54 protein-coding genes (2 of these 54 cut by a window edge) are annotated in these 56,519 nt (G+C 61.6%); 35 read left to right on the top strand and 19 right to left on the bottom strand.

Annotated features, from left to right (window positions below):
• From PVZ80_RS01975 to PVZ80_RS01955, 5 genes are all read right to left on the bottom strand, one after another.
• On the bottom strand, positions 1 to 95 hold the beginning of the coding sequence (locus PVZ80_RS01975) for a bleomycin resistance protein (protein ID WP_009049741.1). The gene continues 322 nt to the left of window position 1, outside the view; 95 of the gene's 417 nt are visible here — the first part of the coding sequence; the start codon lies at positions 93 to 95; its stop codon lies off the left edge, out of view.
• 83 nt (positions 96 to 178) lie between these two features.
• A complete protein-coding gene (locus tag PVZ80_RS01970; RefSeq protein ID WP_028682827.1) occupies positions 179 to 415 on the bottom strand; it encodes a hypothetical protein in 237 nt (78 codons plus the stop codon).
• Positions 416 to 568: 153 nt separating this feature from the next.
• Complete coding sequence (locus PVZ80_RS01965) at positions 569 to 892, bottom strand: hypothetical protein (protein ID WP_169751699.1); 324 nt, start codon at positions 890 to 892, stop codon at positions 569 to 571.
• 171 nt (positions 893 to 1,063) lie between these two features.
• Entirely contained in the window at positions 1,064 to 1,336 is a 273-nt protein-coding gene (locus PVZ80_RS01960) for a hypothetical protein (protein ID WP_009049744.1), read from the bottom strand.
• 108 nt (positions 1,337 to 1,444) lie between these two features.
• Positions 1,445 to 3,016, bottom strand: coding sequence for a L,D-transpeptidase family protein (locus tag PVZ80_RS01955; protein ID WP_041986203.1), 1,572 nt, complete (start codon positions 3,014 to 3,016; stop codon positions 1,445 to 1,447).
• Positions 3,017 to 3,157: 141 nt separating this feature from the next.
• On the opposite strand from PVZ80_RS01955, the gene PVZ80_RS01950 reads away from it, so the two are divergent.
• Complete coding sequence (locus PVZ80_RS01950; RefSeq protein WP_009049746.1) at positions 3,158 to 3,871, top strand: murein L,D-transpeptidase catalytic domain family protein; 714 nt, start codon at positions 3,158 to 3,160, stop codon at positions 3,869 to 3,871.
• Positions 3,872 to 3,883: 12 nt separating this feature from the next.
• Here the strand turns inward: PVZ80_RS01950 and PVZ80_RS01945 are convergent, their stop codons facing one another.
• On the bottom strand, positions 3,884 to 5,242 hold the full coding sequence (locus tag PVZ80_RS01945; RefSeq protein WP_009049747.1) for an HD domain-containing phosphohydrolase: 1,359 nt from the start codon (positions 5,240 to 5,242) through the stop codon (positions 3,884 to 3,886).
• 213 nt (positions 5,243 to 5,455) lie between these two features.
• Here PVZ80_RS01945 and PVZ80_RS01940 point away from each other — a divergent pair, with 213 nt between their 5' ends.
• The 6 genes from PVZ80_RS01940 (at position 5,456) to PVZ80_RS01915 (ending at position 16,297) form a co-directional block, all read left to right on the top strand.
• Positions 5,456 to 7,732, top strand: coding sequence for a GGDEF/EAL domain-containing response regulator (locus PVZ80_RS01940; RefSeq protein ID WP_273863362.1), 2,277 nt, complete (start codon positions 5,456 to 5,458; stop codon positions 7,730 to 7,732).
• On the top strand, positions 7,729 to 9,597 hold the full coding sequence (locus tag PVZ80_RS01935; RefSeq protein WP_273863361.1) for a GGDEF and EAL domain-containing protein: 1,869 nt from the start codon (positions 7,729 to 7,731) through the stop codon (positions 9,595 to 9,597). The genes PVZ80_RS01940 and PVZ80_RS01935 overlap by 4 nt, the downstream gene beginning before the upstream one ends.
• 25 nt (positions 9,598 to 9,622) lie before the next feature.
• Positions 9,623 to 10,576, top strand: coding sequence for a cytochrome-c peroxidase (locus PVZ80_RS01930; RefSeq protein WP_103331607.1), 954 nt, complete (start codon positions 9,623 to 9,625; stop codon positions 10,574 to 10,576).
• The gene (locus tag PVZ80_RS01925) at positions 10,573 to 12,384 is read left to right on the top strand and encodes a DAHL domain-containing protein (RefSeq protein ID WP_028682825.1); all 1,812 of its coding nucleotides are present in this window, start codon (positions 10,573 to 10,575) and stop codon (positions 12,382 to 12,384) included. Before PVZ80_RS01930 ends, PVZ80_RS01925 begins: the two co-directional genes overlap by 4 nt.
• Positions 12,381 to 13,787 (top strand): ATP-binding protein, encoded by a 1,407-nt coding sequence (locus tag PVZ80_RS01920; RefSeq protein WP_016701872.1) that lies wholly within the window; start codon positions 12,381 to 12,383, stop codon positions 13,785 to 13,787. Before PVZ80_RS01925 ends, PVZ80_RS01920 begins: the two co-directional genes overlap by 4 nt.
• A gap of 326 nt (positions 13,788 to 14,113) precedes the next feature.
• Positions 14,114 to 16,297 (top strand): TonB-dependent siderophore receptor, encoded by a 2,184-nt coding sequence (locus PVZ80_RS01915; protein ID WP_273863360.1) that lies wholly within the window; start codon positions 14,114 to 14,116, stop codon positions 16,295 to 16,297.
• A 12-nt stretch (positions 16,298 to 16,309) separates the two neighbouring features.
• On the opposite strand, the gene PVZ80_RS01910 is transcribed toward PVZ80_RS01915, so the two are convergent.
• From PVZ80_RS01910 to PVZ80_RS01900, 3 genes are all read right to left on the bottom strand, one after another.
• Positions 16,310 to 16,708, bottom strand: a complete 399-nt coding sequence (locus PVZ80_RS01910) for a hypothetical protein (RefSeq protein ID WP_016701874.1) — start codon at positions 16,706 to 16,708, stop codon at positions 16,310 to 16,312.
• A 259-nt stretch (positions 16,709 to 16,967) separates the two neighbouring features.
• A complete protein-coding gene (gene mqo, locus PVZ80_RS01905; protein WP_038633613.1) occupies positions 16,968 to 18,614 on the bottom strand; it encodes a malate dehydrogenase (quinone) in 1,647 nt (548 codons plus the stop codon).
• 712 nt (positions 18,615 to 19,326) lie between these two features.
• Positions 19,327 to 19,662, bottom strand: a complete 336-nt coding sequence (locus PVZ80_RS01900; protein WP_016701875.1) for a hypothetical protein — start codon at positions 19,660 to 19,662, stop codon at positions 19,327 to 19,329.
• A gap of 481 nt (positions 19,663 to 20,143) precedes the next feature.
• On the opposite strand from PVZ80_RS01900, the gene PVZ80_RS01895 reads away from it, so the two are divergent.
• Entirely contained in the window at positions 20,144 to 20,380 is a 237-nt protein-coding gene (locus tag PVZ80_RS01895; protein ID WP_009049757.1) for a DUF6555 family protein, read from the top strand.
• 90 nt (positions 20,381 to 20,470) lie between these two features.
• Here PVZ80_RS01895 and PVZ80_RS01890 read toward each other — a convergent pair whose 3' ends face one another.
• Positions 20,471 to 20,719: a DUF1652 domain-containing protein gene (locus tag PVZ80_RS01890; protein WP_009049758.1), complete on the bottom strand. Its 249-nt coding sequence runs from the start codon at positions 20,717 to 20,719 to the stop codon at positions 20,471 to 20,473.
• A gap of 282 nt (positions 20,720 to 21,001) precedes the next feature.
• On the opposite strand from PVZ80_RS01890, the gene PVZ80_RS01885 reads away from it, so the two are divergent.
• The 8 genes from PVZ80_RS01885 (at position 21,002) to PVZ80_RS01850 (ending at position 25,639) form a co-directional block, all read left to right on the top strand.
• On the top strand, positions 21,002 to 21,334 hold the full coding sequence (locus PVZ80_RS01885) for a DUF6388 family protein (protein WP_038633616.1): 333 nt from the start codon (positions 21,002 to 21,004) through the stop codon (positions 21,332 to 21,334).
• 51 nt (positions 21,335 to 21,385) lie between these two features.
• A complete protein-coding gene (locus PVZ80_RS01880; RefSeq protein ID WP_009049760.1) occupies positions 21,386 to 22,090 on the top strand; it encodes a YoaK family protein in 705 nt (234 codons plus the stop codon).
• A 64-nt stretch (positions 22,091 to 22,154) separates the two neighbouring features.
• Positions 22,155 to 22,547, top strand: coding sequence for a sulfurtransferase complex subunit TusD (tusD, locus tag PVZ80_RS01875; RefSeq protein WP_009049761.1), 393 nt, complete (start codon positions 22,155 to 22,157; stop codon positions 22,545 to 22,547).
• 3 nt (positions 22,548 to 22,550) lie between these two features.
• A complete protein-coding gene (tusC, locus tag PVZ80_RS01870; protein WP_009049762.1) occupies positions 22,551 to 22,913 on the top strand; it encodes a sulfurtransferase complex subunit TusC in 363 nt (120 codons plus the stop codon).
• Positions 22,913 to 23,212 (top strand): sulfurtransferase complex subunit TusB, encoded by a 300-nt coding sequence (gene tusB / locus PVZ80_RS01865; protein ID WP_009049763.1) that lies wholly within the window; start codon positions 22,913 to 22,915, stop codon positions 23,210 to 23,212. Before tusC ends, tusB begins: the two co-directional genes overlap by 1 nt.
• A complete protein-coding gene (locus PVZ80_RS01860; RefSeq protein ID WP_103331610.1) occupies positions 23,209 to 23,544 on the top strand; it encodes a TusE/DsrC/DsvC family sulfur relay protein in 336 nt (111 codons plus the stop codon). Before tusB ends, PVZ80_RS01860 begins: the two co-directional genes overlap by 4 nt.
• The gene (locus tag PVZ80_RS01855) at positions 23,541 to 24,542 is read left to right on the top strand and encodes a glycosyl transferase family protein (protein ID WP_016701878.1); all 1,002 of its coding nucleotides are present in this window, start codon (positions 23,541 to 23,543) and stop codon (positions 24,540 to 24,542) included. The genes PVZ80_RS01860 and PVZ80_RS01855 overlap by 4 nt, the downstream gene beginning before the upstream one ends.
• A gap of 89 nt (positions 24,543 to 24,631) precedes the next feature.
• Complete coding sequence (locus PVZ80_RS01850) at positions 24,632 to 25,639, top strand: glutathione S-transferase family protein (protein ID WP_053269440.1); 1,008 nt, start codon at positions 24,632 to 24,634, stop codon at positions 25,637 to 25,639.
• A 98-nt stretch (positions 25,640 to 25,737) separates the two neighbouring features.
• Here the strand turns inward: PVZ80_RS01850 and cysG are convergent, their stop codons facing one another.
• The 6 genes from cysG to ftsK all read right to left on the bottom strand — a co-directional run bounded on the left by cysG (position 25,738) and on the right by ftsK (position 33,257).
• Positions 25,738 to 27,132, bottom strand: a complete 1,395-nt coding sequence (gene cysG / locus PVZ80_RS01845) for a siroheme synthase CysG (RefSeq protein WP_053269441.1) — start codon at positions 27,130 to 27,132, stop codon at positions 25,738 to 25,740.
• Positions 27,133 to 28,413 carry a serine--tRNA ligase gene (serS, locus tag PVZ80_RS01840; RefSeq protein WP_009049768.1) on the bottom strand — a complete coding sequence of 427 codons (1,281 nt, stop codon included), beginning with the start codon at positions 28,411 to 28,413 and terminating at the stop codon, positions 27,133 to 27,135. It lies immediately after the preceding gene.
• Positions 28,414 to 28,429: 16 nt separating this feature from the next.
• On the bottom strand, positions 28,430 to 28,804 hold the full coding sequence (gene crcB, locus PVZ80_RS01835; RefSeq protein WP_016701881.1) for a fluoride efflux transporter CrcB: 375 nt from the start codon (positions 28,802 to 28,804) through the stop codon (positions 28,430 to 28,432).
• Positions 28,801 to 30,126 (bottom strand): replication-associated recombination protein A, encoded by a 1,326-nt coding sequence (locus tag PVZ80_RS01830; protein WP_273863359.1) that lies wholly within the window; start codon positions 30,124 to 30,126, stop codon positions 28,801 to 28,803. The genes crcB and PVZ80_RS01830 overlap by 4 nt, the downstream gene beginning before the upstream one ends.
• 30 nt (positions 30,127 to 30,156) lie before the next feature.
• Positions 30,157 to 30,780 (bottom strand): outer membrane lipoprotein chaperone LolA, encoded by a 624-nt coding sequence (gene lolA, locus PVZ80_RS01825; protein ID WP_007929220.1) that lies wholly within the window; start codon positions 30,778 to 30,780, stop codon positions 30,157 to 30,159.
• A 68-nt stretch (positions 30,781 to 30,848) separates the two neighbouring features.
• Positions 30,849 to 33,257 carry a DNA translocase FtsK gene (gene ftsK / locus PVZ80_RS01820; protein WP_009049771.1) on the bottom strand — a complete coding sequence of 803 codons (2,409 nt, stop codon included), beginning with the start codon at positions 33,255 to 33,257 and terminating at the stop codon, positions 30,849 to 30,851.
• A gap of 318 nt (positions 33,258 to 33,575) precedes the next feature.
• Between ftsK and trxB the strand changes: the two genes are divergently transcribed.
• The 4 genes from trxB to infA all read left to right on the top strand — a co-directional run bounded on the left by trxB (position 33,576) and on the right by infA (position 36,362).
• Entirely contained in the window at positions 33,576 to 34,526 is a 951-nt protein-coding gene (trxB, locus tag PVZ80_RS01815; RefSeq protein ID WP_273863358.1) for a thioredoxin-disulfide reductase, read from the top strand.
• 71 nt (positions 34,527 to 34,597) lie between these two features.
• The gene (aat, locus tag PVZ80_RS01810; protein ID WP_041986226.1) at positions 34,598 to 35,278 is read left to right on the top strand and encodes a leucyl/phenylalanyl-tRNA--protein transferase; all 681 of its coding nucleotides are present in this window, start codon (positions 34,598 to 34,600) and stop codon (positions 35,276 to 35,278) included.
• A gap of 57 nt (positions 35,279 to 35,335) precedes the next feature.
• Positions 35,336 to 36,043, top strand: a complete 708-nt coding sequence (locus PVZ80_RS01805; protein WP_007929216.1) for an arginyltransferase — start codon at positions 35,336 to 35,338, stop codon at positions 36,041 to 36,043.
• Between the two features lie 100 nt (positions 36,044 to 36,143).
• Positions 36,144 to 36,362 (top strand): translation initiation factor IF-1, encoded by a 219-nt coding sequence (gene infA, locus PVZ80_RS01800; RefSeq protein WP_002553999.1) that lies wholly within the window; start codon positions 36,144 to 36,146, stop codon positions 36,360 to 36,362.
• Positions 36,363 to 36,500: 138 nt separating this feature from the next.
• Here the strand turns inward: infA and clpA are convergent, their stop codons facing one another.
• Complete coding sequence (gene clpA / locus PVZ80_RS01795; RefSeq protein WP_009049774.1) at positions 36,501 to 38,771, bottom strand: ATP-dependent Clp protease ATP-binding subunit ClpA; 2,271 nt, start codon at positions 38,769 to 38,771, stop codon at positions 36,501 to 36,503.
• 29 nt (positions 38,772 to 38,800) lie between these two features.
• Positions 38,801 to 39,163, bottom strand: a complete 363-nt coding sequence (gene clpS, locus PVZ80_RS01790) for an ATP-dependent Clp protease adapter ClpS (RefSeq protein WP_009044582.1) — start codon at positions 39,161 to 39,163, stop codon at positions 38,801 to 38,803.
• A gap of 225 nt (positions 39,164 to 39,388) precedes the next feature.
• Here clpS and cspD point away from each other — a divergent pair, with 225 nt between their 5' ends.
• A complete protein-coding gene (gene cspD, locus PVZ80_RS01785) occupies positions 39,389 to 39,646 on the top strand; it encodes a cold shock domain-containing protein CspD (protein WP_009049775.1) in 258 nt (85 codons plus the stop codon).
• A gap of 94 nt (positions 39,647 to 39,740) precedes the next feature.
• Here cspD and icd read toward each other — a convergent pair whose 3' ends face one another.
• Positions 39,741 to 40,997, bottom strand: a complete 1,257-nt coding sequence (gene icd / locus PVZ80_RS01780) for an NADP-dependent isocitrate dehydrogenase (protein WP_007929208.1) — start codon at positions 40,995 to 40,997, stop codon at positions 39,741 to 39,743.
• Positions 40,998 to 41,501: 504 nt separating this feature from the next.
• On the opposite strand from icd, the gene PVZ80_RS01775 reads away from it, so the two are divergent.
• The 14 genes from PVZ80_RS01775 to nuoF all read left to right on the top strand — a co-directional run.
• Positions 41,502 to 43,727: an NADP-dependent isocitrate dehydrogenase gene (locus PVZ80_RS01775; RefSeq protein WP_009049776.1), complete on the top strand. Its 2,226-nt coding sequence runs from the start codon at positions 41,502 to 41,504 to the stop codon at positions 43,725 to 43,727.
• A gap of 208 nt (positions 43,728 to 43,935) precedes the next feature.
• Positions 43,936 to 44,382, top strand: a complete 447-nt coding sequence (locus PVZ80_RS01770; RefSeq protein WP_103331606.1) for an NUDIX hydrolase — start codon at positions 43,936 to 43,938, stop codon at positions 44,380 to 44,382.
• Between the two features lie 71 nt (positions 44,383 to 44,453).
• Positions 44,454 to 45,578, top strand: a complete 1,125-nt coding sequence (mnmA, locus tag PVZ80_RS01765; protein ID WP_029526006.1) for a tRNA 2-thiouridine(34) synthase MnmA — start codon at positions 44,454 to 44,456, stop codon at positions 45,576 to 45,578.
• Positions 45,575 to 46,198: a high frequency lysogenization protein HflD gene (gene hflD, locus PVZ80_RS01760; RefSeq protein WP_009049779.1), complete on the top strand. Its 624-nt coding sequence runs from the start codon at positions 45,575 to 45,577 to the stop codon at positions 46,196 to 46,198. Before mnmA ends, hflD begins: the two co-directional genes overlap by 4 nt.
• Positions 46,199 to 46,324: 126 nt before the next feature.
• On the top strand, positions 46,325 to 47,695 hold the full coding sequence (gene purB / locus PVZ80_RS01755) for an adenylosuccinate lyase (RefSeq protein WP_007929192.1): 1,371 nt from the start codon (positions 46,325 to 46,327) through the stop codon (positions 47,693 to 47,695).
• Between the two features lie 82 nt (positions 47,696 to 47,777).
• Positions 47,778 to 48,944, top strand: coding sequence for a ribosomal protein uL16 3-hydroxylase (locus PVZ80_RS01750; protein ID WP_016701891.1), 1,167 nt, complete (start codon positions 47,778 to 47,780; stop codon positions 48,942 to 48,944).
• Positions 48,937 to 49,362, top strand: coding sequence for a GNAT family N-acetyltransferase (locus PVZ80_RS01745; RefSeq protein ID WP_028682818.1), 426 nt, complete (start codon positions 48,937 to 48,939; stop codon positions 49,360 to 49,362). The genes PVZ80_RS01750 and PVZ80_RS01745 overlap by 8 nt, the downstream gene beginning before the upstream one ends.
• 196 nt (positions 49,363 to 49,558) lie before the next feature.
• Positions 49,559 to 50,314 carry a secretin N-terminal domain-containing protein gene (locus PVZ80_RS01740; RefSeq protein WP_038633645.1) on the top strand — a complete coding sequence of 252 codons (756 nt, stop codon included), beginning with the start codon at positions 49,559 to 49,561 and terminating at the stop codon, positions 50,312 to 50,314.
• 499 nt (positions 50,315 to 50,813) lie between these two features.
• Positions 50,814 to 52,139 carry an isocitrate lyase gene (aceA, locus tag PVZ80_RS01735; RefSeq protein ID WP_007929188.1) on the top strand — a complete coding sequence of 442 codons (1,326 nt, stop codon included), beginning with the start codon at positions 50,814 to 50,816 and terminating at the stop codon, positions 52,137 to 52,139.
• Positions 52,140 to 52,736: 597 nt separating this feature from the next.
• Positions 52,737 to 53,150 (top strand): NADH-quinone oxidoreductase subunit A, encoded by a 414-nt coding sequence (locus tag PVZ80_RS01730; protein WP_007929187.1) that lies wholly within the window; start codon positions 52,737 to 52,739, stop codon positions 53,148 to 53,150.
• A 10-nt stretch (positions 53,151 to 53,160) separates the two neighbouring features.
• Complete coding sequence (locus PVZ80_RS01725; protein ID WP_007929186.1) at positions 53,161 to 53,835, top strand: NuoB/complex I 20 kDa subunit family protein; 675 nt, start codon at positions 53,161 to 53,163, stop codon at positions 53,833 to 53,835.
• 72 nt (positions 53,836 to 53,907) lie between these two features.
• Positions 53,908 to 55,689 (top strand): NADH-quinone oxidoreductase subunit C/D, encoded by a 1,782-nt coding sequence (gene nuoC / locus PVZ80_RS01720; protein WP_009049783.1) that lies wholly within the window; start codon positions 53,908 to 53,910, stop codon positions 55,687 to 55,689.
• Positions 55,690 to 55,691: 2 nt separating this feature from the next.
• Positions 55,692 to 56,189 carry an NADH-quinone oxidoreductase subunit NuoE gene (nuoE, locus tag PVZ80_RS01715; protein ID WP_110175641.1) on the top strand — a complete coding sequence of 166 codons (498 nt, stop codon included), beginning with the start codon at positions 55,692 to 55,694 and terminating at the stop codon, positions 56,187 to 56,189.
• Positions 56,186 to 56,519, top strand: partial view of an NADH-quinone oxidoreductase subunit NuoF gene (gene nuoF / locus PVZ80_RS01710; RefSeq protein WP_009049785.1) — the beginning only. It continues 1,025 nt past the right edge of the window; 334 of the gene's 1,359 nt are visible here — the first part of the coding sequence; the start codon lies at positions 56,186 to 56,188; the stop codon falls past the right edge of the window. Before nuoE ends, nuoF begins: the two co-directional genes overlap by 4 nt.

Raw genomic sequence — 56,519 nt, 5'->3', positions numbered from 1 at the left:
TCGACCCTGAAACCCAACACGTCACAGTAGAAATACAGACTCTGCTGCAGGTCCGAAACGATCAGTTCCGGCACCAGGGCGTTCAACTTGAACATGCTCTAGCATCCATTCAGTTCCTTGGCCGGCCAATTTACCTGGTTCTCTGCATGCCGGCTTATTTAGCGCGCGGCATGACCTGTCATTGCACCTTCTGCTCGCTGCCAATCTTCTTGGCCCTGTCGATCCCCCACTCAAACGCATCCTCCATATCCAGGCCATCCGGGGCCAGGTCATTATCCTCGACAATAACGCTGCCATCCGGCTTGTAGATGCCAATGAACATCTTGAGCGAGCCATCTCTGAGGATCTCTGATCGCACCTTGATCTTGCACCCATTGGAAAGGGTTTCACTGTGGTTCAAATGGCGCTCAGTCATGGCCGCATCCCTCAGTAAATGAAGTTCGAGTAAGGCACAGCCCATTGATTCATGCCAGTCGATAGGCCCCCATCAAGAGTTAGAGACAGATTTTCCGAAGGCCATAAAAAGCCCCGCACAAGTGGCGAGGCTGTTTTTGTATCTGTCAGCGCTTCAGCCGGCAGGTTTCAGTGGCGCCGGGGCGGCCATGACATAACGGGACATCAGGTAGGCGACCAGGCCGCCCAATGCCGCGCCCGCCGCATCGGCCAGAAACAGCGCCAGTTGAGAGGCCGAATGCTGGTAGACCCTGCACATCGCCACCCAGGCGTTTTCCATGAAGCCGGAAGCCCAGTCCCACCCACAGGGGTACACCATCAAGAAGGCCAGCCCGGCGAGGGTGATCCATCCGGACAACCTGGACGGGGCTTGCGAGAAGACGAACCGGGCCAGCTGGCAGATACCGACAAAGAGCCAGGCCGCCAGCATGCTTCTCATGAATTGATCGAATAACTCGAAAAAGGCCATGGCAACCTACGCTGAAAAATCACCGAACGATGATAGCCATTCGCGTCGCCATAAAAAACCCGGCGCAATGGCCGGGTTTTCATCAATCGCGTAGCGGTGCCTGCGGCTGGAGCCGCGAATCCGGCCCTGTGCCGGGCCCCTTTATCGGCCTGCGGCCTGGCAGGCTCCTGCGCCCTCTTCCCCCACGCCTCCCGCGACCTGGACCAGGGCTTCCAGCAAGGCCTCGGTATGGTTGATCGATTCCCGGATCTCATCGAAGGCATCCTCCAGATCGCGCACCCTCGCTGTCGCCGAAGCGCCGCACAGGGCTTGCTGGATCTGGAACTCATCCTGCTTGAATTGCAGGACATTGGCCCGCAGCCCTTCGATACGAAGGGACAGCTGCGAGATGTGGTGGCGGCGACGCTGAACCATTTCGGTTCTCCTTTATGGCCCTCTTATTTATTCAGATCGTCGCGCACCGGCGGATGTTCAGCAGTTCCTGACCAAAGGCACAGCGCTCCCATGCCCATGGCCAGGCGCTCAAAGCTTGCTGTTCAGCGCCACCAGCAAGGCCGCGTCCCGTCCGTAGATGTCCGGGGCATAGGACAGCTGGCCATGGCTGTCGGCTTGCGCCGTCCAGTACGTGAGCAGGATGGGTACCGGCGTCGACAGCCTGAACTCATGCGTGAGCCCGGTGCTCAGCAACTCGTCGGTACGCACCCGCTCCGCCGGACTCACCAGCAGATCGCGCAGCTGCAACGCATGCTCGACCCGTACGCAGCCCGAACTGAAGGCCCTCGGCCCCTTGTTGAACAACGCCTGGCTGGGCGTGTCGTGCAGGTACACCGAGAATGGGTTGGGGAACCGGATCGCCATCTGCCCCAGCGGGTTTCTCGGCCCGGCCTCCTGGCGCAGGAGGATATTGCCGGGGTTGTCCCAGTCGATATCTTCCACCGCCAGGGGATGCCCCTCGCTATCGAGCACCTGCAGGTTCTGCCGATTAAGGAAGGACTGGTCACGGCGAATTTCCGGCAGTTTGTCTTCGCGGAAAATGGTCGGCGGCACCGTCCAGGTCGGGTTCAGGGTCAGGCGCGTGACCTGGGATTTCAGCAAGGGCGTCTGGCGCTCGGCACGCCCCACCTGGGTCCGGGTCTGCCACACCGGTACGCCGTCCTGATAGACGATCAACTGCGCCGCGGCCAGGTTGACCAGCAGGCTGTCGGGTTCCATGTCCTGCGCCAGCCAGCGAAAGCGTTCGAGGTTGATGCGCAGCTGTTCGCGGCGCATCTGCGGGCTGATATTCAGTTCATTCAAGGTCCCCGCACCGATCACCCCGTCGGCTTGCAGCGAATGGCTGAGCTGGAAGCTTTTCACCGCGCTCACCAGGTCGCCGCTGTAAAGGGTATCGCCCTCGTTGCCAAGGGTGTTCAGGTATCCCTCCTTGAACAGCCGTTGCGCCAACTCCGGCACCCGCGCGTCCTGCATCTGCGGACGCAGCAGCGGCCCGCTGGGCAGCGGTTGCCAATGGGGCAACTCCAGTTGGCGCTGCTGGGCATACAGCTGGCGCAGGTTCTGATATTGCTCGAGGCTCGGCCGCGCCAGCGCGAAGGCCGCCGGGATGTCTTGCAGGCCGGGCCCGGCAATGGCGAGCACCTGCGCCTGGCGATCCAGCTGCAAGGGGTGGGCGTGCCACATCGGCTCGAAACGGGCTTGCGACAGACGGCCGTAATGCAGGTCATGCAGGGCTTGCAGGTAATGCTGGCTGAAGCTCAGGTCGGCGCACAGCGCGTCGCCCGCGAGCGCGCTGGCCGGTGACCGGTAGTCGGCCGGGTCCAGGCCATCGTCGGCCAGTTGCTGCAACTGTGCCTGCAACGCCTCCAAACGTGCGCTGGACGACCAGAGCGGCTGGTCACCCTGCTGTTGGTAAAAGGCCTGTAGCAGGCTCTGGGCGGGAATGTCCAGGTGCGCCGCCAACCCCGGACAGGCAGCGGACAATCGAGTGAATACCAGTTGCACAGGGTTCTCATGATTGACCGGTACATCCTGAGCAGTCGCGACCAACGGCGCAGCGAGCAGGAAAAGGCTCAAGTAACATGCGTGTTTTTTGAACAACTGCTTTACTCCAATCATGGCCATCATGGTGATGGTCAACCTCGGCAGTGGCTGCGAAAAATCGTCCAACCACCTGTAACCAGAACTGCCAGAAGAGCGATAGGACGTCGGGAGCCAAAGTGACTGTGGGGACACTCTAGAATGCTGACCTTTCTGCGCCGGCTCTGCCTGGCAATGACCACCCTAGGCGCGATCTGCAGCCCCGCGCTCGCCGCCAACAACACGACTCCGCTGCTTTACAACAGCCTCGCCCACGCCGCTCCAGAACTCAATCCCCAAGTGCTGAAAAGTGCCTTGAGCGCCATGCAATGCGCCGTCAACAGCGGCGCCAGGCAGGCCCGGCACCTGGCGGTCATCGACTATTCGCAACCTTCCACCGCCCGCCGCCTGTGGATCTTCGATTTGAATAAAAGAACCCTGGTGCTGCGTGACCTGGTCGCCCACGGGCAGAAATCCGGGGAAAACTTCGCCACCCAGTTTTCCAATCGCATGGGCAGCTTCCAGTCCAGCCTCGGCCTGTTTCGTACCCAGGAAAGTTATGAAGGCAGCCACGGTTATTCGCTGCGCATGGACGGCCTGGAACCAGGCTTCAACGACCTCGCCCGCGATCGGGACATTGTGATTCACGCGGCCGACTACGTGAGCCCCCTGTGGAGCCGACGCCAAGGGCGCATCGGCCGCAGCCTGGGTTGCCCGGCCGTGCGGCCACAGGTGGCACGCCAGGTGATCGACCGCCTCAAGGACGGTCAGTTCATGTTTTCCTGGTACCCCGACCAGCAATGGCTGAAATCCTCGCCCTATCTCAACTGCCAGCCACGCCAGGTGGCCAGCATTGTCGCCGCCAGCGGCGGTTAATCCGTTCGTCCCTCAACCGGCGGCTAAGGCCGCCGTTTCCGGCTCTTCGGGTATTTTGACGAAGATGCTGTATTTGGCCCCTTCCATCGCTTCGAAAGCGATGAGTTTGTCCACCAGCGGGCCGCTCAGCACCTTGCCGGCATTGAGCAGCAGCATGCCGTTGTCGGCATTCAGGTTGCGCGCCAGGGTCATGCCGGCAGCCAGGTCCCGGGTGGTCAGGACCCTGACCGTCGGATCGGCCAGGGTGACATCGTTCTGATAGGCCGCGCAGACGCCAACGAAGTCCTCCACCAGGTCCGGATCGTAGAGTTTACCGGCGTATTTGCGAATGAACAGCAGCGCCTCATCGCTGTTCATCTGCCGTTCGAGGATCAGCCCACGCTGCAACTCGATGAAGTCCACGGCCAGCTTGAGCCAGCGCGAGCCCAGCGGAATCGCCTCGCCCTTGAGATGATCGGGAAAACCACTGCCATCCCAGCGCTCCTGGTGATGCAGGATGATGCGCGCCGCGTCTTTCATCGGCTCCAGGGTCATCAGCAGCGATTCGCTCTGTTTCGGGTAGGCGCGGTACAGGTCGCGCTCGGTGTGGTGCAGCAGATCCGCCGGCGCGGTCATCATGCTGTCGGTCCAGCTCAGCTTGCCGATGTTGTACAACGCGGCGGCCATGGTCATGTCGCGGCTTTCGCTTTCATCCAGGCCATGGGTGATGCAGTAGACGCGAATCAGTTCGATGATCTGCCGGTTGGTCTGCTTGGCCTTGGGCAAGCGCAGGTTCGCCAGCAGCGAAAACACCTCGGTGCCGGTCACGTAGCTGCGCTTGAGCTCTTCATAGGCCAGGTCGAGCATGTCGGCGGTCTGTTGCAGCTCGGCGGTGCGCGCCGCAACGCGCTTTTCCAGGGTCGAGTTGAGGCTCTTCAGTTGCTCGTTCTGCTGCCGGGTCAGCGCTTCCAGACGCAGGCGCTCGCTTTCGGAATGGTGATGGGCCAGGGCCTGGCGCAGCGTCACCAGCATGTCCTCGTCGTTCCAGGGCTTGCTGATATAGCGATGGATCTGTCCTTCGTTGATGGCCTTGGCGATCAACGTCATGTCGGCATAACCGGTGAGCAGGATGCGCAGCGTCGATGGATAACGCTGATGGATATGGGCCAGCAAGGTCGCGCCGTCCATGCCCGGCATCCGGGCGTCGCTCATGACCACGTCGACCGGCCGCTGTTCGAGGATTTCCAGGGCCTTGGTACCGCTGTCGGCCAGCAGGATGTCGTAAGGCTGGCTGCGTAACAGCCGGCGAAGGCTATTGAGAATCGATTCCTCATCGTCGACCAGCAGTACCGTCGATCTGTCCTGGGCTGCGCCCGCTGTATGTTCTTCCATGTCTCCCCCTCCCCTTTGACTTCGATCAGACCTGCCTTCTGGGACAGGCTAGATGACTTGTAGCGTTTCGGCATGGATTTGACGCCGGCCGATTAGCGCATACAGGGGAGCCTGACTATGCTCAAGGCGAAAATGGATTGCATGTCCAGGAAGCAGGAAGGGAAGCCCGATGAGCCTATCTATAAGGTCCCCGCGCTGGGTTGGAGCACGACGATGATGGCGTCGGCAGACCGGACCAACCGGCGAATTCTGATCGTCGACGACACGGCGTCGATCCACGAGGATTTTCGCAAGATCCTCGCCGCCACGGATGCCCCCGAAGACGGCCTCAGCGACGCCGAGGCCGCCCTGTTCGGTACGCCCGTGAGTGCCGCGCTGGAGCACTTTTTCCTCGACTCGGCATTCCAGGGCCGGGAGGCGCTGAACATGGTGCAAGCGGCGCTGGAACGCAATGCGCCCTACGCCATGGCCTTCATCGACATGCGCATGCCGCCTGGATGGGACGGCCTGGAAACCATCGAGCGGCTGTGGCAGGTCGACCCCAAGCTGCAAATCGCCCTGTGCACCGCCTACTCCGACTACTCGTGGGAAGACATCGCCGAGCGCCTGCAACTGGGCGACCGCCTGCTGATCCTGAAAAAGCCCTTCGATGCCATCGAGATCCGCCAGATGGCCAGCGCCCTGACCGTCAAATGGCAGATGACCGAAGACGCCGCGCTGAAAATGGACCAGTTGGAACAGGCGGTCGAGGAACGCACCCGCGAGCTGGCCGATGCCAACATCATCGTGCAGAACAGCCCCACCATCCTCTATCGCCTGCGCGGCGAGCCGTCGTTCAAGTTGATGTACATCTCCCACAACATCACCAAGTTCGGCCATGTGGCGGCGCAACTGGTGGCCTCGGCCGATTGGGCCCAGACGCTGATCCACCCCGATGACCAGGCCAAGGTCGAGAGCGCCATGCTCCGGGTCCTCGACCGGGATGTGGCGGGAGCGTCCATCGAGTTCCGCATGCGCACCGGCGACGGTGCCTTCCGCTGGGTGGAAAACCGCTACATCCCGGTGCGCAACGACCAGGGCCAACTGGTCGAAGTGGAAGGGATCATCCTCGACATCACCGAACGCAAGCTAGCCGAAGAAAAGATGGCCCTGATGGCCCGCACCGACAGCCTGACCGGGCTGGCCAACCGCGCCACTCTGATCGAGCGCCTGCACCAGGCATTCGCCGCGGCCCGGCGGGGATCCTCGCCCTTCGCGATGTTTTACCTGGACCTGGACCACTTCAAGCGCATCAACGACACCCTCGGCCACCCCATCGGCGACCTGTTGTTGCAGGAAGTGTCCCGACGTATCAGGGCCTGTACCCGGGAAAACGATGTGGTGGCGCGCCTGGGTGGCGACGAGTTCGCGATCCTGCAACTGGACGTCGACGAGGCCACGCACTGCGCCGCGCTGGCGACGAAAATCCGCGACACCCTGGTGCTGCCCTACTCGCTGGAAGGCAACGAGGTGCGCATCTCGGTGAGCATCGGCATCAGCCTCTACAGCCCGCAGACCCTGAGCGCCGACAGCCTGATGGCGCAGTCGGACATGGCGCTGTACCGCTCCAAGGACCAGGGCCGCAACCAGTTCCATTTCCACAGCGAGGAAATCAACCGGGAAGTCACGGAGCGGGTGACCCTGGCCAACGACCTGAAACTGGCCCTGGAACGCGACGAACTGCACCTGCATTACCTGCCGGAAGTCGATCTCGGTACCGGCAGGATCCTCGGCATGGCAGCGCAGGTCCGTTGGCTCCACCCCCGGCGCGGCTGGCTCGAGGCCGAGGATTTCATGCCCGCGGCCGAGAAGACCGGCATCGTCATCGCCCTCGGCCATTGGCTGCTGGACCAGGCTTGCCGGCAGATGAGCGCCTGGCGAGACCAGAACGTGGCGCCGCCGTTGATTGCGATCCATCTGTCCCTGGTCCAGCTCAAGACCGGATCGGAACTGATCTACGACGTGCTGCGCACCACCGCGCGCTGGGGCCTGTGCCCGTGGGACCTGAGATTCGACGTCACCGAGGGCACCCTGGCCCAGACCAAGTGGACCCACAACGATATCCTGCCGAGGTTGTGCGAGCTGGGCGTGAAGATCGCCATCGACGATTTCGGCACCGAGTATTCCTCGTTCGACTACCTCAAGACCTACAGGGTCAACCACCTCAAGCTTGCCCAGCGTTTTCTCGACAGCGCCAGCAGCGACCCGGACAACGCCATGACGCTGCGGGCCATCCTCAACTTCGCCCGCGAGGTGGGGATCGGGGTCACCGCTGAAGGGGTGGAAACCCAGGAGCAGCGCACGACCCTGATATCCAGCGGCACGCCACTGGGGCACTCACTTGGTACGGCAGTCGACAGCGACCAGGCTGGCGAACTGCTCAAGGCCAGGTCTGTCGCTATGGATGGCAGTGCCTGGTCGGCGGATCCCACGTCGGAGCATTTCAGGTGAGCCCTTTATCCGTGGCGCCCAATCGGCGGATTCTGATCATCGACGACACACCGGCGATCCATCAGGACTTTCGCAAGATTCTCAGCCCCGAAGACGAAGGGCTGTTGGGCAGCACCGAAGCCTTGCTGTTCGGCGTCAACAGCAGGCCTCACCAGCACTTCCAGATCGACTCCGCCTACCAGGGCGAAGAGGCCGTGGAACTGGTCAAGCGCGCCCAGGCCGAAGGCCGGCCGTATGCCCTGGCTTTCATCGACATGCGCATGCCACCCGGCTGGGATGGCCTGCAGACCGTCGAACGTCTCTGGAAAACCGACCCGCAGTTGCAGATCGCTTTATGCACGGCGTTCTCCGATTACTCCTGGGAAGCCATGGCCGAGCGCATCGAGTTCGGCGACCAGCTGTTGATCCTGAAAAAGCCGTTCGACAGCCTGGAGATCCGCCAGATGGCCAGTGCCCTGACCTGGAAGTGGCAACTGGCGCAGGACGTGGCGAGCAAGATGCGCAACCTGGAACAGACCATCGAGGAACGGGTCCAGGAACTGCTGAGCGTGTCGCACCTGCTGCATTACGATGTGCTCACCGGGCTGCCCAACAGCACCTTGCTGGGCGACCGCCTGACCCAGCACCTGTCACAGTCACGCCGTCATGACCGCAAGCTGGCGGTGATGTTCATCGGCCTGGACCGTTTCAAACGCATCAACAATGCCCTCGGGCACCCGGCGGGAGACGAAATGCTCAAGCTCGTCGCCCAGAGCCTGGCGGCGGCGGTGCGCGAGTCCGACTCGGTGTTTCGCTACGGTTCGGACGAGTTCGTGGTGATTCTCGGCGACATCCTGCATCCGCAGCAGACCCGAGGGGTGGCCGAAAAACTCCTGGCCGCCGTCAATACCCCTCACTCCGTGGCAGGCCACGACCTGACGGTCACCGCCAGCCTGGGCATCAGCATCTACCCCGACGACGGTTCCGATGCCGTAACGCTGATCAAGAAGGCCGAGACCGCCATGCGCAACGTCAAGGATTGCGGCCCCAACGACTTCAGTTTTTTCATCGACGACATGAACCTGCGCGCGCGCCAGCAGCAGACCCTGGAAACCGGCCTGCGCCTGGCGTTGCAGCGCGAAGAGTTCGTCCTGCACTACCAGCCCAAGCTGGACCTGGCCCAGGGCACGGTGGTCGGCGCCGAAGCGCTGGTGCGCTGGAACCGGCCCGGCCATGGCTGGGTGTTCCCCTCGGCCTTCATCCCGGTGGCCGAAGACAGCGGATTGATCGTCGCCCTCAGCCAATGGGTATTGCGCCAAGCCTGCCTGCAATCCCAGGCCTGGCAAAAGCAGGGCCTGCCCCCCATCTGCATGTCGGTGAACGTGTCGGCCATCGATTTTCGCCAGCGCGACTACGTCGAGCGTCTCACCCGCACGCTGACCGAGACCGGGCTCGCCCCGAAGCTACTGGAGCTGGAAATCACCGAAAGCGTGCTGATGCAGAACGTCGACGCCACCATCGCCACGCTCCGCGCCATCAAGCAACTGGGCGTGCGCCTGGCCATCGACGACTTTGGCACCGGCTACTCGAGCTTGAGTTACCTGCAGAAGTTCCCGGTCGACGTGCTGAAGATCGACCAGTCGTTCGTGCGTGACCTGGGTACCGACAGCAACGACGCGAAACTGGTCAGCAGCATCATCGACCTGGGCAAGAGCCTCAACCTGAGCATCATCGCCGAAGGGATCGAGACCCTCGAGCAACTGGACTTCCTCAAGCGCCACCATTGCGAGGAAGGCCAGGGCTTCTACTTCAGCAAGGCCGTGGAGCCCGACGCCTTCGCCCGTTTCCTGGTCGACTCCCTGCAACCTCACCTGCCCCATCCATGAAGTTGTGCCTGGTAAGGAAACCTCCATGTTGTCACTCGTCTTACTCCTTTCGACTGGCTTGCTGTTCGCTCCAGGCGCCGCGGCTGCGCCACTGGAAGGACCGCTCAAACCCCTCCCCGCAGTTCCGGTGCTGGACAGCAAACGGGTCGAACTGGGACGACGACTGTTCAACGACCCACGCCTGTCGGTGAACAACAGCCTGTCATGCGCCAGTTGCCATCGCCTCGACCAAGGTGGTGCCGACACCGTCCCGCACTCCCTGGGTTTCGATGGCAAGCCGGTGGTGGTCAATACCCCGAGCGTGTTCAACGCCAGCCTGAACTTCCATCAGTTCTGGGACGGTCGGGTCGAGACCCTGGAAGATCAGGTGCATATCGTGGTGCAGAGCCCCAGTGAAATGGGCAGCGACTGGAAAGTCGTGGTACAGCGTATCGCCGACGACCCAGCCTATCGCACCGCCTTCGCCGACGCCTACCCCGACGCCGTGACCCAGGGCAATATCCAGGGCGCCCTGGCCGACTACGAGCGCACCCTGCTCAGCGTCAACTCGCGCTTCGACCAGTACCTGGCGGGCAACACCGAGATCCTCGACATCGAGGAAAAGTACGGCTACCAGCGCTTCCAGGAATACGGCTGCATCGCCTGTCACCAGGGGGTGAATATCGGCGGCAACATGTTCCAGAAATTCGGCGTGCTCGGCGACTACTTCGCGGCCCGGGGCAATCCGACCGAGGCCGACCTGGGACGGTTCAATGTCACGGGCGAAGAAGAAGACCGCAATGTGTTCAAGGTACCGAGCCTGCGTAACGTCGCGGTCACCGCGCCGTACTTCCACGACGGTTCGCAAGCCACCCTCGAAGGCGCCGTGACGGTGATGTTCAAGTACCAGTTGGGGCGTACACCGTCCGAGGAAGACAAACGCCTGATCGTCAAGTTTCTCAAGACCCTGACCGGCGAGTGGGAAGGCAAACCCTTATGAAAGTATCCCGTCGCGTGAGCATCCTGCTGCTGTCCGCCCTGGCGGTCCTGCTGGCTTCGATCCTGTTGTTTCTCTACCTCAAGTCCAGGTCCGACCAGACCGTGACCTACACCGAATCCCGCGACCTGATCCGCCAGATCAAGCAGCAGGATTCGCTGTGGGAGAACGAAATACTCAAGGCCAGGGTGGCCATCACCCACAACTACGACCCACTGGTTTCACCCCTGGGCGAAATGACGCGCCTGTGGCAGAAATTCGACTCGATAGAGGCGCAGAACCAGCGCAACGATTCGCCGCTGTGGCGCAACGCCCATGACGGCTACCTGAGCGCGATAAAGGAAAAGACCCGGCTGGTGGAACAGTTCAAGTCGCACAACTCCGTGCTGCGCAACTCCCTGGCCTTCCTGCCGACCGCCGAGGACGACATCCAGCAGGAGCTGGCGCAACTGCAGGACGTGGACAAATTGCAGTTGCAGAACATCGCCACCGATACCTACGACCTGTTGCTCAGCAGCCTGGAGTTCGCCCAGGTCACCTCCGCCGACCGGGCCGCGGACATCCTGGTGGGCCTGAACAAGCTGGCGGTCAACAAGGAGCGCTTGCCCACAGACTTCCATGAGCTGATCGATACCCTCAGCAACCATGTCGGGCTGATCCTGCGCGAGCAACCCAAGGTCAACCGCCTGCTCGAGGAAATAGAAGTGGTGCCGGTCGACGAACGCCTGGACGACATCACCGTCCTGCTCAACCGCGACCAGCAGCAGGCCGAGACCGTCGACCAGCAGTACCATTTCTACCTGCTGCTGTTTTCCGCGCTGCTGGTGCTGCTGCTGATCTGGCTGGGCATCCGCCTGATCCGCAGCTTTGCCGAGATCAACCAGATGAACCGGGCCCTGGTGACCGCCAACGACGAACTCGAGCAAAGGGTCGAAGAGCGCACGCGCCAGCTCAAGGACACCCAGAGCGAGCTGCTCGACACCGCCCGCCAGGCCGGCATGGCGGAAATCGCCACCAACGTCCTGCACAACGTCGGCAACGTGCTCAACAGCGTGAACATCTCCGCCGACCTGGTCAGCCGCAAGCTGCGCAACAGCAAGGCCCAGGGGCTGGGCAAGGCGATGCAACTGATCAACGAACACAAAGAGGACCTGGGCAGCTTTCTCACCGAGGATGCAAAAGGCAAGTTGCTGCCCGGTTACCTGAACCAGCTGGTCGAGGCCATCGACCTGGAACAGCAAGGCATGACCGAGGAGCTGACGCAACTGAGCAAAAGCGTCGATCACATCAAGGACATCGTCGCCACCCAGCAATCCTATGCGGGTGCCAGCAGCCTGCTGGAACCCCTGTCGATCAGCGAACTGCTCGAAGACGCGCTGCGCATGAACTCCGGCGCCCTCACCCGCCACCATGTGACCGTGCTCAAGGATTACGCCGATGTGCCGCGGATCATGGGCGACAAACACCGCCTGCTGCTGATCCTGATCAACCTGATCAGCAACGCCAAGTACGCCATGTCCGACCTGGCCAACCAGACGCGCAACATGACCCTGGCGGCAGCGGTGGTCGACGGCGAAACCTTGCAGATCAGCGTGCGCGACGAAGGCGAAGGCATCGCCCCGGAAAACATGACCCGCATCTTCGCCCACGGCTTCACCACCCGTAAGGAAGGCCATGGGTTCGGCCTGCACAGTTGCGCACTGGCGGCCATCGAGATGAATGGCCACCTGACCGCCCACAGCGACGGTCCGGGCAAAGGCGCGCTGTTCGTCCTGCAGATCCCCTTGATCCCCGCCGAAGGTGAGTCATGAACAACCCGATAAACCGGCGCGTCCTGCTGATCGACGACACCCCTGCGATCCACGACGACTTCCGCAAGATCCTCACCCCCAAGACCGGCGACAGCGCCGACCTCGATGCAATGGAAAGCACGCTGTTCGGCAGTGCGCCGAAAACCGCCGCCACGGTGTTCGAACTGGACTCGGCCTACGGTGGCCAGGAAGGCCTGGGCAAACTGCTGGAGGCGGCGAGCAAGGGCCAGCCCTATGCCCTGGCCTTTGTCGACATGCGTATGCCCGATGGCTGGGATGGCGCGCAAACCATCGAAGAGTTGTGGAAACACGACCCACTGCTGCAGGTGGTGGTGTGCACCGCCTATTCCGACTACTCCTGGGACGAGTTGCTCGATCGCCTGAACGGTCATGACCGCCTGCTGATCCTGAAAAAGCCCTTCGACAATATCGAAGTCCAGCAGATGGCCAACACCCTCACCACCAAGTGGGAAATGACCTTGCGCGCGCAGCTGCAGATGAGCGAGCTGGAAGAACGGGTGGAGCAACGCACCCTGGCGTTCAAGCAGGCCAGCGCCGCGCTGCAACGGGAAATCGACGAGCGCAAGCTGCTGGAAAGCCAGCTGGTGCAATCGGAAAAGCTCGCCTCCCTGGGCCAGTTGGCCGCCGGGGTCGCCCACGAAATCAACAACCCGATCGGCTTCATTTCCTCCAACCTCGGCGCCCTGGACAATTACTTCAAGCGCTTGCAGGAGATGCTCGAGGCTTACGCCAACGCCGAAACCGGGATCGGCGCCAGCGAGCTGCGCGATCGGCTGAAACAGCTGCGCACGGACATCGAGCTGGATTTCCTCCTCGAGGACATTCCATTGCTGATCAAGGAGTCCAAGGACGGCATCGGCCGGGTCAGCCAGATCGTCAAGGACCTCAAGGACTTTTCCCGGGTCGATTCGACCCAGGAATGGCAATGGGCGAACCTGCAACAGGGCATCGACTCGACCCTGAACATCGTCGCCGCCGAGATCAAGTACAAGGCCGACGTGATCAAGGAATACGCCGAGCTGCCGGAGGTCGAGTGCCTGCCTTCGCAGATCAACCAGGTGGTGATGAACCTGATCGTCAACGCCGCCCAGGCCATGGGCAACGAACGGGGCACCATTACCCTGCGCAATGGCGTCGAGGGCGAAAACGTATGGATCGAAGTGGCCGACAACGGCTCGGGCATCCCGCCGGACAGCCTGCAGAAGATCTTCGACCCGTTTTTCACCACCAAGCCCGTGGGCCAGGGCACAGGGCTGGGGCTGTCGCTGTCCTACGGCATCGTCAAGAAGCACCGCGGCGACATCTCGGTGCGCAGCGAGGTCGGTGTCGGCACCACCTTCCGCGTCGAGCTCCCGGTACACCAGAGTCGAAAGGCCGGCTGAACGACCCCACGCTATCGCCTCTGTAGGAGCCAGGCTTGCCGGCGATCCAGGCAGTGCGGTGGGTCAGGCAGGCCGCGATCGCGGGCAAGCCTCGCTCCTACAGGGACCGTGCATGCCGCGGGCCCGATCTCTTGTATGATGGCGCGCTTCAAGAATGGGTCGCGGATTTCGTCTTGCCAATGACCACCGGAGCAAATCCGGCCTGACGCCTTCAGGGCACACAGCGCTTCCCCCGTCTTAAACAGCACGATGCTTTCCCGAGCGCGCCTGGACCTCCGTGCCTGGTATTCGCCGGGGCCGGGATCGCCATCGTCGAGGAGCTTTTCATGGATATGCTTTACCGGGCCTCCCGCCAGGGGCTGCCCGCCCCGCGGTTCGCGCGCAATCTGCTGAGCCTGCTGCTGGCCGGTGCCGCACCCGTGACCCAGGCCGCCGAAACCGAATTGCCGGCGCTGACCGTGACCGGCGAAGACCGCTCCGGTTATCAGGCCAGCAGCGCCGCGGTCGGTGGTTTCGAATCGGCTCCCCTGCTCGATACGCCGGCCTCGATTGCGGTGATCAACGAAGACTTGATCAAGGACCAGCAGGCCCGCCTGCTCAGCGAGGTGCTGAAGAACGACGCCTCGGTCGGCGAAAGCTACGCGCCGGTCGGCTACTACGAGAACTTCACGGTGCGCGGTTTCTCCCTGAACGCCGCCAACAGCTACCGGATCAATGGTCGCAGCATCACCGGCGAGCAGAACGTCGGCCTGGAAAACAAGCAGCAGGTGGAATTGCTCAAGGGGCTGAACGGCCTGCAGAGCGGCGTCAGCGAACCCGGCGGGCTGATCAACTACGTGACCAAGCGCCCCACCGACGTGCGCTCGGTCACGGTCTCCACCGACGATCGCGGCAGCGGTTATGTGGCCACCGATGTCGGCGGCTGGTTCGGCAGCGAGCAGCAGTTCGGGCTGCGCGCCAACCTGGCCCACGAGGACATCCACTCTTACGTCGAACACACCAATGGCCAGCGCGACTTCGCGTCCCTGGCCTTCGACTGGAACATCAGCCCCGACGCCCTGTTGCAACTGGATGTCGAGTACCAGACCAAGGAACAGCGTTCGGCCCCGGGCTATCAGTTGCTCGGCGGCTCCAGCCTGCCGCACCACGCCTCGCCGAAAAAGCTCCTGGCGCACCAGAGCGGCTCGAAGCCGGTCAGCACCGACGCGCTGAACCTCAACGGCAATTTCGAATACCGCTTCAACGATCAATGGAAAGGCAACCTCAGCGCCTCGCGCAGCCGGGTGGTGATCGACGACTACAGCTCGTTCGCCTGGGGTTGCTATGGCGCCGCCAGTTGCGCCGGCACAACGGTGCCCAATCACTTCAGCCCCGAGGGCGACTACGACATCTACGACTTCCGCAGCCCCGACGATACCCGGCGCAACGATGAGGTGCAGGCCGTCCTCAGCGGCAGCTTCGACACCGCCGGCCTGGGCCACGAACTCAGCGTCGGGACCAGCGCGTTCCGCCGCGTGGTAGACAAGCGCGACCCGATCAACCAGATGATCGGCAGCGCCAATATCAACGGCAAACCAGCGGATTTCGCCCGCTACGACGGACCGCTCAACGACGCCTATCGCCGCCTGGACAGCCGCCAGTACGGGCTGTTCTTCAACGACCGCATCAGCTTCAACGAACACTGGCAGACCGTGCTCGGCGGGCGCGAAGTACGCCTGGACGAGGAAACCTTCGACAGCCAGGGCGACACCACCCGCCACACCCAGCGTTATGTGTTCCTGCCCCAGGCCGCGCTGATCTATAAGCCGGTGCAGAACCTGGCGCTGTACACCCGTTACAGCAAGGGCCTGTCCCTGGGCGGCGAAGCGCCGTGGTTCGCCAGCAATGCCTTCGAGATCCTCGCGCCCACCGTGTCGCGGCAGATCGAGGCCGGCATCAAATACGACTGGCAGCGCATCAGCCTGGCCGCGGCGCTGTTCCAGATCCGCCAGGCCTACCAGTATTCCCGGCCGAATGGCGACGGCACCTTCACTTTCACCCAGCAGGGCGAACAGAAGAACACCGGGCTGGAACTCTCGGCCAATGGCTGGGCCACCCAACGCCTGCAAGTCTCGGCCAGTGTCGCGGCGATCCGCGCGCGGGTCACCGGCAGCGACACCCCGGAGTACGAAGGTCACCAGGCGCTCAACGTGCCGACCCTGCGCGCCAGCCTCTATGGCGACTACGCCCTGCCCTGGTTCGACGGTTTGGCGCTGCTTGGCGGGGTGCAGTACAGCGGTCGCAAATACGCCAACCGCGAGGGCGAAGTGCAGACCGGCAGCTACGCCGTGTTCAACATCGGCAGCCGCTACAGCACCCGGATCGACGGTTACGACACCGTGTTCCGGCTGACCGTGGACAACCTGTTCGACAAGCGCTACTGGCGCGATGCTGGTGAATACATGGGCGATGGCTACCTGTTCCAGGGCGCGCCCCTGACCGCGCGCTTGAGTGCCTCGATCAACTTCTGATCGGGGCCAGGCCTACTGGAAGGCGTCGACCAGGACGTCGAAAATCATCCGATTCGAGGTCCTGACCAGCAGCAGATCGGAACCCGCGCGCCACCACTGGTAACCGTCGTAACGCGGCAACTGCCGGACCAGCCTGGGGTTCAAGCGTCGCGATTGCTGCGCGGGCAACGTCCTGCCCCGGCGAAGGTTCTGCCTGATGTCCGCCGGCAGGGCCGCGGTCGGGCTCCAGTCCCGCTTCGAAGCCTGCAACAGCGTTTTCACCTGGTAGTAGTTGACCACGGGAAGACGCTCCCAATTCGCATGATCGTTGGAGTACCGCGCGTTCGCCTGCGCGCCAGGCGCAGCGTCGGCATCCAGCGGGATCGATAGCAGAATCGAGACGATCGAGATTAACGAGCCAGCTCTGAACATCGCCTTCTCCAGGCATCATTGCGTCGAGCTTATGGAAAGGGATTCCCCGGCAATAGTTCCCGGGCAGGCGTGACCTGGATGTTTCGGTCAGCAAGGCGCCATGGGCGCAAGGCAGGGTCGCAGGACGCGAGGGCAAAGGCGCTTGAGCGCGCCGCACAAACAAAAACGCCGCTCCTGGGAGCGGCGTTTTTTTTAACCTGGAACGAACAGCGGGTTCCGGGTATTGGCGGCATCCAACAGTGTTGGGCGCAGCCGGGTATTACAGAGCCATGTCAGCCGACGGGTTGCTCTCTTGCGCTTTCGGCTTGTCGCCAGCCGGCTGCTGAGGAGCAGCGGTCTGACCGATGGCCGGTGGCGGAGTCAATTGCAGCACTTCGCTGGTGTAGGCCCACTCTTGAGCGACACGCTCAGGACTGCCGTTGAGCTGGGTACCGTAGCTCGGCACGATCTGGTGCAGCTTCGCCTGCCAGGCAGGCGTCGCGACCTTGTCCTTGAAAACCTTCTCCAGCACGCTGAGCATGATCGGCGCGGCGGTCGAAGCACCTGGCGAGGCACCCAGCAGGCCGGCAATGCTGCCGTCCTTGGCGCTGACAATCTCGGTGCCCAGTTTCAGCACGCCACCCAGCTGCTCGTCGCGCTTGATGATCTGCACGCGCTGGCCGGCCTGCCACAGACGCCAGTCTTCAGCCTTGGCGTTAGGGAAGTACTCTTTCAGGGCATTCAGGCGGTCTTCATCCGACAGCATCAGCTGGCCGGCGAGGTACTCGACCAGCGGGTACTCCTTGATGCCGACCTTGGTCATAGGCCAGATGTTGTGAGTGGTGGTAGTGGTCAGCAGGTCGAGGTACGAACCTTCCTTGAGGAACTTGGTGGAGAAGGTCGCGAACGGGCCAAACAGGATCACACGCTTGCCGTCCAGCACGCGGGTGTCCAGGTGCGGAACCGACATCGGTGGAGCGCCGACCGACGCCTTGCCGTAGGCCTTCGCCAGGTGCTGCTCGGCGATCGCCGGGTTCTCGGTCACCAGGAACGAACCGCCCACAGGGAAACCGGCATATTCCTGGGCTTCAGGAATGCCCGACTTCTGCAGCAGGTGCAGGGCACCGCCGCCCGCGCCGATGAACACGAACTTGGCGTCGGTCTGGGTTTCAGTACCGTCCTTCAGGTTCTTGTACACCACGCGCCAGGAGCCATCTTCGTTACGCTTGATGTCTTCCACTTCGCTCGACAGCTTGAGCGAGAAGTTCGGCTGGGCTTTCAGGTGGCCGACGAACTGGCGGGTGATCTCGCCGAAGTTCATGTCGGTGCCGAGCGGCGACCAGGTGGCGGCGATCTTCTGCTTCGGATCGCGCCCTTCCATCATCAGCGGGACCCACTTCTTGATCTGCTCCGGGTCTTCGGAGTACTGCATGCCGGCGAACAGCGGGCTCGCCTGAAGCGCTTCGTAGCGTTTCTTCAGGAACTTGATGTTGTCATCGCCCCACACGAAGCTCATGTGCGGAGTGGAGTTGATGAACGAACGCGGGTTCTTCAGGACATTGTTCTTGACTTGCCACGACCAGAACTGGCGGGAAATCTGGAACGCTTCGTTGATCTCGATGGCCTTGGCGATCTCGACCTTGCCGTCCTTGTTTTCCGGGGTGTAGTTCAGTTCCGCCAGGGCAGAGTGACCGGTACCGGCGTTGTTCCAGCCGTTCGAGCTTTCTTCGGCAACGCCGTCGAGGCGCTCGACCATTTCCATCGACCAGCCCGGCTCCAGCTCATTGAGCCAGACACCCAGGGTCGAACTCATGATGCCGCCACCGATGAGCAGCACATCCACTTTCTTGGTCTCGGCGGCGTACGCGGAGCTGAGCCCCATCGTCATCGCCAAGCCCAGCAGGGCCGTGTTCACTTTTTTCAACATACAGTAGTTCCTACGATAGAACGCCATCCGCCCCCCCATTCCCGATCATCAGTCGCCCCGGCACCGCCATGGGTTCCCGCACTCAGAAGAACTGAAGGGTGGGCACACAAGGCCGACATGACACTATCGACCTCAGTTTATATGTCGCTCCTGCGCTGACTTCTTATTCGCTATTGGCTTCAGCTACTTGAGTGACACTCTTTTGTTGGGGCGCCTTCGGACAGCATCGATCGACGGTCCGAAACGCCCGCTAAAACCACATTCCCACAGAGAGACTAGTCGGGTGCAACCATAAGGAGTGAGTCAACAACACCCGGTATCACGATCGGCCTGCTGCCAATGCCCCCGATCACCGCCTGACAACGGCAAGGCCACGGGTATCGCAACAGGGATCGCCCCCAACCCTGGCAGCCCTCCTGCTGAAAACGGACATAATGGCCATCATGGGTGGTGGCTAACGCGCCATTGTCTACTGGACGGATAAAGCCGTCAAAAAAACTGTCAGATTTATCCTGTTTTTATGCAGAAAAGCACCTTGATGATTCAAGAACTTGCCTGAATGCGAGCAACTGGGCCCTCCGGACAAGCCCCGGCGAATACCCGGCACAAAAAAGCCCTGAACAGTCAGGGCTTTCTTGTGGGTGGGATCCTGCGGTTCCACGGCAGCGGGCTGTCACTTTGACAGGTCGTTCACGCAAGGCGTGAAGCGGCCTTACAGGCAATCGTGCACGGCCTTTTTCAGCACCGCGGACTTGGCCCAGGGTGTTCCCTGGTAGAGCGAGACCAGGCTGCCGTTCTTCGACTTCACCACTTCCACGACCTCATCCGATGCCAGGCTGCCAGGAGCGGTGATCCGATAACCGTTGGAGATATCGGCCTGGGTGCTCCTGGGCGTCTCACGCTGCCAGGCTGGCAGAACACACTGCGCATAGTCTTTTGGCGTTTTGCCAGTCAGCTCACTGACATTCGGCTTGCCCGGTGCCAAAGCCGTGGGTAACGAACACCCGGCCAACAATCCCATCAGCGACGCCCCTAGCCAAACTCGCATATGTCTTCCTCACCCCTAAAAAATCGAGAAATGTATCATTTGCCCGCGCCGACCGTTAGCAGCACCTGCCTCTTTCGCCGAACGGTCCCCCGCCCGGCGATCATCACCTGACAGCTGTCAAAAAACCGTTAACCCCATCACGTCCCGAACAGGCAAATGGTTCACCCGTTTTGATGCCGCCCCACACGTACCCGGGTTCCCCCTGGGGACCCTGGACAGCGATCCTCGGGTCAGTGCCAGCCGCCATGTCTTTGTCGGGAGCAAGGCGCCCTGGTTCAGCATCACCGACGACCTGGCTCAACATGACACCGATTGAGGGCGGTTGCAGCCAGGCGCGCGTGAGGTGCAGGAGAATGCGGCGAAGCATTTGAGGAACGAACCGCGACTGTTCATAGAGTTCGGATGAGCGGTGCACGCCAACGCGTCCTTTTGGGAATATCTTGAATCGCCAACACCCAAATACAGCCCAAAGGACGCGGCGATGAACAGCATCAAGACTTTCGAAATCCGCTACTGTTTCGCAGGTTCGCAAAGGACCTTCACCTACCAGGGCGCGCGATTGAGCGACAGCGATACCTGGTATCTTGCCTTTCTGCATTCAGGGTGCCTGATTACCCTCGACACCCCCTGCGGCGGGACCTACCGCACCATGCAGACATTCGCCGAGCGCAGTGGCGTCACGCTGGCGAACTGGAGAGAGCTGTCTGAAAAGAACTAGCCCCGCCTCCCCGCAACCGTTCAGACGTCACCTGCCACATTCGCGCAAGGAAGCGCGCTCGACCTGCCCAATGCTCAACGTGTTCAATCACTAGAAACCGCCGGCAAATGCCCGACGCCCCGCCCTGATTTCAGTCCGCAACTCACCGACAAAATTGGCCGCCGCGCGGACACTGGTGAGATGCTCGGTCGATACCCTGGTAATGAACAGGTCGATCCGTCCGCTTTGCGGCTCGAAAACCTTGATCGCCAGGGAGCCGTCGGGGTTGACGGTGCAGGTGCAGGAAAGCGGCAGAAAACCGGACTCCAGGATCTGGCAAAGCTCGTCCATCGAGAGCATGAGAAATTCCTCCTTGGCGACGCCACTTGGAGAGAGTGCCTGTTGAGAATAGGTCACAAGAACGGGGCTCATACCAAGGCATTCAGTGGAAAGTGTTATCCAACACGCATTTTTGCCAAGCCAATCCGCTCAGTGGCATGGCGCGGACATGGCTTCGACCGTCCGTCGCGGCAGCTCCGCCCGGGAGCATTTTGACGCTGGACCGGCCAGGCGTTATGGTCGCTGGGCTTTCGCACAGCCCCAAGCCGAAACGACTTCCTCCAACCCCATCCAGGATCACCGATGGCCGCCCCCGAACACCCGCATGAAGTGGCCCTGCAGAAGTTTCTCGCGGCGCGCCCGGAGCTTCGTGAAGCACTCGATCACCTCAACCCTCTGGCCGCCCAGGCCAGGGGCGAAACCCAGGAACAATACCGCGCCGAGCGACTGCACGAAGCCTTCGAGGCCGAGGCGGAACGTCAGGGCCTGTTTGCCTGGGAACTGAGCCTGCAACTGACCGCACAGAGCGCGGAGGAATTTGCCGCGCGGCGGCTCGAAGTGCACCGGGAAGTGGCGGAAATGGCCGGCATACCCTGGAGCGAGTATTGCGAGCTACATGGCCTGCCGCGCGATTGAGCGCCGCTCGGGCCTTCGATAAAGGATCATTGTCACCATGAGTCAACGCTGATGCTGCCCTCTTCCACCAGCCTTCGTAGTAACCCGGAGCTGCTGCGGCGCCAGAAATGGCGCGGCCGCATAGGCCTGTGCCTGGTCGCCAGCCTGTCGGTCCTGGCCGGCATGACCGACGCCATCGGCTTCATGGCCACCGGCGATTTCGTCTCCTTCATGAGCGGCAACACCACGCGCCTGGCCGTCGCCATCAGCGATGCCGACCTGGCCCTGACCCTGCACCTGGTGCTGCTGGTCGCCACCTTCATCGCCGGCAACGCCCTGGGCATAGTCGTCAGCCGCTTTGGCGGGCGCCGCGCCCTGCCGCTGCTGCTGTGCATTGCCACGCTGCTGTGCGCGGCAGCCGCCTGGCCGTTTGAACAACGGCTACCGGCCGTGCTGGCCGCGATCATCTCCATGGGCATGCTCAATGCCGCCGTCGAGGAAGTGAACGGGCTTCCCGTGGGCCTGACCTATGTCACCGGCGCCCTGTCGCGCTTTGGCCGCGGCCTGGGCCGCTGGATGCTCGGCGAGCGGCGCAATGGCTGGCGCGTGCAGCTGGTGCCCTGGAGCGGCATGTTCGCCGGCGCCGTGCTGGGCGCCGTTCTGGAACAGCATCTCGGCCTCGCGGCCCTGTTCGTCAGCGGCCTGCTGTCGGCGCTGCTGGGGCTGTTGTCGCTGAAGATCCCCCATCGCTGGCAACTGGGCTATATGCCGCGCTAAAGCCACTTCGCCGGGCCCGGCATAAAGCTTTATCATGGCCCCAGGTTTGCTGACAGAGTTCTTCATGAAGTTCGCCATTGCCCTTTTCTCCGCCGCTCACGCGCCCTCCTCGCGCCGCGCCCTGGCATTCGCCCAGGCAGCGCTGGCCGGTGGCCACGAGATCGTGCGGCTGTTTTTCTATCAGGATGGCGTGCACAGCGCATCGGACAACATCGTCACCCCGCAGGACGAGCTGGACCTGCCCGCGCAATGGCGGACCTTCGTCAGCGAGCACCAGCTCGATGGCGTGGTGTGCATTGCCGCGGCCCTGCGCCGCGGGGTGTTGAACCAGGAGGAAGCCGCACGCTACCAGCGCCCGGCCGTCAACCTGAGCGCGCCCTGGGAGCTTTCCGGGCTCGGCCAGTTGCACGACGCCGTACAGGCGGCCGACCGCCTGATCTGTTTTGGAGGGCCATGAAACATGGCGCAATCCCTGTTGATTATCAGCCGCCAGGCGCCCTGGTCCGGCCCCGGCGCCCGCGAGGCACTGGATATCGTGCTGGCCGGCGGCGCCTTCGACTTGCCGATCGGCCTGCTGTTTCTCGACGACGGCGTGTTTCAGCTCGCCCCCGGGCAACAAGCCGCCGCCGTGCAGCAAAAGGATCTCAGCGCCAATCTGCAGGCCCTGTCGTTGTTTGGTGTGGAGCAGGTGTTCGCCTGTGGCGCCAGCGTGGCGGAACGTGGCCTCGACCCGGCCGCGCTGAACCTGGACGAGGTGCAGGTCCTGGCCCCGGCCGAACTCGGCGCACTTATTGACCGTTTTGACCAGGTGATCACCCTCTGATGTCGACCTTGCACGTGCTGTCCCACTCGCCCTTCACCGACTCCCGGCTGACCAGTTGCCTGCGCCTGCTTGGCGCGCAGGATGCCATTCTCCTGTGTGGCGACGCGGTGTACGCCCTGCAGCCTGGCAGCGCACCGCTGGCGGCCTTGCAGGCACGCGGGGAGGCGCTGGCGCTCTACGTCCTGGCGGAAGACCACCAGGCCCGAGGCCTGGAAGTTCCAGCCTGGGCCACCAGCGTCGATTACCCGGGGTTCGTCGCGCTGTCGATCCACTACGACAAGGTCAACAGCTGGTTATGAATGCACTGACTGTCGGCGAACGCACCATCGCCCTGGACAAGGACGGCTACCTGGTGGAACTGGACGACTGGTCCAGCGAGGTGGCCGATGCCCTGGCCGCGGCGGAACAGATCGAGCTGACGCCCGAGCACTGGGAAATCCTCGAGCTGCTGCGCGGCTTCTATCAAGAGTTCCAGCTGTCGCCCGCGACACGCCCGCTGATCAAATACACCGCCTTGAAGCTGGGCCCGGACAAGGGCAACAGCCTGCACCTCAACCGACTGTTCAAAGGCACTCCCGCCAAACTTGCCGCCAAGCTGGCGGGCCTGCCCAAGCCGACCAATTGCCTATGACCGATTTCACCTCGCTGACCACCGAAACGCCCGCCGAGCATCCTTTCGCGCAGTTCGTGCGCATTCTCGGCAAAGGCAAACGCGGCGCCCGCAGCCTCACCCGTGAAGAAGCCCGCGAAGCCATGGGCATGCTGCTCGACGACAAGGTCGAGGACACCCAGCTCGGCGCCTTCCTGATGCTGTTGCGGCACAAGGAAGAAAGCCCCGAGGAACTGGCCGGCTTTACCGAGGCCCTGCGCGAGCGACTGCAGGCGCCACCGATCAAGGTCGACCTGGACTGGCCCAGCTACGCCGGCAAAAAGCGCCACCTGCCCTGGTTCCTGCTGGCCGCCAAGTGCCTGGCACAGAACGGCGTGCGCATCCTGCTGCACGGCGGTGGCGCCCACACCGCCGGCCGGCTGTACACCGAGCAATTGCTGGAACAATTGCACATCCCGCTGTGCCGCGACTGGCAGGCGGTAGGCAAGGCGCTGGACCAGGGCAACCTGGCCTTTATCCCCCTGGGCGACTGGGCGCCCCAACTGCAGCGCATGATCGACCTGCGCAACACCCTGGGCCTGCGCTCGCCGATCCACTCCCTGGCGCGCATCCTCAACCCGCTGGGCGCGCGCTGCGGCCTGCAAAGCATCTTCCACCCCGGCTATCAGGGCGTGCACCGCGATGCCAGCGGGCTGCTGGGGGACAACGTCATTGTGATCAAGGGCGACGGCGGCGAAATCGAGATCAACCCGGACAGCGCCAGCCATCTGTACGGCACTACTGGCGGTGTCAGCTGGGATGAGGAATGGCCGGCGCTGTCCGAGCAGCGCCATGTCAAACCGGCAGCCCTCGATCCCGAGCACCTGAAAGCCGTCTGGCGCGGCGATGTGCAGGACAGCTACCCGCAACTGGCGCTGATCGCCACCATGGCCCTCGCCCTGCGCGGGCTCGGCGTGCCGCGGGAGCAGGCGTTCGAGCAGGCTCGGCAATACTGGGACGCTCGCAACAGATCGATTTAACCGATCATAACCGCCCGACTTTTGCGTAATTCGTTCGAACTCCTCGGATTAAACTGCACGCCAATGCACACTGACCGAGGAGCTTTTTCATGGGCCTGCTGATTGAAGGACGCTGGCACGACCAGTGGTACGAAAGCAGCAAAGACGGCGCCTTCCAGCGCGAACAGGCGCAACGCCGCAACTGGGTGACCACCGACGGCAAACCCGGCCCTAGTGGCGAAGGCGGCTTTCGCGCGGAAGCCGGCCGTTATCATCTGTATGTCTCCCTGGCCTGCCCCTGGGCGCACCGCACGCTGATCCTGCGCAAGCTCAAGGGCCTGGAAAGCCTGATCGATGTGTCAGTGGTTAGCTGGCTGATGCTGGAACAAGGCTGGACTTTCGACCGGACCCTGGGCTCCAGCGGCGACAAGCTGGACCACCTGGATTTCCTGCATCAGCGCTACACCGCCGATACCCGCGACTACACCGGCCGCGTCACCGTGCCCGTGCTCTGGGACACCCAGCAGAAACGCATCGTCAGCAACGAATCGGCGGAAATCATCCGCATGTTCAACAGCGCTTTCGATGACTTGAACGGCAACGACCTGGACTTCTACCCGGAACCGCTACGCCGCGAAATCGACGAATTGAACGCGCGCATCTATCCGGCGGTGAACAACGGTGTGTATCGCGCCGGCTTCGCTACTTCGCAGCAAGCCTACGAAGCGGCCTTCGACGATCTGTTCGCCGAACTCGACTGGCTGGAACAGCGCTTGGCCGGCCAACGCTACCTGGCCGGCGAATACCTGACGGAAGCGGACATCCGCCTGTTCACCACGCTGATTCGCTTCGACGCGGTGTATTACGGTCACTTCAAGTGCAACCTGCGGCGGATCGCCGACTATCCGAACCTGTCGAACTGGCTGCGAGAGCTGTACCAGTGGCCGGGGATCGCCGAAACCGTGGACTTCACCCATATCAAGGGGCACTACTACGCCAGCCACCGCACCATCAACCCGACCGGCATCGTGCCGAAAGGGCCGGTGCAGGACTTCGATGCAGCGCATGATCGCGAGCGTTTGAGCGGGCGTGGGGTTTGGCAAGGCAACAAGCAATAACTCAGGAGAGCGATCGTTCTTGAGATCGCTATCGCGGGCAAGCCTCGCTCCTACAGAAGAGATGTTCTGTGCAGGAGTGAGATTGCCCGCGATGCTGTTCAGACCTGCGACTGCGCGCCTTCGAACCAGGCGAGCTTCTCGCGAAGCTGCACCACTTCGCCGACGATCACCAGGGTCGGCGCATGCACTTCATGCTCCGCCACCAGCTTCGGCAGGTCCGCCAGGGTGCCGGTGAACACCCGCTGGTTGGAGGTCGTGCCCTGCTGGATCAAGGCGGCCGGCGTGTCCGCCGAACGGCCATGCTGGATCAGTTGTTCGCAGATCACCGGCAAGCCCACCAGGCCCATGTAGAACACCAGGGTCTGTGCAGGCGCGACCAGGTCGGCCCAGGGCAGATCGGTGGTGCCATCCTTCAGGTGCCCGGTGACGAAACGCACGGACTGCGCATAGTCACGATGGGTCAGCGGAATCCCGGCATAGGCCGCACAGCCGCTGGCCGCGGTAATCCCTGGCACCACCTGGAACGGAATGCCCTGGGCCGCCAGCTCTTCGATCTCTTCGCCGCCACGGCCGAAGATGAACGGATCGCCCCCTTTCAGACGCAGCACGCGCTTGCCCTGCTTGGCCAGGTCCACCAGTTGCTGGTTGATCTGCTCCTGGGGCAAGGCGTGATCGGCGCGGCGCTTGCCGACATACACCCGCTCGGCATCGCGACGGCACAGTTCGAGAATCGCCGGCGCTACCAGGCGGTCGTAGAGCACCACGTCGGCTTGCTGCATCAGGCGCAAGGCGCGGAAGGTCAGCAGGTCCGGATCGCCCGGCCCCGCCCCCACCAGATACACCTCGCCCGGCGCATGGGGCGCTTCGCCGGCAATCTTGGCCTGCAGCAAGCGCTCGGCCTCCTCGCCCTGCCCGGCCAGCTGCCGGTCGGCGATCGGTCCCTGGAACACGTCTTCCCAGAAGGCACGACGCTGCTGCACGTCCGGAAACAGGCCTTTGACCTGATTGCGAAAACGCGCAGCCAGGCCGGCCAACTGACCGTAGGTCGAGGGGATCCAAGTTTCCAGCTTGGCCCGGATCAGGCGCGCCAGCACCGGCGCATCGCCACCGCTGGAGACGGCGATCACCAGCGGCGAACGGTCGACGATCGCCGGGAAGATCACGCTGCACAGGGCCGGCGCGTCCACCACATTGACCGGCACACAACGCCGATGAGCATCGGCGGAGACCTGGGCATTGAGCGGTTCGTCGTCGGTGGCGGCGATGATCAGCACGCAGCCGTCCAGGTCCGCCTCGAGATAACCGCGCAACCGGCATTCGCCGCCGCTGGCCGTGACCAGCTCGCGCAATTGGGGTTCCACTTCAGGTGCAACTACCCGCAGCAGCGCACCGGCGTCGGCCAGCAGGCGGGATTTGCGCAAGGCAATCTCCCCGCCGCCGACCACCAACACACGACTGCCGCGCAGGTTATGAAACAGCGGCAGAAATTCCATTTAGCCGATGACCTCGAGGCCGCCCATGTAAGGCTTGAGCACCTCAGGCACCCGGATCGAACCGTCGGCCTGCTGGTAGTTCTCCAGCACCGCCACCAGGGTACGACCGACCGCCAGGCCGGAACCGTTCAGGGTGTGCACCAGTTCCGGCTTGCCAGTTTCCGGGTTGCGGAAGCGCGCCTGCATGCGACGGGCCTGGAAGTCGCCGCAGTTGGAGCACGACGAAATCTCGCGGTACTTGTCCTGGCTCGGGATCCACACTTCCAGGTCGTAGGTCTTGACCGCGCTGAAGCCCATGTCGCCGGTGCACAGCGCCAGGGTGCGGTAAGGCAGCTCCAGCAGTTGCAGGACTTTCTCGGCGTTGGCAGTCAGGCCTTCCAGGGCTTCCATGGAAGTCGATGGCTCGACGATCTGGACCATCTCGACCTTGTCGAACTGGTGCTGGCGGATCATGCCGCGGGTGTCGCGGCCCGACGAACCGGCTTCGCTGCGGAAGCACGGGGTGTGGGCGACGAACTTGATCGGCAGTTGCTTCGAATCGAGGATCTCGCCGGCCACGATATTGGTCAGCGACACTTCGGCGGTCGGGATCAGGTACAGATCGGCTTCGTTTTCACGGCTGATCTTGAACAGGTCTTCTTCGAACTTCGGCAACTGGCCGGTCCCCACCAACGCCGGTGCCTGCACCAGGTAAGGGGTGTAGGCCTCTTCGTAGCCGTGCTCGCTGGTGTGCAGGTTGATCATGAACTGCGCCAGGGCGCGGTGCAGACGGGCGATCGGCCCGCGCAGCAGGGCAAAACGCGCGCCCGACAGCTTGGCCGCGGTCTCGAAGTCCAGCCAGCCATGTTTTTCACCCAGGGCGACGTGGTCGAGGATCGGGAAGTCGAACGCCGTCGGCGTGCCCCAGCGGCGCACCTCGACGTTACCGTCTTCGTCGTCGCCAACCGGCACCGATTCGTGAGGCAGGTTCGGGATGCCCTGCAGGATCGCATCCAGCTCGGTTTGAATGGCGTCCAGCTCGACCTTGCCGGCCGCCAACTCGCCCGCCATGCGCTCGACATCAGCCATCAGCGGCGCGATGTCTTCGCCGCGCTGCTTGGCCTGACCGATGGACTTGGAGCGCGCGTTACGTTCGGCCTGCAGTTGCTCGGTGCGGGTCTGGACGGTCTTGCGCTGTTCTTCCAGCGCTTCGATGCGTGCTACATCCAGGGCAAAGCCACGGGATGCCAGGCGGTCCGCTACGTCCTGAAGGTTGCTACGTAACAGTTTGGAATCGAGCATGTCGGTCTCTCGTTTATCAAAGTTTGGTCAGGGACAGGCCGGCCCAGGTCGCGAGCAGCCCGCCGAATACGCTGATGGCCGCATAGCCCAGGGCCAGCGGTATCTGTCCGCTTTCCAGCAGACGCACCGTATCCAGTGAAAAGGATGAAAAAGTCGTCAGGCCGCCAAGGAAGCCCACCATCAACCCGGCACGCACCTCGATGGGCACCTCCGGGCGTATCAGAAACAGGCCGTACAGCACGCCGATCAGCAGGCAGCCCACGATATTAACGGCCAGCGTCGCGGTATAGAAGTGCCGCGGCCAATTGGCGCTGATCCAGTTACCGGTGGCAAAGCGCAACAGGGTGCCGGCAACACCGCCCACCGAGACAGCAACGATCAATGGGATCACGGCTTTCTCCGCTGCTTGGGGCTGGTCCGGTCAAGCTCCGCCAGATGCTTGAGCTTCTCGCCGATCTTCAGTTCCAGGCCACGGGGCACGGGCTGATAGAACGGCTGCGGCTCCAGCGCCTCGGGAAAGTAGTCTTCACCGGCCGCGTAGGCATCCGGCTCATCATGGGCATAACGATATTCGTCGCCGTAGCCCAGCTGCTTCATCAGTTTGGTCGGCGCATTGCGCAGGTGCAGCGGCACTTCCAGCGAACCATGTTCGGCGGCGCTGCGCATGGCGGCCTTGAAGCCCATGTACACGGAGTTGCTTTTCGGCGCGCAGGCCAGGTAGGTGATGGCCTGGGCCACCGCCAGCTCGCCTTCGGGGCTGCCCAGGCGCTCCTGCACATCCCAGGCGGCCAGGCACAGGCTCAGCGCCCGTGGGTCGGCGTTGCCGATGTCTTCGCTGGCCATGCGCACCACGCGCCGTGCCAGGTACAGCGGGTCGCAACCACCGTCGAGCATCCGCGCGAACCAGTACAGGGCGCCGTCCGGGTTGGAACCACGGACCGACTTGTGCAGCGCCGAAATCTGGTCGTAAAAGGCTTCGCCGCCCTTGTCGAAACGCCGACGGGTATCGCCCAGCAGGCTTTGCAGCAGCTCGACACCGATTTCCGTGCCGTCTTCGGCGAGATCGGAGGCATTCTCCAGCAGGTTGAGCAGGCGCCGGCCATCGCCGTCCGCCGCCGCCAGGAGCATCTGGAAGCCTTCGTCACTGAGGCTCAGCTGGCGTTTGCCCAGACCGCGCTCTTCAGTCAGAGCCCGCTGCACCAGCTTGTGCAGTGCGGCTTCGTCGAGGCTCTTGAGCACATACACCCGGGCCCGGGACAACAGTGCGTTGTTCAGCTCGAAGGACGGGTTCTCGGTGGTCGCACCGATGAAAATCAGGGTGCCGTCTTCAACGTAAGGCAGGAAGGCATCCTGCTGGGACTTGTTGAAACGGTGCACTTCGTCGACGAACAGGATGGTCCGGCGCCCGTACTGGGCCGCCTGCTGCTTGGCGATTTCCACCGCCTGGCGGATCTCCTTGACCCCGGCCAACACCGCCGAGACCGTTTCGAAGTGCGCATCCGAGACTTTCGCCAGGAGCCGCGCCAGGGTGGTCTTGCCCACCCCCGGCGGCCCCCAGAAGATCATCGAGTGCAGGGCCCCCTGCTCCAGCGCTTCACGCAGAGGCTTGCCGCGGGCGAGCACATGCTCCTGACCGACGTACTCGTCCAGGTTGGCCGGGCGCAAGCGCGCGGCCAGGGGTTGGGCGATCGGGTCACTGCGAAACAGATCCATGGCGGACGATTGAAACCTCTTGGCGTCGACTTATTCTTGAATCACGTCGGCACCCTTGGGGATGTCGAACTTGAACTTGGAAGCAGCGATCGGCTCGTTGGCCTTGACCCCGGTGAACAGGATATTGGTGCGCTGGCCAACGCTGTCAATCAGCTGCATGTCATTCACCAGGCCGTTGCGGAACGACAGGCGCAGGCTGTCGAACAGGGTGTCCTTGGTTTTCGGCTTGAGGATGAAGTCGACCACGCCACCGGCTTCCTTGGCGCTGATATCGAAGCTTTCGCTGATTTTCGACACATCGCCCGACAGCAACAGGGCCGGAGTCTGGGTCAGGCGCTGGTCCAGGGTCTTGATGGTGACCTGTTCCAGGTCCGGGTCCCACAGGGAAACCTTCTTGCCGTCGGAGACCATCAGTTGCTCCTGCGGTGCATCGGTGTGCCAGTAGAACAGGCCCGGGCGCTTGAGTGCCATGTCACCAGCGGTTTCCTGCAGCTGGGTGCCGCTGCCGTCGAGGGTCAGCTGCGAGAAACGCGCGGTCAGGGTCTGGGACTTTTCGAGCAACTGGGTCAGGCGCGCCACGTCTTTCTGATCGGCATGGGCCGACAGTGTCGTTAAAGCCAGTACCGGTACCAGCAACATGCGGATAAGACGCATGGGAGTCCTCATTAGATTCGTGGAAAAAACCGGCGGCGCAGGGTCGCGCCGCCTGTATCGGGTCATTGTCAGTCGCGCATCGGACCCGGCGCTATCACTTCGCGGGAGCCGTTGGTGTTCATGGCGGTCACCACCCCGGCCATTTCCATGGCTTCGATCATGCGGGCCGCGCGGTTGTAGCCGATCTTGAGCTTGCGCTGAACCGCGGAAATCGACGCCCGGCGGCTCTCGAGGACGAACTGCACCGCTTCGTCGTACAGCGCGTCGGTCTCGGCGTCGTCACCGTCGCCACCGCCGCCGCCACCGTCGAAGCCGCTACCGGCCTCTTCGACACCGTTGAGGATGTCGTCGTTGTACTCCGGCGCGCCACGCAACTTCCAGGCTTCCACCACCCGGTGCACTTCATCGTCGGAGACGAAGGCCCCATGGACACGGATCGGCAGGCTGGTGCCCGGCGGCATGTAGAGCATGTCACCGTGACCCAGCAGCTGTTCGGCACCACCCTGGTCGATGATGGTCCGCGAGTCGATCTTGCTCGATACCTGGAACGCCATGCGGGTCGGGATGTTGGCCTTGATCAGGCCGGTGATCACGTCTACCGACGGCCGCTGGGTCGCCAGGATCAGGTGGATCCCCGCGGCACGGGCTTTCTGGGCGATCCGCGCGATCAGTTCTTCGACCTTCTTGCCGACGATCATCATCATGTCGGCGAATTCGTCGACCACCACGACGATGGTCGGCAGCTTGGTCAGCAGCGGCGCTTCGTCGTGGATGCTTTCGCGGTTGTACAGCGGGTCGGTCAGCGGCGTACCGGCTTCGATCGCTTCTTTAACCTTGGCGTTGAAGCCCGACAGGTTACGCACGCCCATCTTCGCCATCAGCTTGTAGCGCCGCTCCATCTCGGCCACGCTCCAGCGCAGGGCGTTGGCGGCGTCCTTCATGTCGGTCACCACCGGGCACAGCAGGTGCGGGATGCCTTCGTAGATCGACAGCTCGAGCATTTTCGGGTCGATCATGATCAGCTTGGCGTCTTCCGGGCCGGACTTGAACAGGATCGACAGGATCATCGCGTTCACACCTACCGACTTACCGGAACCGGTGGTACCGGCCACCAGCAGGTGAGGCATCTTCGCCAGGTCGGTGATGATCGGCTTGCCGCCGATATCGTGGCCCAGGGCCAGGGTGACCGGGGATTTGAAGTTGTCGTATTCCGGGGTCGACAGCACTTCGGAGAAGCGCACGATCTGCCGGTCTTCGTTGGGAATCTCGATACCCACGGTGGTCTTGCCGGGAATCACTTCCACCACCCGCACGCTGGTCACCGCCAGCGAACGCGCCAGGTCCTTGGCCAGGTTGGCGATACGGCTGACTTTCACCCCGGCGGCCGGCTGGATTTCGTAACGGGTAATCACCGGGCCCGGGTGGATGGAGTCCACCGACACTTCGACCCCGAACTCCTTGAGCTTGATTTCCAGCAAATGGCCGACGGCGGCCAGCGACTCGGGGGAATAGTTGAGCTGTTTCTTTTCCGCCGGATCGAGAATCGAGATAGGCGGCAAGGTGCCTTCGACCGCGCTGTCGATGAACAGCGGGACCTGTTTCTCTTTCTGCACGCGCTTGCTTGGCTCGGGCGCTTTTACCGGGGCCGGGGCGATCACCGGCGGGACCTGCTTCTCACGATCGGACATGTGCTTGCTCAGGGCCTGTTCGCGCTCGATCAGGCGCTCCTTGACCTTGGCCTGCTCACGTTTGTCGGTGACGGTCGGAGCGACCACTTCGTCGACCCGGGCATCCACCTCACGCAATTGGGCAACCAGCTGCTTGCGCTCGGTACGGGCCGCCCACCAGCGGTTGGCGGCGCCCTGGAACAGTTCGAACAGGTCGAGGGTGATCTTGCCGGTCACATCCATGACCTTGAACCAGGAAAGATCGGTAAACACGGTCAGGCCAAACAGGAACAACGCAATAAACATCAGGGTACTGCCCTGGATGTTCAGTGCGTTCTTGGCCAGGTCGCCCAGGCTTTCGCCCAGCGCCCCGCCCGCGCCGGCCGGCAGGCCAGTCGCCGCATGGAAATGGATATGCGCCAACGCGGCACCGGACAGCACCAGGAACACCAGGCCGATCAGGCGCCAGGAAAACAGCCAACCGCTCCACTGCCACGGCTCATGGCGTTGACGGAAGATCTGATAAGTCTTGATCGCCAATAACAACGGGAAGATATAGGCAAAGTAACCCAACACCATAAACAGGATATCGGCGCTGTAAGAACCGGCAGGACCACCGAAGTTCTGCACATCTTCGATCTTGCTGTTATGGCTCCAGCCCGGATCGTCTTTGCCATATGTCAGCAATGCCATCATCAGAAACAGGCACAAAGCCCCAATGGCGATCAACGCACCTTCCTTGAGGCGGTAATGCAATTGCTGGCGCCAGAGTGGGACTACTGTTTTAGGTGCTGCGGTGGATTTCTTCAAAACGCGTCTTTTCCTGCGCCATGGGCGCGTCCAACTGTTGATCGACTAAAAAATACTGCCCAATCCGAGCAGGTAAAAAAGTTGACGAGCGTAACTGGGGCTACTTTTAACATTCTGCCCACGCATTGCGAAACTGTAAGAGCTGCTGCGTGCAATGCCGATGTATTCCATATAGGCGTGCAAATCCGCATTGTACGGGTTTGTAAGCGCCGTGCCACGCTGCTCAATACTGGGTGTAGCATAAGTCAGGAACACTTTACGCAGTATTCAATTTGAGCACGCATTCTCTTTTGTGACAAAGGCTTATGAGGTGTTTTTATGACCGAAGCGAAGCATTCACGCCTGATCATTCTGGGCTCCGGCCCTGCCGGTTACAGCGCTGCCGTTTATGCCGCCCGCGCCAACCTCAAACCGACCGTCATCACCGGCCTGCAAGCGGGCGGCCAGTTGACCACCACTGTCGAAGTCGACAATTGGCCTGGCGATGTCGAGGGCCTGACCGGCCCGGTGCTGATGGAACGCATGCAAAAACACGCTGAACGCTTCGACACCGAGATCGTCTACGACCACATCCATACCGCGGAGTTGCAGCAGCGACCCTTTATCCTCAAGGGTGACAGCGGCGTCTACAGCTGCGATGCACTGATCATCGCCACCGGCGCATCGGCCCAGTACCTGGGCCTGCCCTCCGAAGAAGCCTTCGCCGGCAAGGGTGTCTCGGCCTGCGCTACCTGCGACGGCTTTTTCTATCGCAATCAAGTAGTTGCCGTGATCGGCGGCGGTAACACCGCCGTGGAGGAAGCCCTGTACCTCTCCAACATCGCCAAAGAGGTGCACCTGGTGCACCGGCGCGACAAGCTGCGCGCGGAGAAAATCCTCCAGGACAAGCTGTTCGACAAAGCCGCCAAGGGCAATATCCGCCTGCACTGGAACCAGAATCTCGACGAAGTGTTGGGCGATGCCAGCGGCGTCACCGGCGCCCGCCTGCGCGATAGCCTCAGCGGAGAAACCCGGGAATTGGCGCTGACCGGCGTCTTCATCGCCATCGGCCACAAGCCCAATACGGACCTGTTCAAGGGCCAGCTGGAAATGCGCGACGGCTATCTGCTGGTCAAGGGCGGCAGCGAAGGCGACGCCACGGCCACCGGCATCCCGGGCGTGTTCGCCGCGGGCGATGTGGCCGACCATGTGTATCGCCAGGCCGTCACTTCCGCGGGCGCGGGCTGCATGTCGGCCCTGGATGCGGAGAAATTCCTCGACGACAACTGACCTCCCGACCTACGCTTGCGGCGGGCCTTGCAGGCCCGCCACCGCCCTCCCCTTCCGCAAGTCTGAATGCCATGCTGACCTGGTTACAACGCAACAACTTCGACTTTCCCCCACTGGAAAAGGCCCTGCGCGACCCCAACGGCCTGTTGGCCGCCGGCGGCGACCTGTCGGCCGACCGGCTGATCCAGGCCTATCGCCACGGCTGTTTCCCCTGGTTTTCCGAAGGCCAGCCCATCCTCTGGTGGTCACCCGACCCGCGCACCGTGTTATTTCCAGACGAACTGCATGTATCCCGCAGCCTGGGCAAACTACTGCGCCAGCAACGCTATCAGGTCACCTTCGATCAGGATTTTGCCGCGGTCATCAGCGCCTGCGCGGCGCCACGCCCTTATGCCGACGGCACCTGGATCACCGAATCAATGCAGAATGCCTACCTCGAGTTGCACAGGCGCGGCCATGCCCATTCGGTCGAAGTCTGGGATCAGGGGGCACTGGTAGGTGGACTGTATGGACTGGCAATGGGCCAGCTGTTTTTCGGTGAGTCGATGTTCAGCCGGGCCGACAATGCGTCGAAATTCGGTTTCGTCACGCTGGTCCAACATTTACAGGCATGGGGCTTTGCCCTGATCGACTGCCAGATGCCCACCGACCACCTGCACAGCCTGGGCGCCCGCGCCATTCCACGCCAGGAGTTCGCCGGCTATCTGCAGCGCCATCTGGACCAGCCCAGCCGCGCCATATGGGTTTCCTAGGCGGGTTTTGCCGGTGTGGCTTACACTTAATTCAAAGCTAATCCCGAGGGTTGATTCATGACCGAGTTGGCGCGTTTGAAGTTTTATGCCACTCAACCCCACTCTTGCAGCTACCTGCCCGAAGAACAGGCGACCACGCTGTTCCTCGATCCTAGTCAGCCCATGGATGTGCATGTCTACGCAGACCTGTCGGAAATGGGCTTTCGTCGCAGTGGCGACCATCTGTACCGGCCGCATTGCCAGAACTGCAATGCCTGTGTTCCTGCCCGCATTCCTGCCGCGCAGTTTGTACCCAATCGTCAGCAAAAACGCATTCTCAAACGCAATGCCGACCTGAAGGTCCAACCTGTCAAACCGGGGTTCAGCGAAGAGTATTTCGACCTTTACCAGCGTTATATCGAACAACGCCACGCCGATGGCGACATGTACCCGCCCAGCCGCGATCAGTTCTCGACTTTTCTGGTGCGCGACCTGCCCTTCTCCAGGTTCTACGAGTTTCGCCTCGATGGGCGCCTGCTCGCCGTGGCCGTCACCGACCTGCTGCCCAATGGCCTTTCCGCGGTCTACACCTTCTATGAACCCGATGAAGAGCGTCGCAGCCTCGGTCGCTACGCCATTCTGTGGCAAATCGGCGAGGCCTTGCGCCTGGGCCTGGACGCGGTCTACCTCGGATACTGGATCAAGAACTGCAAAAAGATGAACTACAAGACCCAATATCGGCCCATTGAGCTGCTGATCAACCAGAGATGGGTCATCCTGAACTAGAAGCCCTTGGCTTGAACCCCACTTTTCGGGCACAATGCACGCCGCTTTTGCCTGGCGCAGTTGCACCGGGCCATTCACTGGACACCGAGGGCTTTACTGCATGTCGAAAGAAGACAGCTTCGAAATGGAAGGCACTGTCGTCGACACCCTGCCCAACACCATGTTTCGTGTGGAGTTGGAAAATGGGCACGTCGTAACCGCGCATATCTCCGGCAAGATGCGCAAGAACTACATTCGTATTCTTACCGGTGACAAAGTGCGCGTCGAACTGACGCCCTATGACTTGAGCAAAGGGCGCATCACTTACCGCGCTCGCTAAGCAAGTCAATACAAGACGCCCGGCTCATGCCGGGCGTTTTTGTTTGCCTGCGATTTGCCCTGCATGCCGACAGAACAGATATAAAGACAGAACAGATATAAAAAAGGCGCCTTGCGGCGCCTTTTTCATTGTGGCCAGTCAGGCCATTTCTGCGGTGGTCTCGAACTCGAAGGTCAGCTCGCCATCCTTGATGTCGATGTGCACCACACCGCCATGTTCGGCCAGTTCGCCAAAGAGTATCTCTTCCGCCAGCGGACGCTTGATCTTGTCCTGGATCAGGCGCGCCATAGGACGAGCGCCCATGGTCACATCGTAACCACCTGCCGCCAGCCAGCTGCGGGCCGCATCGGTGACTTCCAGCTGAACGCGCTTGTCCTCCAACTGCGCCTGCAGCTCGGTAAGGAACTTGTCCACCACGCTCTTGATGACCTCATGACTGAGGCGACCAAACTGGATAATGGTGTCCAGACGGTTACGGAATTCCGGCGTGAAGCTCTTCTTGATCACTTCCATGGCATCGGAAGAGTGATCCTGATGAGTGAACCCGATGGAAGCCCGAGCTGCCGTTTCGGCGCCTGCGTTAGTGGTCATGATCACGATCACGTTGCGGAAATCCGCCTTGCGCCCGTTGTTATCGGTCAAGGTACCGTGGTCCATCACCTGCAGCAGCAGGTTGAAGACTTCCGGGTGTGCCTTTTCGATTTCATCGAGCAGCAATACGCAGTGAGGCTGCTTGGTAATCGCTTCGGTCAGCAAACCGCCCTGGTCGAAACCGACATAACCTGGAGGCGCACCGATCAGACGCGATACGGTGTGGCGCTCCATGTACTCGGACATGTCGAAACGCACCAGCTCGATGCCCAGCGCCTTGGCCAACTGCCGCGCGGCCTCGGTCTTACCGACACCGGTAGGTCCGGCGAACAGGAACGAACCGACAGGCTTGTCTGGCGATTTCAGGCCGGCACGGGACAGCTTGATCGCGGTCGACAGCGAGTCGATCGCTGCATCCTGGCCGAATACTGTCAACTTCAGGTCGCGCTCGAGGTTACGCAGCAGCTCCTTGTCGGAACTGGTGACGTGTTTCGGCGGAATTCGCGCAATTTTCGCCACGATATCCTCGACCTGAGCCACCTCGATGCGCTTGACGCGCTTGTCAGACGGCTGCAGACGCTGATAGGCGCCCGCCTCGTCGATCACATCGATCGCTTTGTCGGGCATATGCCGGTCATTGATATAGCGCGACGCCAGTTCGGCGGCGGCACGCAATGCCTCATCGCTGTACTCGATGCCGTGGTGCAGCTCGAAACGCCCCTTGAGGCCACGCAGAATACCAATGGTGTCTTCTACCGAAGGCTCGGATACATCGACCTTCTGGAAGCGGCGAGCCAAGGCCCGGTCCTTCTCGAAAATTCCACGAAATTCCTGGAAGGTGGTCGAACCGATGCAACGGATGTCGCCCGAAGAAAGCAGCGGCTTGAGCAGGTTCGAGGCGTCCATCACCCCACCGGACGCCGCACCGGCGCCAATGATGGTGTGAATCTCGTCGATGAACAGGATCGCCTGCGGACGTTTCTTCAACTCGCCCAGCAACGCCTTGAAGCGTTTCTCGAAATCGCCGCGGTATTTGGTACCCGCCAGCAATGCACCGAGATCCAGGGAGTACACCACGCTGCTGGCCAGCAGATCAGGCACCTGGCTATCGACGATGCGTTTGGCCAGACCTTCGGCGATCGCGGTTTTACCTACACCGGCCTCGCCTACCAGCAGCGGGTTGTTCTTGCGCCGGCGCGCAAGAATCTGCGCCACACGCTCGACTTCCTGCTCACGCCCCACCAACGGGTCGATACGCCCTTGGCGCGCCAGTTCATTGAGGTTGCTGGCATAAGCATCCAGCGGATTACCTGAAGAGGAAGACTCACCGCCTTCATCGTCCTGCATATCCTGTTCACCTTCAGAATGATCGCCATGCCCGGGCACCTTGGAGATGCCATGGGCGATGTAATTGACGACATCGATACGGGCAACGCTCTGCTGTTTCAGCAGGAACACCGCCTGACTCTCTTGCTCACTGAAGATCGCAACCAGCACATTGGCGCCAGTCACTTCGCGCTTGCCCGAGCTCTGCACATGGAAGACAGCACGCTGCAGTACACGCTGGAAGCCCAGGGTTGGCTGGGTTTCGCGATCCTCGTCATGCACGGGAATCAGCGGCGTGGTGGAGTCGATGAACTCCTGCAGGTCATGCTTGAGTTTGTCGAGGTTTGCTCCGCAGGCACGCAAAACGGTGGCGGCGGCCTCATTATCCAAAAGAGCCAACAAGAGGTGCTCGACGGTCATGAACTCATGACGCTTCGAACGAGCCTCTTTGAAGGCGAGATTGAGGGTGACTTCGAGCTCGCGGTTTAACATAGCTTCACCTCATACCCAAGTGGTCGGCGTTAACCGTCCTTCTCGATTTCACAGAGTAGCGGATGCTGGCTTTCCCTGGCGTACTGGTTGACCTGCATGGCCTTGGTCTCGGCGATGTCGCGGGTAAACAATCCACATACTGCCCGTCCTTCTGTATGAACGGCCAGCATTACCTTGGTCGCCAGCTCGCGATTCAGGTTAAAAAACACCTCGAGCACTTCGACGACGAAATCCATCGGTGTGTAGTCATCATTGAACAAAACCACCTTGTACATCGGCGGAGCCTGCAACGTCGGCTTAGCTTCCTGTACAGCCAAGCCAGCGGAATCGTCGTCTTGGAAATCCGGGCGATCCTGATTGAATGTTAGTCGAATCTGGCTGATTGCATGCATGGAAAGAAAGGTTCGTTAGTTGTGCAAATACAGTGGTGGGGGCGCTCTGGGGGGATTTCAACTCCGACCGCCGGGTCACCTTGACTATCGGCAAAACGGTGTTACAACCAATAGAGCCCACATTGGGTAATAAAGGTCCGTACAGTCAATCCTATATTGCGGATTTCGGTACGGATTAACAGGATGATACTCCAGTGATGGAGTCTGTTGCAGAGGGATATGAGCATGGCAAGCGGCAAGGTCAAGTGGTTCAACAACGCCAAGGGTTATGGCTTCATTAATGAGGAGGGCAAGAGCGACGACCTTTTCGCCCATTACTCGGCCATCGAGATGGAAGGCTACAAAACCTTGAAAGCCGGACAGGCCGTGAGTTTTGAGATCACCCAAGGGCCCAAGGGCCTGCACGCGGTGAAGATCAACTCCATCAAGACCCAGAATGCCTCCGCCGCAGCCTCCCCCCAGCAGGAAACGGTCCTGAGCTGAAACACCTGTATCCAGATCCAACCCTAAAAAACAGTCATAAAAAAACGGCCGGTTCAATCATTTGAACCGGCCGCTTCGTTTTGATGCGTACTGCTTACATGTGCGAGATCAGCGCATCGCCGAATGCCGACGACGACAACAGCGTGGCGCCTTCCATCAAGCGCTCGAAGTCGTAGGTCACGGTCTTGGCACCAATGGCACCGTTGGTGCCCTTGATGATCAGGTCAGCCGCTTCGGTCCAGCCCATGTGACGCAGCATCATTTCCGCGGAGAGGATCAGCGAACCCGGGTTCACCTGGTCCTTGCCCGCGTACTTTGGCGCCGTACCGTGGGTCGCCTCGAACATGGCCACGGTGTCGGACAGGTTGGCGCCCGGAGCGATACCGATCCCGCCTACTTCGGCAGCCAGTGCGTCGGACAGATAATCGCCGTTCAGGTTGAGGGTCGCGATCACGTCATATTCGGCCGGACGCAGCAGGATCTGCTGGAGCATCGCATCGGCGATGGCGTCCTTGACGATCACGTTCTTGCCGGTTTTCGGGTTCTTGAACTGCATCCACGGGCCGCCATCGAGCAGCGTCGCGCCAAACTCTTCCGCCGCCACTTCATAGGCCCACTCTTTGAAGGCACCTTCGGTGAACTTCATGATGTTGCCTTTATGCACGATGGTCAGCGAATCGCGATCGTTGTCGACCACATATTGCAGCGCCTTGCGCGCCAGGCGCTTGGTGCCCTGCAGGGAAACCGGCTTGACGCCGATACCGCAGTTTTCGTCGAAACGGATCTTGGTGACGCCCATTTCTTCTTTGAGGAACTTGATGACCTTGGTGGCTTCGGCGGAGCCGGCCTTCCATTCGATACCGGCGTAAATGTCTTCCGAGTTCTCACGGAAAATGGTCATGTCGACATCGCCAGGCTTCTTCACCGGGCTCGGCACGCCTTCGAACCAGCGCACCGGGCGCAGGCACACATACAGGTCAAGCTGCTGACGCAGGGCCACGTTCAGGGAACGGATACCGCCACCTACCGGAGTGGTCAGCGGGCCCTTGATGGAAACTACGTAATCCTTGACTGCGTCCAGGGTTTCCTGAGGGAGCCAGGTGTCCTGGTCGTACACTTGAGTTGCTTTCTCGCCGGCATAGACTTCCATCCAGGAGATTTTGCGCTCGCCGCCGTAGGCCTTCTTAACAGCAGCATCGACAACCTTGATCATGACCGGGCTGATATCAACGCCAATACCATCACCTTCGATGAAAGGGATGATCGGGTTGTTAGGAACATTGAGAGAATGGTCTGCGTTGACGGTGATTTTGTCGCCGACTGCCGGAACCTGAATCTTCTTGTATCCCATGCTGAACTCCGTTGTGTGGATTGAACATCTGGCTGCGTTCGAGCGTACCCCAGTTGAATCTGGACGGGAACCTCATGTTCCACTCATCTACCGTGAAGGCGGCGCAGTTCGTGGCCTACAAGCCTGAAAGCAAAGGGAAAAGCGCCAAACTCGAGCACTGCGCAGGACTCTACGCCGCCGCCCCGCCTGCGACCTTTAGACCAATGGACGAGAGCGGTTGCATATGAACCGTCGGCGTTTTGCCAGCTACCTATGTATAATGCCGCCGCTGACCACAGAGTCACGACGGCTGAGCGCTCTGCTACTGGAAAAAAGGAGCCGAGACTTTCCGCCCAAAGCCGGGCTGTTATCGCAGCCCACCCGCTTGACGCTCGACTGATGCACCCAACATCACCGCGAAGAAACCTCGATATTCGGTTCATGGATGACTTTGAACGAACGCGCTTACCCGGCGCCCCTCGAGTTTCTGCGCACGCTTTAGCAAAGAAGAGAGTTAATCCGAATATGCCCACCCGCTCGAAGATCATCTATACCTTCACCGACGAAGCCCCCGCCCTCGCCACCTACTCGCTGCTACCTATCGTCGAAGCCTTCACCGCTTCCGCTGATATTGCCGTGGAAACCCGCGACATCTCTCTCGCAGGGCGTATTCTTGCCAGCTTCCCGGAGCTGCTGGGCGACAAAGCCGTACCGGACCACCTGGCCGAGCTGGGCGACCTGGCTGTAACCCCTGAAGCCAACATCATCAAGCTGCCGAACATCAGTGCCTCGGCACCGCAGCTTCAGGCCGCGATCAAAGAGCTGCAAGCCAAGGGCTACGCCCTGCCGGACTACCCGGAAACCGTGACCAGCGACGCCGACAAAGACGCCAAGGCGCGCTACGACAAGGTCAAGGGCAGCGCCGTGAACCCGGTCCTGCGTGAAGGCAACTCCGACCGCCGCGCTCCACTGTCGGTCAAGAACTACGCGCGCAAGCACCCGCACAAAATGGGCGCCTGGGCCAAAGACTCCAAGTCCCACGTGGCTCACATGAGCCAGGGCGATTTCTACGGCAGCGAAAAAGCCGCCCTGATCGACGCCCAGGACACCGTAAAGATCGAGCTGATCGCTCAAGACGGTAGCGCTACCGTCCTGAAGGAAAAAACCGCCGTACAAGCCGGCGAGATCCTCGATTGCGCAGTCTTGAGCAAGAAAGCCCTGCGTGCTTTCGTTGCCGCCGAGATCGAAGACGCCAAGAAACAAGGCGTACTGCTGTCGGTACACCTGAAAGCCACCATGATGAAGGTTTCCGACCCGATCATGTTCGGCCAGATCGTTGCCGAGTTCTATCAGGACGCCCTGAGCAAGCACGCCGACGTGCTGAGCCAGATCGGCTTCAACCTGAACAACGGCATTGGCGACCTGTACGCCCGCATCAAGGCCCTGCCTGCAGAGCAGCAAGCTGCGATCGAAGCCGACATCCAGGCCGTCTACGCCGTGCGCCCTGCCCTGGCCATGGTCAACTCCGATAAAGGCATCACCAACCTGCACGTGCCGAGCGACGTGATCGTCGACGCCTCGATGCCGGCCATGATCCGTGACTCCGGCAAGATGTGGGGCACCGACGGCCAGTTGCACGATACCAAAGCGCTGATCCCGGATCGCTGCTACGCCACCATCTACCAGGCCGTGATCGAAGACTGCAAGGCCAACGGCGCCTTCGACCCGACCACCATGGGCAGCGTGCCGAACGTTGGCCTGATGGCGAAGAAAGCCGAAGAGTACGGCTCCCACGACAAGACCTTCCAGATCAAGGCTGACGGCGTCGTACGCGTCACCGACAGCAAGGGCAACCTGCTGCTGGAACAGGCCGTCGAAGCCGGCGATATCTTCCGCATGTGCCAGACCAAGGACGCGCCGATCCAGGATTGGGTCAAACTGGCCGTCAACCGCGCTCGCGCAAGCAGCACTCCAGCGATTTTCTGGCTGGACCCGATGCGCGCCCACGACGGCGTGATGATCGAGAAGGTCCAGGCGTACCTGAAGGATCACGACACCGCTGGCCTGGACATCCGTGTCATGTCGCCAGTCGACGCCATGAAGTTCACCCTGGCCCGCACCCGCGAAGGCAAGGACACCATCTCCGTCACCGGCAACGTGCTGCGCGACTACCTGACCGACCTGTTCCCGATCATGGAACTGGGCACCAGCGCCAAGATGCTGTCGATCGTGCCGCTGATGAACGGTGGCGGCCTGTTCGAAACCGGCGCCGGCGGTTCGGCTCCTAAGCATGTGCAGCAGCTGCTGGAAGAGAACTTCCTGCGCTGGGACTCCCTGGGTGAGTTCCTGGCCCTGGCCGCTTCCCTGGAGCACCTGGGCAACACCTACAACAACCCGAAAGCGCTGGTACTGGCCAAGACTCTCGACCAGGCAACCGGTCAGTTCCTGGACAACAACAAGTCGCCATCGCGCAAAGTCGGCAACATCGACAACCGCGGCAGCCACTTCTACCTGGCGCTGTACTGGGCCCAGGCCCTGGCCGCCCAGACCGAAGATGCCGCCCTGCAAGCGCAGTTCAGCACCCTGGCCAAGACCCTGACCGAGAACGAAGCGACCATCGTCGCCGAGCTCAACGGCGTTCAAGGCAAGCCAGTGGACATCGGCGGCTACTACAGCGCCAACCCTGAGCTGGTGAGCAAGGCCATGCGCCCAAGCGCCACCCTCAACGCAGCTATCGCTGCGCTGGTCTAAGCAACACCGCTGTAATACAAACCCCGGCCAGGTGCCGGGGTTTGTGCTTTTTTGGACAACACCTTCCCTGTAGGAGCGAAGCTTGCTCGCGATAGTGGCGCTGCGGTGAGTCAGGCGAAACGCGCTGCTTTCATCGCGAGCCAGCTTCGCTCCTACAGGACTGGCGTTCGCCTTATGATGACCACCCACTCAAGACAGAGCTTTATATATGGAATGGCAACCCCACATCACCGTCGCCACCATCATTGAGAACCAGGGACGCTTTCTGTTCGTCGAGGAGTTCCAGGGCGACCAGGCGGTGTTCAACCAGCCCGCAGGGCACCTGGATCCGGACGAAAGCCTGCTCCAGGCCGCCATTCGCGAAACCCTGGAAGAAACCGGCTGGGACATCGAGCTGACCGGCGTGGTCGGCATCTATCTGTACACCGCCCCCAGCAATGGCGTGACCTACCAGCGCGTCTGCTTTGCCGGCAAACCGCTCAGGCACCACCCCGATTACCCACTGGACGACGGCATCATCGGCCCGCGCTGGCTGAGCCGCGACGAACTGCTGGCCTTGCGCCCGCAATGGCGCAGCGAGTTGATCATCCGCTGCGTCGACGACTATCTGGCCGGGCAACTGCACAGCCTCGAGCTGATCCGTCCGTCGCTTTAACCGCAGTTTTAGCCTTGCAGGCCTCAGCCTGTTAGAATCGCGTCCTTTTTCAAGACACCCGTTAAATTCCTATGCGTGATCCAGCCCCTTCTGACACCCAAAAGAAGCGCGTCATCGTCGGCATGTCCGGCGGCGTGGACTCTTCCGTTTCCGCCCTCCTGCTGATGGAGCAGGGTTACCAGGTGGAAGGCCTGTTCATGAAGAACTGGGAGGAAGACGACGGAACCGAGTACTGCACCGCCATGGACGACCTCGCGGACGCCCAGGCCGTGTGCGACAAGATCGGCATCAAGCTGCACACCGCCAACTTCGCCGCCGAGTACTGGGACAATGTGTTCGAGCACTTCCTGGCCGAATACAAGGCCGGCCGCACGCCGAACCCGGACATCCTGTGCAACCGTGAAATCAAGTTCAAGGCGTTCCTCGACTACGCCATGATGCTCGGCGCCGACCTGATCGCCACCGGCCACTATGTGCGCCGCCGCGACATCGACGGGCGCACCGAACTGCTCAAGGGCCTGGACCCGAACAAGGACCAGAGCTACTTCCTGCACGCCGTCGGCGGCGAGCAGATCGCCAAGACCCTGTTCCCGGTCGGCGAGCTGGAAAAGCCCGAAGTCCGCGCGATCGCCGAGAAACACGACCTGGCCACTGCCAAGAAGAAGGACTCCACCGGTATCTGCTTTATTGGTGAGCGACGCTTCAGCGACTTCCTCAAGCAATACCTGCCGGCCCAGCCCGGCGAGATCAAGACCACCGAAGGTGAAGTGATCGGCCGTCACCACGGCCTGATGTACCACACCATCGGCCAGCGCCAGGGCCTGGGCATCGGCGGCCTCAAGGACGCCGGCGATGAGCCGTGGTACGTGCTGATCAAGGACCTGGAACACAACGAGCTGATCGTTGGCCAGGGCAACGATCACCCGTGGCTGTTCTCCCGCGCCCTGCTCGCCTCCGACATCTATTGGGTCAACCCGATCGACCTGAGCGAACCGCGCCGCCTCACCGCGAAAGTGCGCTACCGCCAGAGCGACCAGCCTTGCACCCTGGAAAAGACCGCCAACGGCTATCGCGCCACCTTCGATGACCCGCAACGCGCGGTCACCCCTGGCCAATCCGTAGTCTTCTATGACGGCGACATCTGTCTGGGCGGCGGTGTGATCGAAGTCGCAGAGCCCTGGAGCAGCAAGGCATGAGCCCGACCCAGGAACAACTGACGGCACTGGGTGGCGTGTTTCTCGCCGCCGTCCTGGTGGACAAGATCGCCAAGACCGGCCAGGTCACCGAAGCGGCCTTGAGTTGCATGCTCGGCAGCCTGCTGATCCGCGACCCGAAAGACACCCTGGAAGTCTACGGTGGCGACGACATCAATCTACGCGAGGGTTATCGCGCCCTGATCGGCGCCCTGGAACGTGACCCCAGCACCCTGCAGCGCGAGCCGCTGCGCTATGCCCTGTCGATGCTCGGTCTCGAGCGCCAGCTGGCCAAGCGCGACGACCTGCTGGAAATCATCGGCAAGCGCCTGCCGCAGATTCAGTCCCAGGTCGAACATTTCGGCCCGGCCCACGAAAACGTGATTGCCGCCTGCGGCTCGCTGTATCAGGACACCCTGAGCACCCTGCGCCAGCGGATCCAGGTGCATGGCGACATGCGCAACCTGCAGCAGCCGAGCAACGCCTCGAAGATCCGCGCCCTGCTGTTGGCCGGCATCCGTTCGGCGCGCCTGTGGCGCCAGTTGGGTGGCCACCGCTGGCAGCTGGTGATCAGCCGCCGCAAATTGCTCAAAGAGCTTTATCCGCTGATGCGCAGCAGCTGAACTGCGCCCGCAAGACCTTTTGTAGTCAGTAACGCGTAAGACGCTGGTCAGTTGGCAACGGACCGGCGGATATTTTCATGTATGATACGCGCCCCATTTCGTTGCCCGACTGTCCGAGAACACCCCATGCAGCTCTCTTCGCTCACTGCGGTTTCCCCTGTTGACGGCCGCTACGCCGGCAAAACCCAGGCCCTGCGCCCCATTTTCAGCGAATACGGCCTGATCCGTGCTCGCGTCCTGGTCGAAGTGCGCTGGCTCCAGCGCCTGGCCGCCCATTCCGCCATCAGCGAAGTACCGGCGTTCTCCGCCGAAGCCAACGCCGTGCTGAACACCCTGGCGGAAAACTTCTCTCTGGAACACGCCGAGCGCGTCAAAGAGATCGAACGCACCACCAACCACGACGTCAAGGCGATCGAGTACCTGCTCAAGGAACAGGCCGCCAAGCTGCCTGAACTGGCCAACGTCAGCGAATTCATCCACTTCGCCTGCACCAGCGAGGACATCAACAACCTGTCCCACGCCCTGATGCTGCGCGAAGGCCGTGACGAGGTGATGCTGCCGCTGATGCGCCAGACCGCCGGGGCCATCCGCGAACTGGCCCTGCGCTTCGCCGACGTGCCAATGCTGTCGCGCACCCACGGCCAGCCGGCCTCGCCGACCACCCTGGGCAAAGAACTGGCGAACGTGGTGTACCGCCTGGAGCGCCAGATCGCTCAGGTCGCCGCCGTGCCGCTGCTGGGCAAGATCAACGGCGCCGTGGGCAACTACAACGCGCACCTGTCGGCCTACCCGGAAATCGACTGGGAAGCCAACGCCCGCGCCTTCATCGAAGACGAGCTGGGCCTGAGCTTCAACCCGTACACCACGCAGATCGAGCCGCACGACTACATCGCCGAGCTGTTCGACGCCATCGCCCGCTTCAACACCATCCTGATCGACTTCGATCGCGATATCTGGGGCTACATCTCCCTGGGCTACTTCAAGCAGCGCACCATCGCCGGCGAAATCGGCTCCTCGACCATGCCGCACAAGGTCAACCCGATCGACTTCGAAAACTCCGAAGGCAACCTGGGCATCGCCAACGCGCTGTTCCAGCACCTGGCGAGCAAACTGCCGATCTCCCGCTGGCAGCGCGACCTGACCGACTCCACCGTCCTGCGTAACCTCGGTGTCGGTTTCGCCCACAGCGTGATCGCTTACGAAGCCAGCCTCAAAGGCATCAGCAAGCTGGAGCTCAACGCCCAGAAGATCGCCGAAGACCTGGACGCCTGCTGGGAAGTCCTGGCCGAGCCGATCCAGACCGTGATGCGCCGCTACAACATCGAAAACCCGTACGAAAAACTCAAGGAACTGACTCGCGGCAAGGGCATCAGCCCTGAAGCGCTGCAGACCTTCATCGACGCGTTGGAAATGCCTGAAGCCGCCAAGGCCGAGCTGAAAAAGCTCACCCCGGCCAGCTACATCGGTAATGCCGCGGCCCAAGCCAAACGCATCTGATCGATGGCAAGACCTTTGACGCCCGGCAGCGCCGGGCGTTTTTATTCCCGTATGAAAAGTGCATTTTTTCAATAGGTTACACATGAATCCTGACATTCCTCTTCAACTTCTGGGCGGCATCAGCGCACGGGAATTCCTGCGTGACTACTGGCAGAAAAAGCCCCTGCTGATCCGTCAGGCCCTGCCCGACTTCGAAAGCCCGATCGACGCCGACGAACTGGCCGGCCTGGCGCTGGAAGAAGAGGTCGAGTCGCGCCTGGTCATCGAACACGGCGAACGCCCTTGGGAACTGCGCCGCGGCCCGTTCGCCGAAGACGAGTTCAGCAAGCTGCCGGAGCGTGACTGGACCCTGCTGGTCCAGGCTGTCGACCAGTTCGTGCCGGAAGTCGCCGAACTGCTGGAGCATTTCCGCTTCCTGCCGAGCTGGCGCATCGACGACGTGATGATCAGCTTCGCCGCTCCCGGCGGTAACGTCGGTCCGCACTTCGATAACTACGATGTGTTCCTGCTGCAAGGCCACGGCAAGCGCAACTGGAAGATCGGCCAGATGTGCGACGCCGAGAGCCCACTGCTGCAGCACGCGGACCTGCGTATCCTCGCCGAGTTCGAAGAAACAGAGAGCTGGGTCCTGGAACCCGGCGACATGCTCTACCTGCCACCGCGCCTGGCCCACTATGGCGTCGCGGTGAACGACTGCATGACCTACTCGGTGGGCTTCCGCGCCCCGAGCGCCGCCGAAGTGCTGACCCACTTCACCGACTTCCTCAGCCAGTACCTGCCGGACGAAGACCGCTATACCGACGCCGACGTGCAACCTGTCAGCGACCCGCACCAGATCCAGCACGATGCCCTCGACCGCCTCAAGGGCCTGCTGGCCGAGCACATGAGCGACGAGCGCATGCTGCTGACCTGGTTCGGCCAGTTCATGACCGAGCCGCGCTACCCGGAACTGGTGGTCGGCCCCGAGCTGGAAGAAGAAGACCTGCTCGGCAGCCTCGAACAGGGCGCCATACTGATCCGCAACCCGAGCGCGCGCCTGGCCTGGTCCGAAGTCGACGACGACCTGCTGCTGTTCGCCAGCGGCCAGAGCCGTTATCTGCCGGGCAAGCTGCGTGAACTGCTGAAGATGATTTGCGCCGCCGACGCGCTGCACCTCGACAACCTCGGCCCATGGCTGGCGGACGACGATGGACGCGGCCTGCTGTGCGAACTGGTCAAGCAAGGAAGCCTGGGATTTGCCGATGAATAAGATTCGCGTACGTGTCGCAGACTGGCAAAAGGATAACGCCGAGATCCGGCGCATTCGTGAAGCGGTGTTCATCATCGAGCAATCCGTCCCGCCCGAACTGGAGTGGGACGCCGACGACGACAGCGCGGCGCATTTCCTCGCGCTCGAAGGCGACTTTCCGATCGGCACCGCCCGCCTGCTGCCCGACGGGCAGGTTGGCCGGGTATCGGTCCTCAAGGACTGGCGCGGTCTGAAGGTCGGCGATGCGCTGATGCAGGCAGTGATCGGCGAAGCCGAGAAACGTGGCCTCAAGCAGCTGATGCTCAGCGCCCAGGTTCAGGCTACCGCCTTCTATGAGCGCCTGGGCTTCAGCATCGTCAGCGAGGAATTCCTGGAAGCAGGCATCCCTCACGTCGACATGGTCCGCGGCAACGCCTGAGCAAACCCTGCGCAGCAGCGAGCCTGCTGGCGATATCCTGCCAGCCGTCACAAAACGCCCCGCCCTCCCCGGATCCAGCAAGCTAAGCTGGCTCCCTGGAGGCCGGGGCGTTTTGCCATCGGCGATTCAACTTGCCCCACCGCGAGCCGACAAACTGTCAAACTCAAGGCTTCCACCCCTAGCGGAGATAACGGACATGTCCCTACGCACCCTGCTCACGACGCTGCTGCTGACTGCGAGCTTTTCAGTCACGGCCGCGACCGAGATCGTGCCCCTGAACAACCGCACCAGCGCCGACCTGCTGCCCGTCGCCCAGAACTTCCTCGGCAAGGAAGGCCGGGTCAGCGCCTACGGCAACCAGCTGATCGTCAATGCGGAACCGGAGAAGATCGAAGAACTGCGCGCCTTCATCGCGCAACTGGATACTGCCGCCAAACGCCTGCTGATCACGGTCGACACCAACGAAAACAACAGCCAGAACAATCAGGGTTATTCGGTCAACGGAGCTCCGCAAACCCGCATCATTACCCGTAGCACCGTCAGCCGCGATGGCGGCATACAGCAGATCCAGGCCAGCGAAGGCATACCGGCCCTGATCCAGGTCGGCCAGAGCGTGCCACTGACCACCACCCAGACCGACCCTTACGGTCGCCTGCAGAACCAGACCCAGTATCGCAATGTCACCCAGGGCTTCTACGTCACGGCCAGCGTCACCGGCGAAACCGTTCACCTGAGCATCAGTACCAACCGTGACCGTATGAGCCAGGAACGTCCCGATGTAGTGAATGTGCAAAGTACCGACACAACTGTCAGCGGCCGTCTTGGCGAGTGGATCACCCTGGCCGGCGTCAATCGCCAGAACCAGGCCGACAAACAAGCTGAAACCCGCAGCTACTCGACTCAGGGCCGGGATGACATGACCTTGCGAGTGAAAGTCGACGCCCTGGACTAAAGCACCGAAAACTGACTGATTAGTCGTATTAGACCAAAGATGTAGTGTTAGAAAAAAAGCACTACAAAACGTTTGACGAGGCAAAAAACCGAAGGCATGATGGCCTCGCTCCCGCTAATCAGGGGCCCTGGCAAGGGCCTTCGGATCGCCGCTCTAACCTACCCACCTGAGCCGATTCGTGTCTGTACCGCCCACAAGGTGTGTTTGACGAGATTGCGACTGGAACGAGGTTGTCCCGAGGGACGGAAGCTAATTAGGTAGATCGGCAACACACTGATGGTTCGTATGAAGGCCCACGACGCCCGAATGCGCCCGACAGCTGGCCCTCACCTGCTCACTTTCCCCTTGAGCCCATCGTTCACCCGTCGCCATCTGCGCCATAGCCGACTTGACCGCCTAGACTTCTGGTCAGCGAGCAGCCAATTACGCACCTTTGATCCTGCGTATCTGGTGGAGCAAGAATTTTCCACCCCAGACCTATGCGACGAGGTTTATCTCCATGGCACTGACACGCGAACAGCAAATTGCAGCCCTTGAAAAAGACTGGGCTGAAAACCCGCGCTGGAAAGGCGTGACTCGCACTTATTCCGCTGCCGACGTTGTCCGTCTGCGTGGCTCGGTTCAACCTGAGCACACCCTGGCACGCATGGGCGCCGAGAAGCTCTGGAACCTGGTGACCCAGGGTGCCAAACCGTCCTTCCGCCCTGAGAAAGATTTCGTCAACTGCATGGGCGCCCTGACCGGCGGCCAGGCGGTACAGCAAGTCAAAGCCGGCATCCAGGCTATCTACCTGTCGGGCTGGCAGGTTGCCGCGGACAACAACTCCGCCGAATCGATGTACCCGGACCAGTCGCTGTACCCGGTGGACTCCGTGCCGACCGTGGTCAAGCGCATCAACAACTCGTTCCGCCGTGCCGACCAGATCCAGTGGAAATCCGGCAAGAACCCGGGCGACGAAGGCTACATCGACTACTTCGCGCCAATCGTGGCTGACGCCGAAGCCGGTTTCGGCGGCGTGCTGAACGCCTACGAGCTGATGAAGAGCATGATCGAAGCAGGCGCTGCCGGCGTTCACTTCGAAGACCAGCTGGCTTCCGTGAAAAAATGCGGCCACATGGGCGGCAAGGTACTGGTTCCAACCCAGGAAGCCGTACAGAAGCTGACCGCTGCCCGTCTGGCGGCCGACGTTGCCGGCGTACCGACCATCATCCTGGCCCGTACCGACGCCAACGCTGCCGACCTGCTGACTTCCGACTGCGACCCGTACGACCAGCCGTTCGTGACTGGCACCCGCACCCAGGAAGGCTTCTATAAAGTGCGCGCCGGCCTCGACCAGGCCATCGCTCGCGGCCTGGCCTACGCGCCGTACGCCGACCTGATCTGGTGCGAAACCGCCAAGCCGGACCTGGACGAGGCCCGTCGCTTCGCCGAAGCGATCAAGAAGGAATACCCGGACCAGATCCTGTCGTACAACTGCTCGCCTTCCTTCAACTGGAAGAAGAACCTGGACGACGCGACCATCGCCAAGTTCCAGCGCGAACTGTCCGCCATGGGCTACAAGCACCAGTTCATCACCCTGGCCGGCATTCACAACATGTGGCACAGCATGTTCAACCTGGCGCACGACTACGCCCGCAACGACATGACCGCCTACGTGAAGCTGCAGGAGCAGGAATTCGCTGACGCCGCCAAGGGCTACACCTTCGTGGCTCACCAGCAGGAAGTGGGTACCGGCTACTTCGACGACATGACCACCGTGATCCAGGGTGGCTCGTCTTCGGTCACCGCACTGACCGGCTCCACTGAAGAAGAACAGTTCCACTGATTCGACTTCACGCTGAAAAACGGCCATTGCAGACCCGGTAAAAGCTAACTGCAGTGCCGCACATCTGACGCCCCGACTGGTTCGGGGCGTTTTTTTTGCCTGCGACTTTTGCAGCGTCACCGACCAACCCCAAGCTCCAGGAGGAACGAACCAACTCGCGATGACCTCGCCCGAGCCTCCTGCCAATCAGGCAAAACATTGATCCAGAGCGGTATGCGTGGAGGAAAAAGCGGGTAAAAGGGGCCGCTCGCAACTTGCAGTAACGAGCATATAAAAGACAACTTAGCGGCTCTTCATGGGAATCATTGTTTAAAAGCAGCGCCAAATAATATTGATTATCATTTAGAGATGGAGATGTTCGTTACAGCGAGGACAAAACATAATTAACAAAACACCCGCTAATGCCCACAGGCCGTGGCTTACGGGGCTTGCAAGAGGAGCCATGTCCTTATTCCGCTAAATAATTTCGCCATGAAAATTTACTTGCCCGGTGTTTAGCCATAAAATCACGGCGATTGATTGCACTGCGACATATCGTCACTGCTTTATTTCTTTATCAAGCTCAGAGACCTTTGCTCTCTGTTAAGGATTACCAGCATGCCCGAAGCGACAGGACTCATGGCCCACAACTGGGGCTTTGCCATTTTCCTTCTGGGTGTAGGCGGCCTCTGCGCCTTCATGCTCGGCGTCTCCAGCCTCCTCGGGTCAAAAGCCTGGGGCCGCAGCAAAAACGAACCGTTCGAGTCCGGCATGCTACCTACCGGTGGCGCCCGCTTGCGGCTCTCAGCCAAATTCTATCTGGTCGCGATGCTCTTCGTGATCTTCGATATCGAAGCCCTCTTTCTCTTTGCCTGGTCTGTGTCCGTCCGCGAAAGCGGCTGGACCGGATTCGTCGAAGCTCTCGTTTTCATAGCAATTCTGTTGGCAGGTCTTGTCTACCTTTGGCGGGTGGGGGCTCTTGATTGGGCTCCGGAAGGTCGCCGTAAGCGGCAGGCGAAGCTAAAACAATGAGGCTTTGGCGATGCAATACAATCTCACCAGGATCGACCCCGATGCTCCTAACGAGCAGTATCCGATCGGCGAACGGGAAACCGTTTCCGATCCGTTAGAAGATCAAGTCCACAAAAACATCTTCATGGGCAAGCTGGAAGACGTGCTGAGCGGCGCGGTCAACTGGGGGCGCAAGAACTCCCTGTGGCCGTACAACTTCGGCTTGTCCTGCTGCTACGTGGAAATGACCACCGCCTTCACGGCGCCCCACGACATCGCGCGCTTCGGCGCCGAAGTTATCCGGGCATCACCGCGCCAGGCGGATTTCATGGTTATTGCCGGAACCTGCTTCATCAAGATGGCGCCGATCATTCAGCGTCTCTACGAGCAAATGCTCGAACCGAAGTGGGTCATCTCCATGGGTTCGTGCGCCAACTCCGGTGGCATGTACGACATCTATTCCGTCGTTCAAGGGGTGGACAAGTTCCTGCCCGTGGACGTCTACGTGCCTGGCTGCCCGCCCCGCCCTGAAGCTTTTCTGCAAGGCCTGATGCTCTTGCAGGAGTCGATTGGCCAGGAGCGTCGCCCACTTTCCTGGGTCGTCGGTGACCAAGGCGTGTATCGCGCCGAAATGCCGTCGCAAAAGGAACAGCGCCGCGAACAGCGTATTCAGGTAACCAACCTGCGCAGCCCCGACGAAGTCTGATTCCAGAGCGCTTCTTACAAAGAACGAAAAACTGGCTTCATTCTTTACGTTGACCGAAAGCGATAAAAAACCATGACTACAGGCAGTGCTCTGTACATCCCGCCTTATAAGGCAGACGACCAGGATGTGGTCGTCGAACTCAATAACCGTTTTGGCCCTGAGGCGTTCACCGCCCAGGCCACCCGCACCGGCATGCCGGTGCTGTGGGTTACCCGCGCCAAACTCGTCGAAGTCCTGACCTTCCTGCGCAACCTGCCCAAGCCGTACGTCATGCTCTATGACCTGCACGGCGTGGACGAGCGTCTGCGCACCAAGCGCCAAGGGCTGCCAGGCGCCGACTTCAGCGTGTTCTACCACCTGCTGTCGATCGAACGTAATAGTGACGTAATGATCAAGGTCGCCTTGTCCGAGAGCGACCTCAGCTTGCCGACCGTGACCGGTATCTGGCCGAACGCCAACTGGTACGAGCGTGAAGTCTGGGACATGTTCGGCATCGACTTCGCCGGCCACCCTCACCTGTCGCGCATCATGATGCCGCCGACCTGGGAAGGTCACCCGCTGCGCAAGGACTTCCCGGCGCGCGCCACCGAATTCGATCCGTTCAGCCTGACCCTGGCCAAGCAACAACTGGAAGAAGAAGCCGCGCGCTTCAAGCCGGAAGACTGGGGCATGAAGCGTTCCGGCGCCAACGAGGACTACATGTTCCTCAACCTGGGCCCGAACCACCCTTCGGCTCACGGTGCCTTCCGCATCATCCTGCAGCTGGACGGCGAAGAGATCGTCGACTGCGTACCGGACATCGGCTACCACCACCGTGGCGCCGAGAAAATGGCCGAGCGTCAGTCCTGGCACAGCTTCATTCCGTACACCGACCGTATCGACTACCTCGGCGGCGTGATGAACAACCTGCCGTACGTGCTCTCGGTCGAGAAGCTGGCCGGGATCAAGGTGCCGGAGAAGGTCGACGTCATCCGCATCATGCTGGCCGAGTTCTTCCGGATCACCAGCCACTTGCTGTTCCTGGGTACCTACATCCAGGACGTCGGCGCCATGACCCCGGTGTTCTTCACCTTCACCGACCGTCAGCGCGCCTACACCGTGATCGAAGCCATCACCGGCTTCCGTCTGCACCCGGCCTGGTACCGCATCGGCGGCGTCGCCCACGACCTGCCACGCGGCTGGGAAAAGCTGGTGAAAGACTTCGTCGACTGGCTGCCCAAGCGCCTCGACGAATACACCAAGGCCGCCCTGCAGAACAGCATCCTCAAGGGTCGTACCATCGGCGTCGCCGCCTACAACACCAAGCAAGCCCTGGAATGGGGTGTCACCGGTGCCGGCCTGCGTTCCACCGGTTGCGATTTCGACCTGCGTAAAGCGCGCCCCTACTCCGGCTACGAGAACTTCGAGTTCGAAGTCCCGCTGGCGGCCAATGGCGATGCCTACGACCGCTGCATGGTCCGCGTCGAAGAGATGCGCCAGAGCATCAAGATCATCGACCAGTGCCTGCGCAACATGCCGGAAGGCCCGTACAAGGCGGACCACCCGCTGACCACGCCGCCGCCGAAAGAGCGCACGCTGCAGCACATCGAGACCCTGATCACGCACTTCCTGCAGGTTTCGTGGGGCCCGGTCATGCCGGCCAACGAGTCCTTCCAGATGATCGAAGCGACCAAGGGCATCAACAGTTATTACCTGACGAGCGATGGCGGCACCATGAGCTACCGCACCCGGATCCGCACCCCGAGCTTCGCCCACCTGCAGCAGATCCCTTCGGTGATCCGCGGCAGCATGGTCGCGGACTTGATCGCGTACCTGGGTAGTATCGACTTCGTTATGGCCGACGTGGACCGCTAAGCATGAACAGCCCGCTTATCCAGACAGACCGTTTCGCCCTCAGCGAAACCGAGCGCTCGGCCATCGAGCACGAGCTGCATCACTACGAAGACCCGCGCGCGGCGTCTATCGAAGCCCTGAAGATCGTCCAGAAGGAACGTGGCTGGGTGCCCGATGGCGCCCTCTACGCCATCGGCGAGATCCTCGGCATCCCGGCCAGCGACGTAGAAGGCGTGGCGACGTTCTATAGCCAGATCTTCCGCCAGCCGGTCGGCCGTCACATCATCCGTGTCTGCGACAGCATGGTCTGCTACATCGGCGGCCACGAGTCCGTGGTCAGCCAGATCCAGAGCCAGCTGGGCATCGGCCTCGGCCAGACCACCGCCGACGGCCGCTTCACCCTGCTGCCGGTATGCTGCCTGGGCAACTGCGACAAGGCCCCGGCGCTGATGATCGACGACGACACTTTCGGCGACGTGCAGCCTGCTGGCGTGGCCAAACTGTTGGAGGGCTACGTATGACCCTGACATCCTTCGGCCCTGCCAACCGCATCCAGCGCAGCCCCGAAACCCATCCGCTGACCTGGCGCCTGCGCGACGACGGCGAGCCGGTATGGCTTGACGAGTACCAGGCCAAGAACGGCTACGCCGCTGCGCGCAAGGCTTTCGCCGACCTGTCCCAGGACGACATCGTCCAGACCGTCAAGGACGCCGGCCTCAAGGGCCGCGGCGGCGCGGGCTTCCCCACTGGCGTGAAGTGGGGCCTGATGCCCAAAGACGAATCCATGAACATCCGCTACCTGCTGTGCAACGCGGACGAAATGGAACCCAACACCTGGAAAGACCGCATGC

It is taken from the genome of Pseudomonas sp. B3G-3, assembly GCF_028640915.1.
In the GTDB taxonomy this organism is placed as follows: Bacteria; Pseudomonadota; Gammaproteobacteria; order Pseudomonadales; family Pseudomonadaceae; genus Aquipseudomonas; species Aquipseudomonas chlororaphis_I.
Note: the sequence above shows the minus strand (reverse complement) of the source record. Positions and strands in the feature narration are given on the sequence as shown.

What these genes read in the sequence shown, in the direction of transcription:
- PVZ80_RS01970 (WP_028682827.1), bottom strand. Translation starts at nt 415, where the DNA reads ATGACTGAGCGCCATTTGAACCACAGTGAAACCCTTTCCAATGGGTGC.
- PVZ80_RS01965 (WP_169751699.1), bottom strand. Translation starts at nt 892, where the DNA reads ATGAGAAGCATGCTGGCGGCCTGGCTCTTTGTCGGTATCTGCCAGCTG.
- PVZ80_RS01960 (WP_009049744.1), bottom strand. Translation starts at nt 1,336, where the DNA reads ATGGTTCAGCGTCGCCGCCACCACATCTCGCAGCTGTCCCTTCGTATC.
- PVZ80_RS01950 (WP_009049746.1), top strand. Translation starts at nt 3,158, where the DNA reads ATGCTGACCTTTCTGCGCCGGCTCTGCCTGGCAATGACCACCCTAGGC.
- PVZ80_RS01945 (WP_009049747.1), bottom strand. Translation starts at nt 5,242, where the DNA reads ATGGAAGAACATACAGCGGGCGCAGCCCAGGACAGATCGACGGTACTG.
- PVZ80_RS01940 (WP_273863362.1), top strand. Translation starts at nt 5,456, where the DNA reads ATGATGGCGTCGGCAGACCGGACCAACCGGCGAATTCTGATCGTCGAC.
- PVZ80_RS01930 (WP_103331607.1), top strand. Translation starts at nt 9,623, where the DNA reads ATGTTGTCACTCGTCTTACTCCTTTCGACTGGCTTGCTGTTCGCTCCA.
- PVZ80_RS01925 (WP_028682825.1), top strand. Translation starts at nt 10,573, where the DNA reads ATGAAAGTATCCCGTCGCGTGAGCATCCTGCTGCTGTCCGCCCTGGCG.
- PVZ80_RS01920 (WP_016701872.1), top strand. Translation starts at nt 12,381, where the DNA reads ATGAACAACCCGATAAACCGGCGCGTCCTGCTGATCGACGACACCCCT.
- PVZ80_RS01915 (WP_273863360.1), top strand. Translation starts at nt 14,114, where the DNA reads ATGGATATGCTTTACCGGGCCTCCCGCCAGGGGCTGCCCGCCCCGCGG.
- PVZ80_RS01910 (WP_016701874.1), bottom strand. Translation starts at nt 16,708, where the DNA reads ATGTTCAGAGCTGGCTCGTTAATCTCGATCGTCTCGATTCTGCTATCG.
- mqo (WP_038633613.1), bottom strand. Translation starts at nt 18,614, where the DNA reads ATGTTGAAAAAAGTGAACACGGCCCTGCTGGGCTTGGCGATGACGATG.
- PVZ80_RS01900 (WP_016701875.1), bottom strand. Translation starts at nt 19,662, where the DNA reads ATGCGAGTTTGGCTAGGGGCGTCGCTGATGGGATTGTTGGCCGGGTGT.
- PVZ80_RS01895 (WP_009049757.1), top strand. Translation starts at nt 20,144, where the DNA reads ATGAACAGCATCAAGACTTTCGAAATCCGCTACTGTTTCGCAGGTTCG.
- PVZ80_RS01890 (WP_009049758.1), bottom strand. Translation starts at nt 20,719, where the DNA reads ATGCTCTCGATGGACGAGCTTTGCCAGATCCTGGAGTCCGGTTTTCTG.
- PVZ80_RS01885 (WP_038633616.1), top strand. Translation starts at nt 21,002, where the DNA reads ATGGCCGCCCCCGAACACCCGCATGAAGTGGCCCTGCAGAAGTTTCTC.
- PVZ80_RS01880 (WP_009049760.1), top strand. Translation starts at nt 21,386, where the DNA reads ATGCTGCCCTCTTCCACCAGCCTTCGTAGTAACCCGGAGCTGCTGCGG.
- tusD (WP_009049761.1), top strand. Translation starts at nt 22,155, where the DNA reads ATGAAGTTCGCCATTGCCCTTTTCTCCGCCGCTCACGCGCCCTCCTCG.
- tusC (WP_009049762.1), top strand. Translation starts at nt 22,551, where the DNA reads ATGGCGCAATCCCTGTTGATTATCAGCCGCCAGGCGCCCTGGTCCGGC.
- tusB (WP_009049763.1), top strand. Translation starts at nt 22,913, where the DNA reads ATGTCGACCTTGCACGTGCTGTCCCACTCGCCCTTCACCGACTCCCGG.
- PVZ80_RS01860 (WP_103331610.1), top strand. Translation starts at nt 23,209, where the DNA reads ATGAATGCACTGACTGTCGGCGAACGCACCATCGCCCTGGACAAGGAC.
- PVZ80_RS01855 (WP_016701878.1), top strand. Translation starts at nt 23,541, where the DNA reads ATGACCGATTTCACCTCGCTGACCACCGAAACGCCCGCCGAGCATCCT.
- PVZ80_RS01850 (WP_053269440.1), top strand. Translation starts at nt 24,632, where the DNA reads ATGGGCCTGCTGATTGAAGGACGCTGGCACGACCAGTGGTACGAAAGC.
- cysG (WP_053269441.1), bottom strand. Translation starts at nt 27,132, where the DNA reads ATGGAATTTCTGCCGCTGTTTCATAACCTGCGCGGCAGTCGTGTGTTG.
- serS (WP_009049768.1), bottom strand. Translation starts at nt 28,413, where the DNA reads ATGCTCGATTCCAAACTGTTACGTAGCAACCTTCAGGACGTAGCGGAC.
- PVZ80_RS01830 (WP_273863359.1), bottom strand. Translation starts at nt 30,126, where the DNA reads ATGGATCTGTTTCGCAGTGACCCGATCGCCCAACCCCTGGCCGCGCGC.
- lolA (WP_007929220.1), bottom strand. Translation starts at nt 30,780, where the DNA reads ATGCGTCTTATCCGCATGTTGCTGGTACCGGTACTGGCTTTAACGACA.
- trxB (WP_273863358.1), top strand. Translation starts at nt 33,576, where the DNA reads ATGACCGAAGCGAAGCATTCACGCCTGATCATTCTGGGCTCCGGCCCT.
- aat (WP_041986226.1), top strand. Translation starts at nt 34,598, where the DNA reads ATGCTGACCTGGTTACAACGCAACAACTTCGACTTTCCCCCACTGGAA.
- PVZ80_RS01805 (WP_007929216.1), top strand. Translation starts at nt 35,336, where the DNA reads ATGACCGAGTTGGCGCGTTTGAAGTTTTATGCCACTCAACCCCACTCT.
- infA (WP_002553999.1), top strand. Translation starts at nt 36,144, where the DNA reads ATGTCGAAAGAAGACAGCTTCGAAATGGAAGGCACTGTCGTCGACACC.
- clpA (WP_009049774.1), bottom strand. Translation starts at nt 38,771, where the DNA reads ATGTTAAACCGCGAGCTCGAAGTCACCCTCAATCTCGCCTTCAAAGAG.
- clpS (WP_009044582.1), bottom strand. Translation starts at nt 39,163, where the DNA reads ATGCATGCAATCAGCCAGATTCGACTAACATTCAATCAGGATCGCCCG.
- cspD (WP_009049775.1), top strand. Translation starts at nt 39,389, where the DNA reads ATGGCAAGCGGCAAGGTCAAGTGGTTCAACAACGCCAAGGGTTATGGC.
- icd (WP_007929208.1), bottom strand. Translation starts at nt 40,997, where the DNA reads ATGGGATACAAGAAGATTCAGGTTCCGGCAGTCGGCGACAAAATCACC.
- PVZ80_RS01775 (WP_009049776.1), top strand. Translation starts at nt 41,502, where the DNA reads ATGCCCACCCGCTCGAAGATCATCTATACCTTCACCGACGAAGCCCCC.
- PVZ80_RS01770 (WP_103331606.1), top strand. Translation starts at nt 43,936, where the DNA reads ATGGAATGGCAACCCCACATCACCGTCGCCACCATCATTGAGAACCAG.
- mnmA (WP_029526006.1), top strand. Translation starts at nt 44,454, where the DNA reads ATGCGTGATCCAGCCCCTTCTGACACCCAAAAGAAGCGCGTCATCGTC.
- hflD (WP_009049779.1), top strand. Translation starts at nt 45,575, where the DNA reads ATGAGCCCGACCCAGGAACAACTGACGGCACTGGGTGGCGTGTTTCTC.
- purB (WP_007929192.1), top strand. Translation starts at nt 46,325, where the DNA reads ATGCAGCTCTCTTCGCTCACTGCGGTTTCCCCTGTTGACGGCCGCTAC.
- PVZ80_RS01750 (WP_016701891.1), top strand. Translation starts at nt 47,778, where the DNA reads ATGAATCCTGACATTCCTCTTCAACTTCTGGGCGGCATCAGCGCACGG.
- PVZ80_RS01745 (WP_028682818.1), top strand. Translation starts at nt 48,937, where the DNA reads ATGAATAAGATTCGCGTACGTGTCGCAGACTGGCAAAAGGATAACGCC.
- PVZ80_RS01740 (WP_038633645.1), top strand. Translation starts at nt 49,559, where the DNA reads ATGTCCCTACGCACCCTGCTCACGACGCTGCTGCTGACTGCGAGCTTT.
- aceA (WP_007929188.1), top strand. Translation starts at nt 50,814, where the DNA reads ATGGCACTGACACGCGAACAGCAAATTGCAGCCCTTGAAAAAGACTGG.
- PVZ80_RS01730 (WP_007929187.1), top strand. Translation starts at nt 52,737, where the DNA reads ATGCCCGAAGCGACAGGACTCATGGCCCACAACTGGGGCTTTGCCATT.
- PVZ80_RS01725 (WP_007929186.1), top strand. Translation starts at nt 53,161, where the DNA reads ATGCAATACAATCTCACCAGGATCGACCCCGATGCTCCTAACGAGCAG.
- nuoC (WP_009049783.1), top strand. Translation starts at nt 53,908, where the DNA reads ATGACTACAGGCAGTGCTCTGTACATCCCGCCTTATAAGGCAGACGAC.
- nuoE (WP_110175641.1), top strand. Translation starts at nt 55,692, where the DNA reads ATGAACAGCCCGCTTATCCAGACAGACCGTTTCGCCCTCAGCGAAACC.